The organism is Flavobacteriales bacterium (genome assembly GCA_020435415.1).
Classification (GTDB): domain Bacteria; phylum Bacteroidota; class Bacteroidia; order JACJYZ01; family JACJYZ01; genus JACJYZ01.
In genome coordinates this window covers 1-57,671 of record JAGQZQ010000009.1, presented here as the reverse complement: position 1 = coordinate 57,671, position 57,671 = coordinate 1, and the positions used below count along the sequence as shown (strand labels likewise).

55 protein-coding genes, 1 tRNA gene and 1 pseudogene (1 of these 57 running past the window's edge) are annotated in these 57,671 nt (G+C 46.6%); 29 read left to right on the top strand and 28 right to left on the bottom strand.

Features of this window, described 5'->3' with window-relative positions:
• The 3 genes in view from KDD36_03175 to KDD36_03165 are tightly spaced (each overlapping or abutting the next) and all read left to right on the top strand, a layout consistent with a single transcriptional unit that may run on beyond the window.
• Positions 1 to 661: the end of a hypothetical protein gene (locus KDD36_03175; GenBank protein MCB0395626.1), read on the top strand. Its footprint begins 815 nt before the window's first position; 661 of the gene's 1,476 nt are visible here — the last part of the coding sequence; its start codon lies off the left edge, out of view; its stop codon occupies positions 659 to 661.
• Positions 658 to 1,896, top strand: a complete 1,239-nt coding sequence (locus tag KDD36_03170) for a hypothetical protein (GenBank protein ID MCB0395625.1) — start codon at positions 658 to 660, stop codon at positions 1,894 to 1,896. The genes KDD36_03175 and KDD36_03170 overlap by 4 nt, the downstream gene beginning before the upstream one ends.
• Entirely contained in the window at positions 1,889 to 3,547 is a 1,659-nt protein-coding gene (locus KDD36_03165) for an MBOAT family protein (protein ID MCB0395624.1), read from the top strand. Before KDD36_03170 ends, KDD36_03165 begins: the two co-directional genes overlap by 8 nt.
• 53 nt (positions 3,548 to 3,600) lie before the next feature.
• On the opposite strand, the gene KDD36_03160 is transcribed toward KDD36_03165, so the two are convergent.
• Positions 3,601 to 5,127, bottom strand: a complete 1,527-nt coding sequence (locus KDD36_03160) for a hypothetical protein (GenBank protein MCB0395623.1) — start codon at positions 5,125 to 5,127, stop codon at positions 3,601 to 3,603.
• 106 nt (positions 5,128 to 5,233) lie between these two features.
• Positions 5,234 to 5,902, bottom strand: a complete 669-nt coding sequence (locus KDD36_03155; GenBank protein MCB0395622.1) for a hypothetical protein — start codon at positions 5,900 to 5,902, stop codon at positions 5,234 to 5,236.
• A 97-nt stretch (positions 5,903 to 5,999) separates the two neighbouring features.
• On the opposite strand from KDD36_03155, the gene KDD36_03150 reads away from it, so the two are divergent.
• The 8 genes and pseudogenes from KDD36_03150 to KDD36_03115 all read left to right on the top strand — a co-directional run bounded on the left by KDD36_03150 (position 6,000) and on the right by KDD36_03115 (position 14,526).
• Positions 6,000 to 6,635 carry a TIGR04282 family arsenosugar biosynthesis glycosyltransferase gene (locus KDD36_03150; protein MCB0395621.1) on the top strand — a complete coding sequence of 212 codons (636 nt, stop codon included), beginning with the start codon at positions 6,000 to 6,002 and terminating at the stop codon, positions 6,633 to 6,635.
• A gap of 93 nt (positions 6,636 to 6,728) precedes the next feature.
• The gene (locus KDD36_03145) at positions 6,729 to 7,592 is read left to right on the top strand and encodes a hypothetical protein (protein MCB0395620.1); all 864 of its coding nucleotides are present in this window, start codon (positions 6,729 to 6,731) and stop codon (positions 7,590 to 7,592) included.
• Positions 7,593 to 7,600: 8 nt separating this feature from the next.
• Positions 7,601 to 10,843, top strand: coding sequence for a SpoIIE family protein phosphatase (locus KDD36_03140; GenBank protein ID MCB0395619.1), 3,243 nt, complete (start codon positions 7,601 to 7,603; stop codon positions 10,841 to 10,843).
• A gap of 25 nt (positions 10,844 to 10,868) precedes the next feature.
• Entirely contained in the window at positions 10,869 to 11,435 is a 567-nt protein-coding gene (locus KDD36_03135; GenBank protein ID MCB0395618.1) for a SiaB family protein kinase, read from the top strand.
• Positions 11,436 to 11,439: 4 nt separating this feature from the next.
• The gene (locus KDD36_03130) at positions 11,440 to 11,619 is read left to right on the top strand and encodes a SiaC family regulatory phosphoprotein (GenBank protein ID MCB0395617.1); all 180 of its coding nucleotides are present in this window, start codon (positions 11,440 to 11,442) and stop codon (positions 11,617 to 11,619) included.
• A gap of 15 nt (positions 11,620 to 11,634) precedes the next feature.
• Positions 11,635 to 11,859, top strand: a pseudogene (locus KDD36_03125) (SiaC family regulatory phosphoprotein).
• Positions 11,860 to 11,873: 14 nt separating this feature from the next.
• Positions 11,874 to 12,437 carry a DNA-3-methyladenine glycosylase I gene (locus tag KDD36_03120; GenBank protein ID MCB0395616.1) on the top strand — a complete coding sequence of 188 codons (564 nt, stop codon included), beginning with the start codon at positions 11,874 to 11,876 and terminating at the stop codon, positions 12,435 to 12,437.
• A gap of 79 nt (positions 12,438 to 12,516) precedes the next feature.
• On the top strand, positions 12,517 to 14,526 hold the full coding sequence (locus KDD36_03115) for a S9 family peptidase (GenBank protein ID MCB0395615.1): 2,010 nt from the start codon (positions 12,517 to 12,519) through the stop codon (positions 14,524 to 14,526).
• Between the two features lie 13 nt (positions 14,527 to 14,539).
• Here KDD36_03115 and KDD36_03110 read toward each other — a convergent pair whose 3' ends face one another.
• From KDD36_03110 to topA, 10 genes are all read right to left on the bottom strand, one after another.
• On the bottom strand, positions 14,540 to 15,868 hold the full coding sequence (locus tag KDD36_03110) for a hypothetical protein (GenBank protein MCB0395614.1): 1,329 nt from the start codon (positions 15,866 to 15,868) through the stop codon (positions 14,540 to 14,542).
• Positions 15,858 to 16,559 (bottom strand): glycosyltransferase family 2 protein, encoded by a 702-nt coding sequence (locus tag KDD36_03105; protein ID MCB0395613.1) that lies wholly within the window; start codon positions 16,557 to 16,559, stop codon positions 15,858 to 15,860. The genes KDD36_03110 and KDD36_03105 overlap by 11 nt, the downstream gene beginning before the upstream one ends.
• 66 nt (positions 16,560 to 16,625) lie before the next feature.
• Complete coding sequence (locus KDD36_03100; protein MCB0395612.1) at positions 16,626 to 17,102, bottom strand: hypothetical protein; 477 nt, start codon at positions 17,100 to 17,102, stop codon at positions 16,626 to 16,628.
• A 66-nt stretch (positions 17,103 to 17,168) separates the two neighbouring features.
• Complete coding sequence (gldN, locus tag KDD36_03095; protein ID MCB0395611.1) at positions 17,169 to 18,038, bottom strand: gliding motility protein GldN; 870 nt, start codon at positions 18,036 to 18,038, stop codon at positions 17,169 to 17,171.
• Positions 18,039 to 18,062: 24 nt separating this feature from the next.
• Positions 18,063 to 19,634 (bottom strand): gliding motility protein GldM, encoded by a 1,572-nt coding sequence (gene gldM, locus KDD36_03090; protein ID MCB0395610.1) that lies wholly within the window; start codon positions 19,632 to 19,634, stop codon positions 18,063 to 18,065.
• A 60-nt stretch (positions 19,635 to 19,694) separates the two neighbouring features.
• Entirely contained in the window at positions 19,695 to 20,504 is an 810-nt protein-coding gene (gene gldL, locus KDD36_03085) for a gliding motility protein GldL (GenBank protein MCB0395609.1), read from the bottom strand.
• Between the two features lie 193 nt (positions 20,505 to 20,697).
• Entirely contained in the window at positions 20,698 to 22,056 is a 1,359-nt protein-coding gene (locus tag KDD36_03080) for an SUMF1/EgtB/PvdO family nonheme iron enzyme (GenBank protein ID MCB0395608.1), read from the bottom strand.
• A 146-nt stretch (positions 22,057 to 22,202) separates the two neighbouring features.
• Positions 22,203 to 23,141 carry a type IX secretion system membrane protein PorP/SprF gene (locus KDD36_03075; GenBank protein ID MCB0395607.1) on the bottom strand — a complete coding sequence of 313 codons (939 nt, stop codon included), beginning with the start codon at positions 23,139 to 23,141 and terminating at the stop codon, positions 22,203 to 22,205.
• Positions 23,142 to 23,333: 192 nt separating this feature from the next.
• Positions 23,334 to 24,512 carry a formimidoylglutamase gene (locus tag KDD36_03070; protein ID MCB0395606.1) on the bottom strand — a complete coding sequence of 393 codons (1,179 nt, stop codon included), beginning with the start codon at positions 24,510 to 24,512 and terminating at the stop codon, positions 23,334 to 23,336.
• Between the two features lie 17 nt (positions 24,513 to 24,529).
• Positions 24,530 to 26,929 (bottom strand): type I DNA topoisomerase, encoded by a 2,400-nt coding sequence (gene topA, locus KDD36_03065; protein MCB0395605.1) that lies wholly within the window; start codon positions 26,927 to 26,929, stop codon positions 24,530 to 24,532.
• A gap of 191 nt (positions 26,930 to 27,120) precedes the next feature.
• Here topA and miaB point away from each other — a divergent pair, with 191 nt between their 5' ends.
• The 10 genes from miaB (at position 27,121) to KDD36_03015 (ending at position 36,746) form a co-directional block, all read left to right on the top strand.
• Complete coding sequence (gene miaB / locus KDD36_03060) at positions 27,121 to 28,557, top strand: tRNA (N6-isopentenyl adenosine(37)-C2)-methylthiotransferase MiaB (protein ID MCB0395604.1); 1,437 nt, start codon at positions 27,121 to 27,123, stop codon at positions 28,555 to 28,557.
• Positions 28,550 to 29,443, top strand: a complete 894-nt coding sequence (locus KDD36_03055; protein MCB0395603.1) for a phosphatase PAP2 family protein — start codon at positions 28,550 to 28,552, stop codon at positions 29,441 to 29,443. The genes miaB and KDD36_03055 overlap by 8 nt, the downstream gene beginning before the upstream one ends.
• On the top strand, positions 29,440 to 30,663 hold the full coding sequence (locus KDD36_03050) for a sigma 54-interacting transcriptional regulator (GenBank protein ID MCB0395602.1): 1,224 nt from the start codon (positions 29,440 to 29,442) through the stop codon (positions 30,661 to 30,663). Before KDD36_03055 ends, KDD36_03050 begins: the two co-directional genes overlap by 4 nt.
• Before the next feature lie 48 nt (positions 30,664 to 30,711).
• The gene (locus KDD36_03045; protein MCB0395601.1) at positions 30,712 to 31,230 is read left to right on the top strand and encodes an LptE family protein; all 519 of its coding nucleotides are present in this window, start codon (positions 30,712 to 30,714) and stop codon (positions 31,228 to 31,230) included.
• Between the two features lie 3 nt (positions 31,231 to 31,233).
• Positions 31,234 to 32,133 carry a hypothetical protein gene (locus KDD36_03040; GenBank protein MCB0395600.1) on the top strand — a complete coding sequence of 300 codons (900 nt, stop codon included), beginning with the start codon at positions 31,234 to 31,236 and terminating at the stop codon, positions 32,131 to 32,133.
• 1 nt (position 32,134) lies between these two features.
• The gene (secG, locus tag KDD36_03035) at positions 32,135 to 32,470 is read left to right on the top strand and encodes a preprotein translocase subunit SecG (GenBank protein ID MCB0395599.1); all 336 of its coding nucleotides are present in this window, start codon (positions 32,135 to 32,137) and stop codon (positions 32,468 to 32,470) included.
• A 179-nt stretch (positions 32,471 to 32,649) separates the two neighbouring features.
• A complete protein-coding gene (locus KDD36_03030) occupies positions 32,650 to 32,928 on the top strand; it encodes a co-chaperone GroES (protein MCB0395598.1) in 279 nt (92 codons plus the stop codon).
• A 37-nt stretch (positions 32,929 to 32,965) separates the two neighbouring features.
• Positions 32,966 to 34,600: a chaperonin GroEL gene (groL, locus tag KDD36_03025; protein ID MCB0395597.1), complete on the top strand. Its 1,635-nt coding sequence runs from the start codon at positions 32,966 to 32,968 to the stop codon at positions 34,598 to 34,600.
• Positions 34,601 to 34,710: 110 nt separating this feature from the next.
• Entirely contained in the window at positions 34,711 to 35,895 is a 1,185-nt protein-coding gene (locus KDD36_03020; protein MCB0395596.1) for an aminotransferase class I/II-fold pyridoxal phosphate-dependent enzyme, read from the top strand.
• Positions 35,892 to 36,746: a prephenate dehydrogenase gene (locus tag KDD36_03015; GenBank protein ID MCB0395595.1), complete on the top strand. Its 855-nt coding sequence runs from the start codon at positions 35,892 to 35,894 to the stop codon at positions 36,744 to 36,746. Before KDD36_03020 ends, KDD36_03015 begins: the two co-directional genes overlap by 4 nt.
• Before the next feature lie 35 nt (positions 36,747 to 36,781).
• On the opposite strand, the gene KDD36_03010 is transcribed toward KDD36_03015, so the two are convergent.
• The 3 genes from KDD36_03010 to nadB all read right to left on the bottom strand — a co-directional run bounded on the left by KDD36_03010 (position 36,782) and on the right by nadB (position 39,720).
• Positions 36,782 to 37,498 (bottom strand): DUF2807 domain-containing protein, encoded by a 717-nt coding sequence (locus KDD36_03010; GenBank protein ID MCB0395594.1) that lies wholly within the window; start codon positions 37,496 to 37,498, stop codon positions 36,782 to 36,784.
• 105 nt (positions 37,499 to 37,603) lie between these two features.
• Positions 37,604 to 38,116, bottom strand: coding sequence for a gamma carbonic anhydrase family protein (locus tag KDD36_03005; GenBank protein ID MCB0395593.1), 513 nt, complete (start codon positions 38,114 to 38,116; stop codon positions 37,604 to 37,606).
• A 2-nt stretch (positions 38,117 to 38,118) separates the two neighbouring features.
• On the bottom strand, positions 38,119 to 39,720 hold the full coding sequence (gene nadB, locus KDD36_03000) for an L-aspartate oxidase (GenBank protein ID MCB0395592.1): 1,602 nt from the start codon (positions 39,718 to 39,720) through the stop codon (positions 38,119 to 38,121).
• A 94-nt stretch (positions 39,721 to 39,814) separates the two neighbouring features.
• On the opposite strand from nadB, the gene KDD36_02995 reads away from it, so the two are divergent.
• On the top strand, positions 39,815 to 40,414 hold the full coding sequence (locus tag KDD36_02995; GenBank protein ID MCB0395591.1) for a NifU family protein: 600 nt from the start codon (positions 39,815 to 39,817) through the stop codon (positions 40,412 to 40,414).
• On the opposite strand, the gene KDD36_02990 is transcribed toward KDD36_02995, so the two are convergent.
• A complete protein-coding gene (locus tag KDD36_02990) occupies positions 40,415 to 42,232 on the bottom strand; it encodes an ABC transporter ATP-binding protein (protein MCB0395590.1) in 1,818 nt (605 codons plus the stop codon). It abuts the gene before it with no gap.
• Positions 42,233 to 42,348: 116 nt separating this feature from the next.
• Between KDD36_02990 and rbfA the strand changes: the two genes are divergently transcribed.
• Genes rbfA through KDD36_02975 form a run of 3 tightly spaced genes read left to right on the top strand, consistent with a single transcriptional unit; the run spans position 42,349 to position 44,807 of the window.
• Positions 42,349 to 42,702 carry a 30S ribosome-binding factor RbfA gene (gene rbfA, locus KDD36_02985; protein MCB0395589.1) on the top strand — a complete coding sequence of 118 codons (354 nt, stop codon included), beginning with the start codon at positions 42,349 to 42,351 and terminating at the stop codon, positions 42,700 to 42,702.
• A 12-nt stretch (positions 42,703 to 42,714) separates the two neighbouring features.
• Positions 42,715 to 43,521 carry a methyltransferase domain-containing protein gene (locus KDD36_02980; protein MCB0395588.1) on the top strand — a complete coding sequence of 269 codons (807 nt, stop codon included), beginning with the start codon at positions 42,715 to 42,717 and terminating at the stop codon, positions 43,519 to 43,521.
• Positions 43,522 to 43,568: 47 nt separating this feature from the next.
• A complete protein-coding gene (locus KDD36_02975) occupies positions 43,569 to 44,807 on the top strand; it encodes an ABC transporter permease (protein MCB0395587.1) in 1,239 nt (412 codons plus the stop codon).
• Here the strand turns inward: KDD36_02975 and dusB are convergent.
• Positions 44,798 to 45,784, bottom strand: coding sequence for a tRNA dihydrouridine synthase DusB (gene dusB / locus KDD36_02970; GenBank protein ID MCB0395586.1), 987 nt, complete (start codon positions 45,782 to 45,784; stop codon positions 44,798 to 44,800). The genes KDD36_02975 and dusB overlap by 10 nt on opposite strands.
• Positions 45,785 to 45,820: 36 nt before the next feature.
• On the opposite strand from dusB, the gene KDD36_02965 reads away from it, so the two are divergent.
• Positions 45,821 to 46,759, top strand: a complete 939-nt coding sequence (locus tag KDD36_02965; GenBank protein ID MCB0395585.1) for a CPBP family intramembrane metalloprotease — start codon at positions 45,821 to 45,823, stop codon at positions 46,757 to 46,759.
• A gap of 1 nt (position 46,760) precedes the next feature.
• Here KDD36_02965 and KDD36_02960 read toward each other — a convergent pair whose 3' ends face one another.
• The 10 genes from KDD36_02960 to KDD36_02915 all read right to left on the bottom strand — a co-directional run bounded on the left by KDD36_02960 (position 46,761) and on the right by KDD36_02915 (position 54,563).
• Positions 46,761 to 47,231 (bottom strand): biopolymer transporter ExbD, encoded by a 471-nt coding sequence (locus tag KDD36_02960; GenBank protein MCB0395584.1) that lies wholly within the window; start codon positions 47,229 to 47,231, stop codon positions 46,761 to 46,763.
• On the bottom strand, positions 47,231 to 47,821 hold the full coding sequence (locus KDD36_02955; GenBank protein MCB0395583.1) for a biopolymer transporter ExbD: 591 nt from the start codon (positions 47,819 to 47,821) through the stop codon (positions 47,231 to 47,233). Before KDD36_02955 ends, KDD36_02960 begins: the two co-directional genes overlap by 1 nt.
• Before the next feature lie 131 nt (positions 47,822 to 47,952).
• Positions 47,953 to 48,423, bottom strand: coding sequence for a biopolymer transporter ExbD (locus tag KDD36_02950; GenBank protein MCB0395582.1), 471 nt, complete (start codon positions 48,421 to 48,423; stop codon positions 47,953 to 47,955).
• A complete protein-coding gene (locus KDD36_02945) occupies positions 48,423 to 49,019 on the bottom strand; it encodes a biopolymer transporter ExbD (protein ID MCB0395581.1) in 597 nt (198 codons plus the stop codon). The genes KDD36_02950 and KDD36_02945 overlap by 1 nt, the downstream gene beginning before the upstream one ends.
• 3 nt (positions 49,020 to 49,022) lie before the next feature.
• Positions 49,023 to 49,466, bottom strand: coding sequence for a hypothetical protein (locus KDD36_02940; GenBank protein MCB0395580.1), 444 nt, complete (start codon positions 49,464 to 49,466; stop codon positions 49,023 to 49,025).
• A 38-nt stretch (positions 49,467 to 49,504) separates the two neighbouring features.
• Positions 49,505 to 50,248 carry a MotA/TolQ/ExbB proton channel family protein gene (locus KDD36_02935; protein MCB0395579.1) on the bottom strand — a complete coding sequence of 248 codons (744 nt, stop codon included), beginning with the start codon at positions 50,246 to 50,248 and terminating at the stop codon, positions 49,505 to 49,507.
• A 200-nt stretch (positions 50,249 to 50,448) separates the two neighbouring features.
• A tRNA-Ser gene (locus KDD36_02930) sits at positions 50,449 to 50,539 on the bottom strand.
• A 180-nt stretch (positions 50,540 to 50,719) separates the two neighbouring features.
• On the bottom strand, positions 50,720 to 52,756 hold the full coding sequence (locus KDD36_02925; GenBank protein MCB0395578.1) for a tetratricopeptide repeat protein: 2,037 nt from the start codon (positions 52,754 to 52,756) through the stop codon (positions 50,720 to 50,722).
• 20 nt (positions 52,757 to 52,776) lie between these two features.
• Positions 52,777 to 53,799 (bottom strand): asparaginase, encoded by a 1,023-nt coding sequence (locus KDD36_02920; protein ID MCB0395577.1) that lies wholly within the window; start codon positions 53,797 to 53,799, stop codon positions 52,777 to 52,779.
• Complete coding sequence (locus tag KDD36_02915) at positions 53,796 to 54,563, bottom strand: TatD family hydrolase (protein MCB0395576.1); 768 nt, start codon at positions 54,561 to 54,563, stop codon at positions 53,796 to 53,798. The genes KDD36_02920 and KDD36_02915 overlap by 4 nt, the downstream gene beginning before the upstream one ends.
• Before the next feature lie 173 nt (positions 54,564 to 54,736).
• Here KDD36_02915 and KDD36_02910 point away from each other — a divergent pair, with 173 nt between their 5' ends.
• Together KDD36_02910 and KDD36_02905 are read left to right on the top strand one after the other, a co-directional pair.
• The gene (locus KDD36_02910) at positions 54,737 to 55,144 is read left to right on the top strand and encodes a hypothetical protein (protein ID MCB0395575.1); all 408 of its coding nucleotides are present in this window, start codon (positions 54,737 to 54,739) and stop codon (positions 55,142 to 55,144) included.
• Between the two features lie 75 nt (positions 55,145 to 55,219).
• Positions 55,220 to 56,212, top strand: a complete 993-nt coding sequence (locus KDD36_02905) for a glycosyltransferase family 9 protein (protein ID MCB0395574.1) — start codon at positions 55,220 to 55,222, stop codon at positions 56,210 to 56,212.
• Here the strand turns inward: KDD36_02905 and KDD36_02900 are convergent.
• Complete coding sequence (locus KDD36_02900; protein ID MCB0395573.1) at positions 56,209 to 56,727, bottom strand: acyl-CoA thioesterase; 519 nt, start codon at positions 56,725 to 56,727, stop codon at positions 56,209 to 56,211. The genes KDD36_02905 and KDD36_02900 overlap by 4 nt on opposite strands.
• Positions 56,728 to 56,836: 109 nt before the next feature.
• Between KDD36_02900 and KDD36_02895 the strand changes: the two genes are divergently transcribed.
• Positions 56,837 to 57,671 (top strand): NAD-dependent epimerase/dehydratase family protein (locus KDD36_02895; protein ID MCB0395572.1); only part of this gene is annotated, 835 nt, incomplete at its 3' end.

Genomic DNA, 57,671 nt, shown 5'->3' with positions numbered 1-57,671 from the left:
GCGTCCGTCAACCACTTTGCAGGAGATACAATGGGACTTCGATAAGACTCCGGAATCATTCACCCTGGATTTCAAAGGATGTGACAGTCCGGACATTTACGGATTGAGCCTGGACAGCAAAACCGGACTGGCGGTTGATAACATACCCCTCAGGGGAAGCGCGGGAACAGTATTTACCAAAATGAACGGCCCATTGCTGAAAGCGCTTTATGACGATCTCGAACCTGAATTATTCATCCTGCAGTTCGGAGGTAATGTGATGCCTTATGTGGAAACCCGGGAGGGAGCAGAGGGCTACGGACGTTCTTTCAAAAATCAGATCGAACGTATTCATAAACTCAGACCCGGAGCAGCGGTAATTGTCATAGGCCCGTCCGATATGTCTATTAAACAGAAAGATAAATTCGTAACCTATCCTCATCTGGAAATGGTACGTGACATTCTCAAGAATGCGGCATTTGAGGCAGGCGCTGCGTACTGGGATCTCTTTGAAGTAATGGGTGGAAAAAACTCCATGCCTCTTTGGGTGGAAGCAGACCCGCCGCTGGCAGCAAAAGATTACACCCATTTCTCACCCAAAGGCGCCCGTAAGGTGGCAGAACTGTTTTATAGTGCATTCATTGCCGACTATGAAGCATATAAAAACAAAGAGCATCCATGAAGACCGTCCTTTTATACATAGCATTGCTGGGCACCGTCGTAGCAAACGCTCAGATCAATCCTTTTCCGGAGGATCGTTATTCATTTATTCAATATGGAACCAACACCATTGAGACTTTCGGGAACCGGCCGTTTGACAATCTTTTCCGAAAAATGGATTCCATTTACTTTTACGGTTCGGGTCAGGTGAATATCGTTCATATCGGCGGTTCCCATATCCAGGCCGATATATGGTCTGGCCGGCTCCGGGAGAGGCTCCAGGAATCCGCGCCCGGATGTAATGCCGGCAGGGGATTGGTATTTCCGTATTCCATAGCGCGCACCAATAACCCATGGAATTATAAATCCAAATACCGCGGCAACTGGTCTACCTGCAGGAATGTACAACGCTCTAAAGAATGTCTTCTTGGGGTATCAGGAATTCAAGCGACCACATCGGACACTCAGGCAACCTTCACCATTATCCCCAAAGACAAGGTGGGAGATACCCGTTATCCTGCATATGATTTCAATAGGATCAAGGTGTTTAGCAATGCCGATTCCGCGAGCTACCGCTTGGTTCCTGCCGATACTTCTTTGCAATATGAGATGACCCATGATCCTGCAAGCGGTGCCTGGTGTTTTACTTTCTCTTCCTTTCACGATACACTGGATATGAAAGTGGTCCGGACTGACTCACTGAATCGCCCGCTAACGCTGTTTGGTGTTGTTATGGAGACCGACGATCCCGGTTACTACTACCACGCCATTGGCGTGAACGGTGCCAGCGTTCCATCCTATTTACGATGTAAACTGTTTACCGACCAATTGGCCGTACTTAAGCCCGACCTTGTCATACTTTCCATCGGCATCAACGATGCGTACGAGAGTGATTTTGTACCATCAACCTATGAGACCAATTATGATTCTCTGGTTGCCATGATCCGGATGGCCGCACCTCACTGCGCCATTTTATTTACCACCAATAATGACAGCTATCGCCGCCGCCGTAATGTAAACAGGAATGGATTGTTGGTGAAAGATGCCATGGACCGGCTGGCGCGAAAACACCATGGTGCGGTCTGGGATCTTTTCTCTGTGATGGGAGGTCTTGATGTGATCACCGAATGGGAAAAAAACGGCCTGGCCAGAAAGGATAAGGTCCATTTCTCTCGTGAAGGTTACTTACTGGTTGGAGACCTGATGTACGAAGCGGTAATGAAGGCTTACGACGAACACTTGTCAACCCATGATTGATTGGTTGCAGAACCTGTTGACGTATAATGAGAATGAACCGCTCATTTTCACACGGTTCTTCTTTTGGGGCTTCTTTACCGTTGTCCTTGCCATCTATTGCCTGGTATATAAGAAGAAGGGTCTTCGCAACGCATACCTTTTTGCGGTCAGCTTGTTTTTCTATTACAAGACCAGTGGGTTGTTTTTGTTTATTCTGTTATTCTCCACAGCAACAGATTACTTCATAGGTAAGGCGATTTATGGCGCTTCAAAGGACATTGTGAAAAAGTGGTTGGTAGCGCTTAGCGTGACCATCAATCTGCTTGTGCTTTCCTATTTTAAATATGCGCAGTTTGTGGTAGAGAATGTAAACGAGATACTAGGAACCCATTTCGAGGTGGTCAACTATTTCGCCATGTGGGCGAACATATTTACCGGAAGTCATTTTGAGGTAGGTAAGATCCTGCTTCCCGTCGGTATCTCCTTTTTTACCTTCCAGACGATCAGTTATGCCATTGATGTGTATCGGGGTGACACCGAACCAGTGAAGAATATTTTCGATTTTGGCTTTTATGTGTCATTCTTTCCACAGCTTGTCGCAGGTCCGATTGTGCGTGCGTCGGAATTCATACCACAGCTGTACCAGGACTATAAATTGAGTCGTCCGGAATTTGGGATGGCGTTGTACATGATCCTGAAAGGCCTCACAAAAAAGCTGGTGATCGGCGATTATATTGCCGTTAATTTTATCGACCGGGTGTTTGAAAACCCCACCATGTACAGCGGTTTTGAGAGTCTCATGTCGTTGTATGGATATTCTCTCCAGGTATACTGCGACTTTTCAGGATACACGGATGTGGCCATTGGAGTAGCGCTTCTGATGGGTTTCACCCTGCCAACCAACTTCAACTCTCCTTATAAGGCAACCAGTGTGGCGGGCTTCTGGAAACGTTGGCACATGTCTCTTTCCAGCTGGCTGAAGGATTACCTGTACATACCCATGGGTGGTAACAGGGAGGGTTCGTGGTTCACATACATCATGGTGGTTGTGATTTGCCTGATGATCGTTTTGTTATCCGGGTCATTGAAGGTTGGTGTGGCCCTGATCTTTGCAGCGGTGATTATGGTCATCCTGGCCATGGTCTTTCCCCGCATACAGAAGGGAATAAGTCACAACATCAACTTGTTGGTGACGATGGTACTCGGAGGGTTATGGCACGGTTCAAGCTGGCAGTTTGTTATCTGGGGTGGACTCAACGGCTTGGGCCTTGTGGTGTACAAACTCTGGAAAAAGATCAGCCCCTGGGATGGAAGCAAGCTACTGGCGGTGAGGGCATGGCGCATTTTCCTCACCTTTAATTTTATCACGTTCACGAGAATATGGTTCAGGGGAGAGACCCCTGAGAAAAGTCAGGCCATTCTTCACCAGATCGGAAATAACTTTGATCTGGAAATTATTCCCAAGGTACTTGCCGGATACCCCGAGGTCTTTTTGATGATGCTGGCCGGAATGATTATTCACTGGCTGCCTGAATCGCTCAAGGATCGATACAAAAATGTGATCGCCAATGGTTCGTATGTCGTGCAGGGATTGATCGTGGTTGTGGTGGTATTCCTGATATACCAGTCACTAAGCTCAGATCTGCAACCGTTTATTTACTTCCAGTTCTAATTCTAAGGGAGCAGACAAGTTCATACTTCGGTTACCGGTTCCGGTAGGATAGGCTAAATGCCGTAAGTTACCTTCTGAATAAAATATACGGATCGTTTGTTGAAGATGTTGGGATCGTCTTTGTTCTGGATGGTCTGATAGCCGTAGATCACAAAGTGCCGGTCGTACCAATGATCCATTTCCGAATCTGATATCCTGATTTTATCTCCTTCATTACCGGAATCGATCTTTCCAACCTCGCGTTCCTGTTCAATTTCATTGCCTTTGAATGTGACCGATTTAATATCGGGACCGTTTACAAACACCAGGGCAATATGATCATCTTTTGCATAAACCTTTACAAATCGTTTGATGGTGAATGGTTTGTAAAAGAGCCACATTTCCAGAATCTGATCATACAATAACTCGCCGTTCCCGTCAAACGTAACTGCTGTTGCATGAGAATACTGATATCCGTCAAATACATTGCGCATTTGTGTGACCGGCTGACCATTGGTGTAGGTGGTATAGGTCTCCGTTTTATAGGTGGCAAAATAAGCTTCACCTACAAGGGTATAGTTGCCATTTACCAATAAGATGGGGTGCAATGCCATTCGAATACTAAGATCCAGTTCTTTGCCTTTTTTTTCTTTTCGCTCCAGTTTCTTTTCCAGCTTCTCTTGTTTCTTTTCCGACATAAAGCTGAAGAAGTTCTTAAGGTCTGTGTAGCGATAATATTTTGTGAATTCCTGTTTTCCGTTTCTGTATCTGGCGAAGAAAAATCCGTCCGTTCGTCCATATAAACCGGTATAGACGGATCCGGTTGAAAAGGTACCACTTACGATGTAGGAACCATCTTCCATGGCTGTAGCCGATATGGATGCGATCGCTTTGTCTGCATCTGGTTCAATCTTAAATTCCCGGGTTTGATTTCCCTGCTTATCATACAGCCGTAAAAACACGGTGCATGGCTTCCTGCTGGAGCAATCCTGATATTGAATCTGCAGTGATCCTTTGTCGGGAGAAAGTTCAATGTTTTGAATGCTCACGCCGCTGTTCGGACCGTTACCGAACTTTAACAATTCCTTTTGGCCGTGGATCAGATCAACGCGGGTGATAAAATCATTGTTCCTAAGCTGACTCGTGATGTATGCATAGTTTCCCAAAACAAAACATTCGCCCATCCATGTTTTTGGCGCGATAAGAACGGAAGTCACGAAAATAGAGGAGGGATCAGGGGATACTTTTTCTATCGTCATGGTACCCTTTTTCTGATTGGTGAAGAACAGGTACAACGCATCGTCCTGGAGGTAGTTGAAACTCAGATATTGTTTCTTTGGGATCACTACTTCCCGTTTGGAAATTACATTCAGATCGGTGTCATAAAAAACAACCGTATAGTGGTTCGGGGATGATTTGTCTTTAAGCGAATAGCCCAGGACCACCATACCCCGCTCTCCCATGGGATGACAGGATACGATACTGAAGTTGTCACTTTCGGGAACTTCTATCCGCTTATCCGTAAGTACTTGTGCCCGCGTGCTTATTACAACGGCCAGTAAGCAGAATATAAGATAAACCTGTTTAACCTTTTGGTGCATTAAAATGATTTCAAAAATCAAGTATCATACGCAATAGACCACGACTAAAGGTAAAGATTCGAAGTGGGTTTACACCACAATAAGCGCATTCATTTTTGTTTCCCGGTCAGGATGGCTTTCCCTTATAAAGTACTTTCGTTCCCTTGTCATTGGCAAGGTCCTCGTAGGTTTTGAAAATTACGTGATCCTGAAGCCCTCTTCGGATGCAATCAGCGCCATGTAACGGATTCTCATTCTCATCCGTGAGCAGATATTCAGAGCTAACTTCATGGAATTGCCCGTCAAAATATGTGATAGCCGTTTCCTGCGCCAGTCCTTCAGAACATCCGTTTTGATAATACTTCACGTATTTTTCAAAAGCAACCGTGTGGTTTGACTCGTCAAAGTAATGCGTTAATTGCACGTCCCTGTCTCCCATGCCATAGAGCCGCTCGGCAAAGAACTGGGTACTCCCGTTAGGCCGGTAACTGAGCTGGTAAACCGCCATGATGGTTTCCTCGTCCGGCCAGTCATCATCTGTATAGATCTCAACCAGATCCTTCATACTTCGTTGCTTGACGAAGGTTTGTACAAAAATACGCTGGTTACCGATCAGGCTATCCATTTCCCATTTGAACAACGCCTGAGGAATCAATGCCTTTTTTTCCGGTGGACTGGTGATTTCTGTTTCAGTGTTACCAGTATTGTTGCTCACCGGTTCATCACTGCTCTCAGGCTGATCGGTTGTACAGCCCCAGAGGAGTACAGAGCAAAGTATGAAAACGGATCCTTTCATATCTGTATGAGCTGAAAATAAAGTTAATAGGTATGACAATGATACAAAGTACAATCATAATACAGATATTTCGAAATGGAACTCAAAAAGTCCCGGGATGGAATCTGAAAGTGAATCACGGTCTACGCTCATGGTATTTGTGAAGAGCCCGGTGGCTGGTACCGTCAAAACGCGACTGGCAGCAAGTATTGGGGATGCGGAAGCACTGAGCGTATATGAACGGTTACTCCGGATCACATTAAATGCGGCTGAAGGGTGTGGAAAGGATATCAGGAAGATGCTGTGGTATTCAGGTGAATGGGACGGATTAAAAAAGTGGAATACCTCACGGTTTGAACCATGCCGGCAACCGGAAGGAGACCTCGGGGAAAGGATGGATGCGGCTTTCCGGGATGCCTTCCGGGATGGGGCGTCAAAAGCCGTGATCATCGGAAGTGATTGCCCGTACATCACTGCTCATGTTATAGAAGAAGCATTTGACATGCTTGACCATCATGATGTGGTCATAGGTCCGTCCATGGATGGAGGATATTATTTGTTAGGAAGTACCGCGTACCATCCCTGGATATTTGAGGGGATGCCCTGGAGCAGTTCCGGCTTGTTGGAGCAAACCATAAAGGCTGTTTCGGGTCACGGACGACGTTACAGGCTTCTGCATGAACTTCAGGATGTTGATACTGAAGAAGACCTTGTGCGCTGGCAAAACGATAAGACCCAACGTTGGGAACCATAAAATGATCCTGAACACCGGTACGCTGGCAACCATTTTAGGTTGCGAGCGTATATACGCCTTTATCAGATGGGATTCATTCACAACATTCAATTATTGAGGAAGGTAGCTCTCCTGTTGGTTCTAATCACAGGCCTGGGTACGTCTGCGTTCCCGGCGGAATCATACCTGGAGTTTACGGCTGTTATGGTGGTTGATGATCAACCTCTCGCCGGCGTATCTGCCAATCTGATGCGCTCCGGAAAGTCCGTGGAGAAGGCCACATCAGGAAGTGACGGTTCTTTCAACTTTCATATCCCATACGATGGGGTTTATTCGATCGAACTGACAAAGGCAGGCTATGTCGGGATGACCATTGAGTTGAATACCACGGTTCCTGCATCTATGAAAAAGTACATCCTGATTTACAAAACAACCCTGGATGTGTTTCCGGAAAAGGACGGTTACATTGCCCGCCTCAGAAGGCCTGCAGTAGTCAAGGTAAATTATATCAGGTCCAAGGAGAACTTCGGTATGCCGGTGCCATATGAGAACTCCGTATCCTATGTCTTAAAGCCTAAAGAGGAAAATCCGCCCTTGATTAAAACCGAGTCCAAGGAGGAAATCACAAAAGAGACGAAACCGATACACATAGAATCCGAAACACCTCCGATATCTGATGAGGAGGCGCAGATCAAAAAGGAAACAGAGGAGTTGAACAAGGCGTCAGATTTGAAATTCCAACGGGCTGCCGCTGCAGGAAACCAGGAAGATCCTAAAGAAAGAGTGATCCGGGAAGAGGTGAAGGAGAATGTGGTTGATCAGCGCAAGGTGGCAGAAGACAAAGAGTCCGTCGACAAGATCAATCAGACGAATGTGAAGAAAGAGCTGGAAAGCCGTCAGGCAAAGGCCAGGGTAACCAGAAGATGGCGTGAAGAGTTGTCGGAAGCGGTAAACAAGGAAAAACAAAAAAATCCGTGATACGACCTATGATGAACAACAAAGGCATAGTTATTATTTTCTCCTGGATTTTTGCCACAAGCCTGGGTCTTCGTGCACAATCCACGAACTTCAAGACATTTACGGTAGAAGACGGACTGGTTCAGTCACAGATACAAAGCATTGAACAGGACCATGATGGAAACCTCTGGATCGGAACCGTTGGAGGCCTTTCCAGGTATGATGGATACACGTTTAAAAACTATACCAGGAAAGACGGGCTTGCGGAAGACTGGATTACAGCTTCCTGTCTGGATGCCAATGGAAATCTTTGGTTTGGCCACTGGGGTGGAGGTGTGACCTTCTACGATAACGAGCAACGTCAGTTCAGTGATCCGCTGGCATTTGAGAAATACAGCAAATACAAACCGATCACCCAACTGTTAAGTGATCCCAACGGAAAGATTTGGCTGGCAACGGAAAGCGCTGGTCTTTTTAGTTACAACCCGGTAGGACCAGAAGTGACGGCCATTGAAGGTTTGAACAGTAACCAGATCGTTGCCTTGGCGCTTGATGACCAGTCCCGGCTCTGGGTAGCTACCGCCAAAGGACTTTGCCTGATCGATCCTGCCTCAAATAAAGCCAGCGCATGCTTCGGCGAAGAGTTAGGATTGACACACGGGAGCATCCGTTCAATGTCCGTGATCAACGGCAATGAATTGTGGCTTGCAGTCAAAGGCAATGGAATTCTCAGGTTGAAGGCAGGTGAGAACCCGGTTGGCGAAACCGCATGGATTTCTTCAGAAAAAGGATTACCGTCCACCTCTGTTAAGCTCATTTTTGAAGACACGGATGAAAAAGTTTGGATCGCTACGGATGATCAGGGGTTGTTTCAGTTTGTACCCACAGAAAAGGGGACGTCCGGCAACGGATTTGTTCCCGGAGAAGTACATACGTTCGGCAACAAACTGGAGATGAAGTATTATGAAGCCAATGCATTCTTCCTGGACAGGGAAGCGAATGTGTGGATGGGAACAGACATCGGATTGAGCCTTTACAAAGGCGATATGTTCAGGCTGTATAACCACAATGATAATCTACCCAGCAACATGGTGTGGTCGGTCATGACCGATCGGGACAATATCGTCTGGCTGGGAACAAATGAAGGGTTGGCGCGAATGAACTTCCCCCTGACACCTTCCGGTCAGCGATTGTATTATAGCCCGGTGGTGACATCGTTCGGTGTTGGTGCTGGTTTATCAGATCCTGTCGTGCTAAGTGTTTACGAGGACACACAAGGCAGGATATGGGTAGGTACGGAAATGGGAGGTGCATATTTGTTTGACCAGGTAAAAGGAAAGTTTACCCCCATTCCCGGATTCATATCAACAGGATCCGAAACGGTATTTTCAATACAGGAAGATAAGAATGGTGTGCTCTGGTTTGGTACGCCGGAAGGAGCCGTATCCTATGAGCCGGAGTCCAATGACTTAGTGAGATATACCAGTGCAGACGGATTAGGTGGCGACAAGGTATATAGCTTGTTCAAGGACAGCAAAGGCACACTATGGATGGGTATTCTGGGTGGCTTTATGACCACCTTCGATGGCAATGGTTTTAAACAGTTCGGTGAGGCTGAGGGATTGAACCAAAAGTTCATCCTTGGGTTTGGTGAAGACAAATCCGGAAATATCTGGATGATCTCCTACGGAGGAGGTATATACAAGTATGACGGCTCATCGTTCAAACAGTTTACAAGTTCTGATGGACTCGGTTCTGAGTCACCGACTTTTGTGGTCGTAGATGGTAATGACCAGGTATGGATCGGCCATAATCATGGTGTGGAACAATTGGATGTTGCAACGGGTCAGTTTCATCGTTTCGGTAAGAAGCAGGGATATATCAACATTGAAACAAATCTGAATGCGGTCACCCGTGATAAAATGGGGAATGTATGGTTCGGTACGATCCGTGGCGCAGTGAAACTGGATCCGGATAAAGATCGTGCCAATAAGGTTCCACCCATCACATCCATTGATAAGAAGTTGAAGATATTTCTGGAAGAGGCCGATTATCCGGAGAACGGTAGCTTTGGTTACGAACAGAATCACCTGACCTTTTCTTTCCTGGGTATCAGCCTTGCCAACCCAGATCAGGTAACTTACAGCTACATGCTGGAAGGATTTGACAAAGAATGGTCTCCCCCACAGAAAACCAATCAGATTACCTTTTCCAATCTGAGACCCGGATCATACACCCTGAAGGTGAAGGCTGCCAACCGCGATCAGGTTTGGAATGAAGAACCTGTATCCTATTCATTTGTGATCGAAACACCATTTTGGATGACATGGTGGTTCGTGGGCATTTGCATAGCTGCATCATTGCTTCTGATCTATATGATCATGAAGTTAAGGGAACGTAACATGAAGGCACGGCAAAAAATTCTGGAAGCGGAAGTGGCAGAGCGAACGGTTGAACTTCGTGCAGAAAAAGAAAAAGTGGAATCACAAAGCCAGGTGATCAGCCATAAGAATCAACAGATCACCGACAGTATCAATTATGCGCAAAAGATCCAGGAAGCCATTCTGCCATCCCGGGAGAGTCTGAAACAAAGTTTACCGGAATACTTTATCTTGTTCAAGCCAAAAGACATTGTAAGTGGCGATTTTTATTGGGTGGATCAGAAAGGAGATAAGACCCTCGCCGCAGCGGTGGATTGCACCGGTCATGGGGTTCCAGGTGCATTCATGTCATTGATCGGACATAATTTGATAGATAAGATCGTGAATGAATACAACCAGACGAATCCGGCCGAAATACTTTCTTCTCTGAGCAAAGAGGTTATCAAGACTTTGCGTCAGAAGGAAGAGTCTTCGGAGGTAAAGGATGGTATGGACATTGCCCTTTGCAGCATTGATCATAAGAAAATGGAACTCGGATTTTCGGGCGCATATAACCCACTGTACCTTGTGCGTCAAGGGGTGCTGGAGGAATTGAAAGGAGACAAGGTGCCCATTGGAAAAAGACCTCCAAGTATGCAGGATTCCTTCAAGAATCAAACCCGTAAGCTCGAAAAGGGAGACATGATTTATATGTTCTCCGATGGATTCGCAGACCAAAAAGGAGGGCCTAAAAAGAAAAAGTTTTATTATCCGCCATTCAAGGAATTGTTGGTTGAAATATCCGCATTGCCGGTGGAATCCCAGAAGAAGAAACTGGATGAAACCATCAACGAATGGATGAAGAATATGGAACAAATTGATGATATCCTCGTATTCGGCATACGTATTTGAATATTCGTCATAAAACGAACGAACAATGATTGATCCGGAGATCATATTTCACCTTCACCAGAACATGGTGAAAGAAAAGATCATTTCCGCCTACCAGGGCGAGTTCTCACATCAGGTTATTACCATGATGTTGAAACACGCCAAGAGAGAATTTGAAAGGGGAAAACATGATCCTGTACTGGTGAAACGGCTGTATAATGTGCTGGTGGAATGTATGGAGAATATCCTGAAGCATGCGAAGAACATTATGATCGAGGATCCCATTAAGGAAGCCCCTGAAGGTATCATATTGCTGGGCCAGAATGACGATGGTTATCTGGTAAGGATAGGTAACCTTATCACAACAGAGGATGCGGCCGTGTTAAAGAAACAGATTGAAGAAGTCAATGGTCTCGACCGGGAGGGTCTCAAAGAGAGATACCGCCAGATCATTACCAACGGATTTGTGTCGGAAAAAGGAGGAGCCGGACTCGGTTTGGTGGATATTGCCATGAGATCAGGAAGGAAGCTGGAATACGCCTTTCACGACTATGACATGCAGTCTGTATTTTATATCTTACAAGTTAATATAACTCAATCACCTGAAGATTAAGATTATGGAAGCACTAAGGATACCCGCGACGGAAAGTTCTCCGGCCATCACCCTCGATCCTGAGAAGGGTACTTATGAAATCATAGGTGAGTCCAGACCCGAAGATGTACGAAAGTTTTACGAACCCATTCTGGAGTGGCTGGATAAGTACAAGTCATCCCTGTATTGGCTCAAGGATAACTAGCCGGATAGTGCTGGCAAAGCATTTACATTCACATTCTTCTTCGAATATTTTAATTCCACATCTGCCAAATATATCCTGGATATGCTTACCCGCCTGGATCAGATCAAACAGGATGGTTTTGAAATTAAGGTAGACTGGAAGTACGAGGAAGTGGATGAAGATATGAAGGAAGCAGGGGAAGAGTACGATCGCCTGATTTCCATCCCCTTTAATTTTATTGCTGTAAACGACGCAGGTTAGCAAATAGTCAGGTAATGGTAAGATGTCCCTGGTGTGGGAACGATCCCGACTACATCCGGTACCATGATGAGGAATGGGGCAAGGAACAACATAGCGACCAGGCCTTGTTTGAACTACTGCTCCTGGAGGGCTTCCAGGCAGGACTGAGTTGGTTGACCATTCTTAGAAAAAGAGAAAATTTCCGTCAGGCGTTCGATCAATTCAACCCAGAGGCTATCGCTGCATATGATCAGTCCAAGATCAAAGGCCTGATGAATAATGAGGGCATCGTCAGAAATCGTTTGAAGATCCAATCGGCAATAGTGAATGCCCAGGCATTTCTTAAAGTTCAGGAGTCTTTCGGATCCTTTGATGCTTACATCTGGTCCTTCGTAGGACATACCCAACAAAAAAATCATTTTTCCAGCCCGTCTGAAGTACCCGCCCGCACCGCCGAATCCGATGCCATGAGCAGGGATCTAAAAAAACGTGGCTTCAAATTTTGCGGTACCACCATCTGTTATGCATTCATGCAAGCCAGTGGTATGGTGAATGATCATCTTACTACCTGCTTCAGGTATGGTTTGCCCAAAGCTTAGGGGATTTCATGACTTTCTTAAAGATAATTGTAAATTCGGGGCGGCTATTATTGTTAAACCCGAATCATATTGGAATAAAATGAAGATCAGAAAGTATATCATTGTTTCCGTTATTTTCTCCCTCCTGTTTTCCCCCTCTTTTGCACAACAGAACCTGACACCGGAAATGTTATGGAAGTTCAATCGCATTGGAGGAATGGACGTTTCTCCTGATGGTGCTTCCATCGTATATGATGTGGCCACCTATGACCTGGAAAAAAACGGCGGTAATAAAGATTTGTTTCTGACCGATATTACCGGTGCCAAGCAAACCCGTATCACAAACAATGCGGGTAACGAGTTCGCTCCCCAATGGCGTCCCGATGGCAAACAGATCGGTTTTTTAGCCATGTCTGAGGACGGCGTCCAATGGTACGAAGTTCAGAAAGATGGGACCCAGGAAAGGCAGGTTACGCATATACAGGGAGGTATACAAGGATGTACCTATGCTCCCAATCAGAAGTTTCTGGCTTACAAGGCCGATGTGAAGACGCGGAAAACAACACAGGATATCTATCCTGACCTGCCCAAAGCGGACGCCAGAATCATTGACGATATGATGTACAGGCATTGGGATGCATGGGATGACTATGCCAATACCCATTTGTTCGTTATTGGATACGCTGATGGTAAGACTGAAGGCACCGCTGTGGATATTATGAAAGACGAGCCATATGACGTCACGGATATTAGCTGGAGCCCGGATGGACGTTACATTGCATATTCATGTAAAAAACTCCAGGGCAAAGAGTTTGCGGTCAGCACCAACACAGATATATATCTGTACGATGTTCAGGAGAAGACCACCCGCAATCTGACCGAGGGTATGCCTGGTTATGACAATCATCCTGTATTTTCACCGGATGGTAAATCCATTGCATGGCTGAGCATGGAAAGGGCGGGGTTTGAATCAGACCGGAATCGTATTTTCATCACTGATCTTGAGGGAAACAAAAAGGAATTGACCAAGGGCTTTGATCAATCGGCCACAGACCTTACCTGGACAAAAGACGGGTCAGCCCTCTACTTTATCAGCGGTATCAAAGCAACCTATCAGATTTATAAAGTAGCTGTGAAAGATGCGAAGATCACGCAGATCACCAACGGAGTTCACAATTATCTGCACGTATTGCAGGCCGGAAATCAGATGGTTGCTTCCCGCCAGTCCATGTCCATGCCCACGGAAATCTATGCTGTGAACCCCGCTGACGGGAAATCAACCCTTATATCTCATGTGAATGACGCCCTGTTGAAGCAGGTGAAGATGGGAAAAGTTGAAGAGCGTTGGGTGAAAACAACCGACGGAAAGGATATGCTTGTGTGGGTTATATATCCGCCGGACTTTGATAAAACAAAAAAATATCCGGCTTTACTTTATTGCCAGGGAGGACCTCAAAGCGCAGTCAGCCAGTTCTTCTCATATCGTTGGAACTTTCAACTGATGGCAGCCAACGGATACGTGATCGTTGCACCGAACCGAAGGGGACTTCCCTCGTTTGGTCAGGAATGGAACGATCAGATCAGTGGCGACTGGGGCGGACAGAATATTCAGGACTATCTGTCGGCCATTGATGCCGTATCGGCGGAACCATTTGTGGATAAAGATCACCTGGGTGCGGTTGGTGCGAGTTATGGTGGGTATTCTACCTACTGGCTTGCTGGTCACCATGAGAAAAGGTTCAAGGCTTTTGTTTCACACTGCGGACTTTTCAATATGGAAAGTTGGTATGGCACCACCGAAGAATATTTTTTCGCCAATTTTGATATGAAAGGTGCCTATTGGGACAGCCCGAAACCAAAGAGCTACACATCTTTTTCTCCACATATGTTCGTGCAGAATTGGGATACCCCTATTTTGGTTATACATGGACAAAGGGATTTCAGGGTGCCGGTAACCCAGGGTATGGGTGCATTCCATGCTGCACAACTGCAGGGCATCCCCAGCCGTTTTCTATATTATCCCGATGAAGGACACTGGGTTCTTCAACCACAAAACGGAATACTCTGGCATCGCGTGTTTTTCGATTGGCTGGACAAGTATCTGAAGTAGTCCGAAGATTCACTTAAACAGCAGAAGGAAACAATCTTCTGAAAAGATGGGGACGGTATAATTCAACCCAAACGGCGACCGCCAGCAAAAGGTATTCCAGAAAGATGATCAACAAAGAATCGTCCACACCTGGTGTCCTGTACCGGTGATAACTTAGAAAAACCAGATATGTCCACACCAGTGCGAACTTCTTTTCACTGATCACTGTGAATGCCGCAAGGATGGTCACATACCACGGATGAACGACCAGCGCACAAAGCAGATATAAAAAGAAAGCCCACACCACGTCATCGCTTAATCTGGTAGACTTTTGCATCGTGAATACAACCCGGATGAATAGGAGAACGACGCAGATACCGGCCATCATTGGACCAACCAGGGCGATGGGGTTATATCCGTAGAATGCAGACAGGGTTTCTCGAATCAGATAGTATACCGATGCATTGAATTCAAAATACCGGAAATACAAATGGATGCTTGACATCATGCCGGATATGACCTCAAGGCTCAAAAAGGGAATGAACCCGCCCAGGAAAACAATCGCTACGATGAGTGCATAGCTGATAAAGCGTTTGACACCCAAATGCTTGAATAAGAAAGGCAGGATGAGCAGGGGTAATAACTTTGCACCAATTGCCAAACCAAGTGCACCGGCAGACCACCAGGTCTTCCGGCTTACCCAGAGATAGTAGAATAAAACCGAAAAAAAGATCATAAAAGCATCAGGATGTAAATTACCGGTAAGCTCAAGAACGACCAATGGATTTAAACCATAGAACCACATATGACCTGCCGGTAATTTGTAATACCTTAGTATGGCTACCATTAAAAACATGGTTCCTGTTTCTGCAATCACTGTAAGGACCCGTAACCAGACCATGGAAGAAAAAACATCATCCGGACTTTGTGCGGTAGCCAGCCAGAATAGGAACTGGCAGACCGGGGGATATACTGTATGGTATTCAGGTGAGTTCATATGTGCCAACATACCCGTGGCACCATCCGACAACTGACCGGCCCAATCCGCCGGAATAACCAGGTAGGGATTTTGGTTCCGGTGCATAACATGGCCATCCCAGATAAATCGGTAAAAGTCATCAGAGAGTTCAGGAATAGAGAGAAGAAATAACAATCGAAGGACGACCGGAGCAACAATAAGTGCTGTTGCTCCAAGGTTACTTGCATGTCTTAAGGCCCAGATATAGAGAATAAAAAGGCAGGTTACTCCAAGTAAAAGTATGCCGAACTGACTGCGACCCGGGAAGCCGTATGCGATGAACAGGTATAGACCTGCGGAAAGCATCAGCGGTGTGATAAATAGAAGGGAAGACCTAGAAGGCATAACGGAAGATCGTTGCAATGATCTTGTATCCGGCCATCACACTGCCCCGGATTGTTCCGGAAACCTTGGATTGACCTATTCGCCTTTTATAGCTAACCGGAACTTCTGTTATTCTCAAACCCACTGCCGCTGCTTTGATTTGCATCTCTACCGTCCAGCCAAAGTTGCGGTCTTGCATATTCAATGCCTGTAATGCGCTAAAACGAATGGCTCTGAATGGTCCAAGATCAGTATATCTTACGCCATATATCAGGCGGATCAGAAATGTTGCCAGAGCATTCCCGAAGCGTTGCTGAGGCATTAAGCTGCCTTTCTCAGCTTTTCCCGTTACACGTGAGCCAATGACCAGATCCGCTTCGTTGTTCAGGATGGGCGTCAGAATTAAAGGAAGTTCATTCGGGTTATCGGAAAAGTCGGCGTCGAGGAAAACAATGATATCGGGTAAAGGAGATTGGTTGGAAATGTAATGTAAACCTTTGAGACATGCCGCGCCATATCCCCGACGATCTTCACGCAGGACGGTCGCATCCTTTGATGCAGCCACGGTTGTGGTCTGGTCCGATGAACCATTGTCTACCACGACCACTTCCTGAATAAGATTGCGTGGCAGCGCATCCAGAACAAGACCGATGGATGCTTCCTCATTCAGTGCCGGTATGATGACTTTGGTACGTTGAGAAGTATTCTGCATTGATATGAAGCGATGGTCATATCGGTTGGGTAAAACCGAAATGAACAGAATCAGGCAGAAAGATACTTATTCAAGATAGAATCTCGCGGAAAACGCCACATCAATGGCTTCGGGACCGGGATAGACCAGCTCGATAAATGGCCTGGCGTCAAAAGTGAGGGTAATAGGCACTGAAGGAAATACAAATTCCAAACCGGCAACCCCATCAACTCCAACCGGGGTTACCGTCTTGTTGTAATATTTTCCATGTCTGTCGTAGTAATAACCGCCGTTGTTATAGAAACCGGTGTGAACACCTGCTCCAAGAAACCAGTATAGATTGCTCATACCAGTATCAAAATGCCATTGATAAAGTCCGGTTAACTGGTAGCCTTTCCAGCGTGTGGTTATAATTCCTTCCAGCGAACGGGATGGTTGAACAAAGTGCTTAACAGTTATACCATTAAAAAAACCGAATCGCAGTCCGATTCCGGTGCTATAATCTTGTGCACTTGCAATGCCCAGGGTCAGGCAAAGGATGAAGATGGTTACGAGTCTCTTCATTGTTTTCTCATATAAAAAAAGCCCCCGTTATTCATACGGAGGCTTTTTCCAAAAGGTTCGCGGGATTTAAAACTCCCAGAGATCATGTTCCATCTTGAAGAAGATGTCGTATTTAACTCTTTCGGCTTCCAGCAGTGCATCCAGACCAACTTTATAATCCTTGATCCGACGATTATAAGCATTGGATTCCTTTACTATATAGCTGCTGAACAAGCGCTTATGGAAGATATCATCATAAGTCCTTCTTTCCGCATCATTCCAGCGATTAAATACTTCTTCGTTGGATATGATGGTTCGTAGTTCAGGGAAATATACCCAATAGAGGTCAAGGTCACCGATATATTCACCTGTTTCGGAGTATTGTTCCATTACCGGAGCTATACCAATGATGCGCGCTTCAAGAACAGATCTTTGGTTATCGAAGAACCAGTCTTCCTTGATCTTGAATTTCACCACATCATCACGGTTAAGCTCATTGGTGATAATTTGTTCGATCCATTCACCGGTAATAGGATCTTCATATCCAATGGTATCAGGCGGGTCAGCGCCTATATTCTGCACCTCTTCAAGTGTATAGGGCACAGTAAACTCGTCATCAGGTAAAAGACCGTTATAGGCGTTATACGCGGTAACCGCTCCTTCCAGTACGGCGTCATGGATCACATCGAAAAGATTTCTTCTGTCTTTGATCTTCTGACTACTTTTCGGGTATGCGAAAGGCAGGTTGAGTTTTTCCTTGAGATCAATATACCTCCAGGTTCTTTTGAACCACATCACATCCGCTTCTCTCAGGTGAGAATAAGGGGTTACCCTTCGTGTCGGAAGGTGTTCTTTAACGTATACACCGTCCAAAACGTTTTGCGCTGAACTTGTTTCCGGAATGATGATTCCGGAGATCAGGCAAATACCTGCTGCGATTTTCAACCAATTCTTCATAGAACCTCCCATTTTAAGATTGCCTTACATTATTTCCAATGCAATAGGGGCAAGCTTTCTTGTTGATCCATCCGGACCTTTGGCCCTGATGTTTTGGAAATAAACCTTATTTCCTTTGACCACGCCCCTCAGCATTTTCTTCATATCACCAGTAAGGGCATAGCTATCAGATTTCTTTGGAATTGGGTCAATCCCTTTTCCTGTAACGACCATTTCAAAAGCCGTTACAATAAATTTCAGATCAAAGTCAAAGTTTTCCATATCTGCAGCCAAGCCGGGTTGCACGGATAACACGTTCTTTGCAATTTTATCATCACCGGTTTTACCAGCGATTTTTGCCACCGGATCCGGAACACGTTTTACGCGGAATTCCGCCCGTCCCATGTTTTTCTTTTCACCGTTGATGTTTGCAAAAACTGTAACGTTACAAGTTCCCGATGATTTCACACGAACGGTATAACCTTTACCTTTTTTGGAGATACTTCCCGAACTCAACGAGGGTTGAAGTACATCTGGTGGTAAACCGGGAACAGAAATGGAGACAGGGTTATCAACGCCGATATAGAACACGTTCATTTTATCGGCTGATACTACCAAAGATGGTTTCGCAACTTGATAGGAATGATTGAAACGGAATGGAGCAATGCTGCCATCTGGTTTTTTGATGTTCACCACACCACCCCATTTGTAAAACCCTTCCGAATTAGCGGGCACTTTATACACACCTTTACCACCCTTTACAGCCAATTTCATTGGTTGTGCAAGCTTACTGCTATCCTGACCAGCAAACTCAACTTCAACGTCCGGGTCTTGGGTGGAGTCTCTTGCGGCAACGAATACTTGTGCTCTGAACGTATCGCCTTGTACAACGTAGTTGGTCGGGGCCAATACCATCGCTTCAAGCTTATTAAACTTGAATGAACCAGCATCGATCTCCGTAAGCAGGTAGTTGATCATGTCTGCTTCACAGTTACGAATGTCGTTCTGCATTTTGGACATCATAGTGATAGAAGCAATCAACGGAAGGCCCTGAAAATACTGGGTTACCCACGTTTCTGTTCCATGTTCTGACGGAGGTGGGTCATCAGTGCTCAAGTTACTTTCGATGGTAGTTCTAAGGTGCTCATCCTTGGCTTTGATAAATCCAGTCAGGAACTTCCGGTAGCTTTCAATTTCCGATTTTAGTTCTTCGCCTTTGCCATTCACAAGCATAATCTGAGGAGCAATGTCCTGATTGTCTTTTGCTTGAATGTGTCCGGCTTCGACAGTTGTTTCCTCTGTTTTATCCGCTTCCTGGATAATAGCTACTTTCAGGTCATTGATCAGTTTTACCAAGTCATCCGACTTCTTCTTAACATCATATGCCTTGTTGCGCCATTCAACTGCCTTTTCAAATTCAGCGGCTGCTTTGTCAAACGCCGCATAAGTGGATGCATTCTTTTTATTGAAGTTATCGGTTGTACGCGCCAAACCTGAGTCCACAAGAACGAAGGCATTGAGAATTTCTTTGGACACGTTAAGGGCAAGAAGCGCGGTCAGTACCAGGTACATCATCCCGATCATCTTCTGCCTGGGGCTTAATTTTTTTTCTGCCATGGTTAATTTTCTCCTTGTTTAGATAAACAAAAAGGATCAGACATTGATTCCCTGGTTAAATTATGATCTGGGCCCGCTCATTGCCGAAAGCATATTGCCATAAATGGTATTCAATGTGCTCAGGTTTTGAGTAAGCTTTGAAACTTCTTCCTTGAATTGCTTGGTATCATCAAGCGATCCACTTAAGCTTTCCATCAGTTCGGCAATGCTTTCTTTATATTTATTGGAAGCATCAAGCTGATTTGCGGATTCACTAATCTGTTGACGATAAACGTCGTTCAACTCATTCAGACTGGTGGATACTTTCTGCAGACCTTCAGCGTAATTAGCACTATCGTCAGCAGATCCTGCAAGAGACGTCAGAGACTGAGAAGCCCTTGAATACGAGTCAGAAAGTTCGTTAACGTTGGAAGCAGCTGTGCGTACATTTTGAACATATTCATTTGTTGCAACCGTTGCATCAGAAATATCCGTAATCTTAGTTGCAGCATCGCCGAATGCACGCAAACCCTGTCCAAGTCGTTCTATCATTTCGGGTTCTATCTTGGCTTCTTCCATCATGTCGTCCAACTGTTCCGTTAGACTACCAGTATCTTCTTCAATTGCCTTATGACCGCCTTCGCCATGCATTCCTGCCAGTTCAGGATAAACCAAGGACCAATCGGGATCTTCATGAGGTGGTTCAAACGCCGAAAAGAAGAAAATCACCGCTTCAGTCGTAAGACCAGCTACAAGCATAACTCCGGCTCCCGGCCAGTGCATGATCTTAAACATGGCACCGGTAATTACCACCGCAGCTCCCCAGCCATAGAGCTTGGCCATAAAATTCTTCCACCCCTTCGATTGGGTTATCTCAGCTAAACTTGCCATAAGTAATGGGTTTAATAGTTAACAATTCAAATTCAGACATTCAATTAATACTATATCAGATATCAGTGCTTGCGAACCTGCTATCCGCAAGGTATCATAATTTTGTTAGGGTATACCGATAATTAGATAAGCCATAGGCTATCCCCGACAAATTATATCCCGAATCAGATTACTTATTAAACAAAGACCGACCCTATTGGAAATCTTCTTTGGCTCTACCAAGGAACGTCATTACACAACGAAATCCAACATAACACTTGGAGGAATCTTGATATTCATAATCCCTTGTTCCGGTTTGCATGTAATAACCTACACCGGTCCATGATCCGCCGCGCACGACTTTACGTTTTAAAGCTGGTGGATCATTTTCCTTGGCATTGTAAAAGAAGTATGGGTTAAGATCATGCGCAAAGTTGTATGCTGACTCATCAAAGGCATCTTCACACCACTCCGAAACGTTTCCGGCCATACACCACAGACCGTATTCATTAGGCCAGTAGGAAGTAACCTTAACGGTATGGAATCCTCCATCATCAATATAGTTTCCGCGCATTGGCTTAAAGTTTCCTAAGAAACAACCTCTGGAATTCCTGATATACGGACCTCCCCATGGGAATGGAGAAAGATCCAGACCACCACGTGAGCCATATTCCCATTCGGCTTCAGTAGGCAACCTGAAGTCGTTTACGAATTTTACACCAAGACGATAAGCCCTATAGGTGTTGAATAATTGCGTACGCCAGACACAAAATGCTTTGGCTTGCGGCCACGTGATACCCACGACGGGGTAGTCATCATAAGCCACGTGCCAGAAGTACATCATGGTCAATGGTTCATTAAAGGAATAGGTGAAATCGTGTACCCACGAGAGGGTATCGGGAAATACGTTGATTACATCACGAATGATAAAATCCGAACGATCTTTAATACCATTACCATATTTCCAGTTGGAATTGTTTTCATCCGTGTATTCGTAACGGTTTACCTTTCTGGCTGCCTTACGATAGTCAATAACATAATACTCGAAGTTCAGTTTACGCGAGTCAATTTCTCTTCGGCGGTAGAATCGTTCGTTCTCGGGAAGGAACATTTCATCCAGGGTTCCATTTTCTCTTATTTCCTGCTCATCCCAGGGAATGTTAACCAAGGCCCTCCACTTCAGTGTGGGAGGATCTACATCAAGTCCCCATTCATCTGTGGTTGTAAAATACCTTTCTTCATCTTCTTCACCCAAAATACGACCAGCAATCGAATCACGCACCCAAAACACAAATTGGCGGTATTCATTATTGGAGATTTCGGTATCATCCATATAGTACGCCTGAACCGACACCGTCTTGCTGTGTGCTGTTTGAGCATAAGGGACCTCCTGGTCACTGGGACCCATGTTAAAACTTCCCATAGGAATATGGATCGTTCCATACGGATTATCCATGTACCATGTTCCCCTGCCGAGAACACCGGTCAACTCCCCGTTGTCATAGTAGCTCCCGCAACCGCCAGCTATGAAAGCCAGGGCGATCCACGGTGCTTGAAAAAGCAACCTCTTCATAATGACCTCCTTTTTTATCACCTTTTGTTTAAGTGACCTCTTCTCCCGAGTCTTTTTTGAACCAATTTTTTTTGAAGCAACTTCGGGCTTGGAATGCCCTTTAACGGTTCGTATTTCTTTCAGGTTACAATTAGCGTTAATTATCATCACAGGAATCGTACATTCCTATATCTCATCGGCGGCTGCTCACTTTGAAGCTTCTTGCAATAATTCAGCATCAATTCGTGGGTTCCGCTGCTATATCCTTTGATGTCAGACAAGGTAAAATCATAGGCGTATCCGAACTTAAGATCTTTGATGATTTGTACACCCACAAGCGCTACGGCTGCATCACCAGGGCGGAAAGAACCTCCGGCCCATACCGTACTATTCCATTCCAATAACGCATTAACATCAAGTGCTGTTGTGGCTGCATCTGATTTTATGAAAACCGAAGGTTTCAATACCAATGATGGGTTTGGCAATTGATAATTATAACCTGCCATCACATAATAGTGACGTGCCAATGAAATATCAATCTTTTGCAATTTGACATCGGTTTCAGGTATGTGAGAAGTAGAGACACCGAAGTATAGGTCGTTTGTATTGTAATAAATTCCAAATCCAAAATCCACCGTCATATCACTCTCACTATTCGCGGGTATTGAAGGGTCATTAGGGTCTATTGGTACCAAGCCATCTTTGACCCCGTTACTTGCCAGACCGCGGAGATTTTTATTAAATAAGCCCAGTTCAATGCCTATGCCAACATTACCTGCGCCCAGCGTTCTGCGATAAGCATAATCCAGTGTTGCGCTAAAATTCTTTTCCGCACCCAGCTGATCCTGAAATACTGTAATCCCTGCACCACCATATAAAACCTTCACCGGCATATCCACACTCAATAAAGTCGTCTCTGGCGCACCATCAAAACCAACCCATTGCGTGCGATACAACAAAGTACCACAGATCGCTCCACGACTTCCTGCATAGCCCGCATTGATCGCCAGTCTATTGAACATATTCTGGCTGAATTGCGCATCCTGTTGAGCGTATGCGAACAAGCCCGAAAAGGCCATTCCTATTGCAAGAATTGTCTTTTTCATAATGATTACTACAAGAAATTTATTTACACATCTACCCTTAACTAACAGACACTTTGGCCGCTAAAGAAACAAATAAAAAAATGCATTCGCAAATTTTTAACGCCCCAACATGCTGAATTTACATGGGTAGCTTTTAATAATCTCGTAACAGATTTCTACGCAGCTCTTGGGAAAAAGGTTATCAGGTAAAGCCTAATTAAGTTTTTGATAGGCTTGCCACCACCGATCAGGCAGATCATCCTGGCATGCCAGCTCATAATCCTTATACGAGCAGGGGACCATATGATGCCGTTCGTAGCGACTTCCTGCATCTGATAGGAAGGGTACATTCATCCACCATCGGTCGCTTTTCTTGCTTTTATAGAAAACCAATTCCTGACTGTGTTCGCTAATGTTTACGTGGTATACAATGTATTGCGACGCGTCAGTAAAGGGAAAGTCGTGTTTTCTTCCGCTGTAACCCTCAACAAAATACCAGATCATCTGGGATATCAAATGGGCTGTTTGGCTTCTGGGGTCAAAAAGTGGGTTGAATTCGTATAATCCCAGGGATGATATTTTCTCACTTAAACCTGCATAGCGCATCAGTTGGCAGGCTTCCTGCCCAAAAAGTCCATTGGGAACCGCTTGTTCATGACCAGGAGCATCTGATGAGCGGATGGCAGACATATCAAAGCTCAGCATGTCTGCATTTCTGATGGAAGGTTCTGTCTCGATAAGGGAAGATTGGATAGCGCCCAGACGCTGGCAATCAAAATGTAAACTTGCCATTAACTGTACTGCTTCCGGATCCGTAAGATAGCTCTGATAACCAAGCGTACAGTGATTGAACAAGTAGTTTGGTTTTCTCATGATAATCTTGCCCAGGTACGAGGTGGCGTTCAGTTCTTCGTCCTTCGAAAGCCCTAGATCCAGCGTATTATCAATTGAAACAATGTTAATGGTTTGTTCCAGTTTTTCGTATGCCTGGTATTGGGCAAAGGCAAGGTCATGACTTCCGCCAATGATTACGGGTATTATTTTCCCTTTCACCAACTCGGCTACTGATTCGCTTAATGCAAAATAAGTGTCATCGAGACTATGCCCGGCGGCTATGTCGCCTAAATCGGCAATACGCGCATTTCCAAAATCGCGAAAAGTCCTGTAAAATGCTTTACGCACCGGGTCAGGTCCTTCGGAGCATCCCCTGTTGTTTTTTGCCCTCCGTTCTTCTTTCACACCGATGAGAGCAATATTCACCTTGTCCAGTTCCGGAAAGTTTCCCTGGCGATGGACGGCGATTTCACTGCCCACCTGGCGCGGATGAAAGTCAATGTCACCCACAACGAAATCAAGATTGACCGCCTTAAAAAACCCTGAAATGTCCTTCATATGATTTCACCTGGATGTTATGATGATTTTCCTTTTCCCTTAGCCTTTCCCTTGCTTTTGGCTTTGGTTTTACTTGTAGGTTTGGAGGTACCGGTTACGGCCTTTTTCGTTTCTTTTTTCCCGCCTTTCTTAGGTGGGGCTTCCTCCATAATCTTAACACACTGTTCGTAGGTCAGGTCTTCCGGTTGTGTGTCTTTGGGGAGTCTGAAGTTGTTCTTTCCGTGAGAGAGGTAAGGACCCCATCGTCCTTTGAGGATTTGTAACTCCGCGTCTTGTTCAAAGGTCTTGATAATGCGCTCGCTGTCTGCTTTTCGCTTTTCGAGAATCAGTTCAATGGCCCTATCAATTTGTATTTCCATAGGGTCATCTTCCTTGAGGCTTACAAATTTGCCATCGTGCATCACATAAGGACCGAACCGACCAATGTTGGCGATCACATCTTTGTCTTCAAATTGTCCAACTGGCCGTGGTAGTTTAAACAATTCCAGAGCCTCCTCAAACGTGATGTCTTCAATGCGTTGATTCTTTCGCAGGCTTGCAAACCGCGGCTTTTCTTCATCGTCTACCGTACCAATCTGAACCATGGGGCCATATCGGCCGATGCGCACAATCACCGGTTTTCCTGATTCCGGATCATCTCCCAAAACCCTTTCTCCGGTGGCTTTCTCGGAAGTCTCAATGGTTTCGGTGACATCCTCGTGGAATGGACCGTAAAAAGCATCGATCATTTTGTTCCACTCCAGTTGGCCTTCCGCAATTTCATCAAATTGTTTCTCTATCCGCGCTGTAAAATGGTAATCCAGGATATCTCCGAAATGTTCGATCAAAAAGTCGTTGACCACCATTCCGATATCGGTCGGAAACAATTTGGACTTTTCACTGCCGGCGGTTTCGATACGGGTCTCTTTTGCTACCTCGCCTTGTTTCAGTGTAAATACCAGGTATTCCCTTGGATGCCCTTCCCTGCTTTCCTTTACAACATAGTCACGTTTCTGAATGGTAGAAATGGTAGGTGCATAAGTAGAAGGTCTTCCAATTCCAAGTTCTTCCATTTTCTTTACCAGGCTTGCTTCCGTATACCTCGCTGATGCATGTGGGAAACGTTGTGTGGCATCCATCTGGGAAAGGTTAAGCGTTTGCCCCACAGACAATGGCGGGAGCATTCCTTCCTGATCTTCCTCCTCTTCCTGATCGCTGGATTCATTATAAACTTTAAGAAATCCATCAAACTTCACCACCTCACCACGGGCGATCAATTTTTGTGTTGCATTGGATATGTCAATGGTCACAGTGGTCTTTTCCAATTTCGCATTGGCCATTTGACTGGCAATGGTTCGTTTCCAGATCAGATCGTAAAGTCGTTGTTCGTTCCTTTCACCGTCAACCTCACGATGGTTCATGTATGTGGGACGTATAGCTTCGTGAGCTTCCTGAGCACCTTTGGACTTGGTTGTGTATTGGCGGCTTTCGACATATTCGGTTCCATAGGACCTTCCTATCTCGACTGCAGCTGCGCTGATGGCCGTTTCGGAGAGGTTTACGGAGTCGGTACGCATATAGGTGATCTTTCCGGATTCATATAGCCTTTGGGCCACGGTCATGGTCTGGGCTACTGAAAATCCAAGCTTTCTGCTGGCCTCTTGCTGAAGCGTGGATGTCGTGAATGGTGCAGCCGGTGACTTGGTGGAAGGTTTGGTCTCCAATGCCCCGATCTGATAACTGGCTTCACGGCAATTTTTGAGAAAAGATTCAGCTTCTTCAGCGGTATCAAAACGGTTGGATAATTCTGCCTGGAGTATGGCTTTCTCACCGTCTTTATCTAGATGAAAGATGGCGCGCACACGGTAAAATGGTTTGGATGTAAACGCCTTGATTTCGCGTTCTCTTTCAACGATTAACCGTACCGCAACCGATTGTACCCGACCTGCAGACAGGGAAGGTTTGATCTTTTTCCATAGGATCGGTGATAACTCGAAACCAACCAGTCTGTCCAGTACCCTTCTGGCTTGCTGAGCTTCAACCAGATTGAGGTCTATCCCTCTTGGTGAAGCAATGGCCTTCATGATCGCCGGCTTGGTGATTTCATGAAACACAATCCTTTTGACCTTTTCCTGGGTGAGTCCCAATGCCTCGAACAGATGCCATGAGATGGCCTCTCCTTCACGGTCCTCATCCGTTGCCAGCCATACCATTTCCGCTTTGCTTGCCAACTCGGTCAATTCCTTTATCACATCCTTTTTATCTGGAGAGATTTCATAAGTAGGTTGGTAGCCATTTTCAATATCCACGTGGAGGCCTTTGCCCGGCAAATCTCTGATGTGACCGAAACTGGATTTCACCAGATAATCGTCTCCCAGAAATCCACCAATGGTTTTGGCTTTGGCTGGTGACTCTACAATAACAAGATTTTTTGACATATCAATCTGAAGGGTTTCCCAGGGTGAAAATTCCGCAAAAATTCATCCTTCGTGGCAACAAAGAAAGAAAAAACCATCCTGAAAAAGCAAATTGTTGAATTATGAGTCACCTTAATAACTATGTCGCTGACATTTTGACACCCGTTTGGAATTTGCTAACTTTGAGTCCCTTTTTAACACCGATTTTTCAAATGGATCAGAATGATTTGCTAGCAGAAGAGCGCCAGGGAGAGGTATTGGACAGACCGGTTGATGCGTTGCACGAAGGCCGAAAAAAAATCTATGTAGAGTCATACGGATGTCAAATGAATTTCTCCGATAGTGAGATTGTGGTATCCATCCTTGAAGAAAAGGGTTTTAATACAACGCCTGACTATCATTTGGCCGATGTGGTTTTGATCAATACCTGTGCTATCAGGGATAATGCAGAGCAAAGAGTCAGAAATCGGCTGCAGGAATTCAGGGCTGTCAAGAAAAAAAATCCAGAACTCGTCATAGGTGTGCTGGGATGTATGGCTGAAAGGTTGAAAGCGAAGCTACTTGAGGAAGAAAAACTGGTCGATCTTGTGGCAGGTCCTGATGCGTATCGTACGCTCCCCGCCCTCTTGCAAGAGGTGGAATCCGGGAGAAAGGCTGTAAACGTTATCCTCTCTACCGAAGAAACATACGATGATATCACACCTGTTCGTCTGGATTCCAATGGTGTGACGGCTTTTATCTCCATCATGCGCGGTTGCGACAACATGTGCTCATTCTGTGTGGTTCCCTTTACCAGAGGCAGGGAGCGTAGCCGTGATCCTCAAACGATCGTGCAGGAAGCCAAAGATCTTTTCGCCAAAGGCTACCGGGAGGTAACACTTCTGGGGCAGAATGTGGATTCATATCTATGGGCCGGGGGTGGTCCGAAAAAAGACATCATTAAATCAGGCAAGGATGCAATCAACTTTGCTGGTTTGCTGGAAATGGTAGCCAAGGTAAATCCGGATCTGAGAATTCGTTTCTCCACCTCTCATCCGAAAGACATCACGGAGGATGTTTTACATACCATGGCTGCGCATGAAAATATTTGCAATTACATTCATCTGCCCGTTCAATCAGGAAACAGCCGGATTCTTGAGAAAATGAACAGGGGGTATACCCGTGAGTGGTATATGGACCGGGTGGAAATGATACGTCGGATTATCCCCGACATAGCGATCTCCACTGACGTGATATGCGGATTTTGTTCAGAAGAGGAAGCAGATCATCAGGAGACCCTTTCCATGATGGAATGGGCGGCTTTTGATTTTGCGTACATGTTCAAATACTCCGAAAGACCAGGCACATTGGCGGAGAGAAAGTACAGCGATGACGTGACGGAATCACTGAAAACCAAACGGTTAGAGCAAGTGATAGAACTGCAGCAACGAATGTCCCTGGAAAGCAATGAGAAGGATATTGGTAAGGTGTTCAGGGTACTCGTCGAAGGGGTTTCAAAACGTTCACAGGAACACCTCTATGGCAGAAATGATCAGAACAAGGTGATGATCTTTCCCAAAGGCAACCTGGTTCGCGGACAATATGTTCATGTAAGGGCAGACCGGTGTACAGCGGCAACCCTTATGGGAGAAGTTGTTGAGCATGCATGAACTGAAAAAACGGATACCCATCCTGGGCTTGTTGTTCACCACCCTGGTGGCCAGCGCCGGTGAACCGGTGTATCAGTTGAATGCTAAAAAGGATATGGCCTTATCTGCAACGGGAATGATGCTTTGCGGAATGCCGCTCCTATCCAATCAAACCCGTTTTTATCACCGAAGTGAGCTGGCGTCGCTTCAAACTGAAAAGCTTTGGTGGCCTGGCCTGGATAAAAAAGCACACCTTAACTGGTCCCTTTCTGCGGATCGCATCAGCACCATCATTCCATTCGGTATGGCAGTCGTGGTGGGTGCATTGCCATGGACGCTTGCAAATGAAAGAGACGGCAAAGGCGGAACCTGGACGCAGGCAAGAACAATCTATACCATGTACATGGAGGCCTGGTTGATTCAGGCTGGCATCAAAAGTATGATCAAGACACTCGTCAACCGGCCCAGACCCTTCTTGTTCAACCCATCCTACTCCACGGAAGATAAATTGTTACGGGCAGAAAAAGGTGGCAAGGATTCCTTTATCTCAGGCCATACCTCGGGGGCATTTATGACTGCAGCGTTTGTTTCCACCGTACTTATGCACACATCCGAAAAGAAACATATCAGATGGATTGCTTTGGCACTCGCAGGCGCCGCTACTGTGACTGCCGTTCAGAGGTATCGGTCCGGTGACCATTACCCCACCGACATTCTGACCGGGGCATTTACAGGGACGCTTACAGGAATTTTGGTCCCGGCTCTTCATTTAAGTGGTAGACAGGCCGTTGATCTGCGAACCGGTATACAATATCCTGATGGATATGCACCTGTATATACCCTTGGATTAAATATGTCATTAACAACAGCTTTTAACGGGCGGCATTCAATCACGATCTCAAAATGAACGTCAAGGAAATCAAACAACGATTTGGGATTATCGGTTCATCCAACTTGCTGGACCGTTCCCTGGAGATAGCCATTCAGGTGGCTCCAACGGATTTGACTGTATTGATCACCGGTGAAAGCGGAACCGGTAAGGAGGCTTTCCCGCAAATTATTCATCATCTGAGTAAAAGAAAGCACGGACCCTTTATCGCCGTAAACTGTGGCGCCATTCCGGAGGGCACCATCGACTCGGAATTGTTCGGGCATGAAAAAGGTTCCTTTACCGGTGCACATGATGCCCGGAAGGGTTATTTTGAGGTGGTGAATGGTGGTACGATCTTCCTGGATGAAGTTGGCGAGTTACCATTATCGACTCAGGTGCGATTGCTACGGGTCCTTGAAACCGGAGAATTCATCCGTGTGGGGTCCTCCAAGGTGATCAAGACCGATGTGAGAGTGGTCGCTGCGACTAATGTAAACCTTGCACAGGCTGTGGCCAATGGTAAATTCCGGGAAGACTTGTATTATAGACTGAATACGGTACCTATCAGAGTGCCTTCGCTTAGGGAAAGAAAGGAGGATATACATCTGTTGTTCAGAAAGTTTACAGCAGATTTTGCCGATAAATATCAGATGCCACCTATCAGACTAACGGATGAAGCGGTAGAAATGATCAATGCATACCGGTGGCCCGGTAATGTGCGCCAGTTGAGGAATATTGCGGAACAGGTTTCAATCATTGAGGAAAGCCGTGAAATTGGTCCCGAGCGACTAAGATCATACCTGCCGGATGATTCGGGTACGAATTTACCCGTCTTACTTGAACCAAGTGAAGAACAAAAGGGAATGACGGACAGGGAAATATTGTATAAGGTTCTGTTTGATATGAAACGAGATGTAACCGATCTGAAAAAACTAGTGGCAGTTCTGATGAAAGGCAATCAGCCTTCAGAAGACATTCACACGGAAAATGCCCAGGTTATTAATCGGTTGTATGATGACAATGCCGCGGTATATCCGGTGACCATTCGCAATGGAAAGGACACACATGAAGAGGATCATGACCGCATTGACGCACATGAAGATGTTACGGAAGAATCTTTATCAATAGCTCAGAAGGAAGAAGAATTGATCAGAAAGGCATTGGAAAAACACAACGGTCGCCGTAAAAAAGCCGCCGAAGAACTGGGTATTTCGGAGCGTACCCTGTACCGGAAGATCAAAGAATACAGCATGTAATGTTTTAGCACGATCTTTGGATGGCTCCATTACCAAAACACCGCCATGATGTTTAAGATAAAAGCAAAGTTTAAGGTCCTGGGGCTGCTGATTATGGTTGCAGGTCTGGCCGGTGGTTGCGGGTTCTATTCGTTCAGCGGTGTTTCCATTGGGCCGGATGTCAAAACAATTTCCATAGGGTACTTTCAGAATAATGCGTCCCTGGTGCAACCCGTATTGAGCCAACAATTCACAGAAGCGCTCAAAGATATTTTTATCAGACAGTCTCGTTTGTCATTGGTGAACAACAACGGTGATATGGATGTGCAAGGTCAGATAACCGGCTACGAGGTAAGTCCTGTGGCAATCCAGGGAAATGAGACGGCGGCCATGAACCGGTTGACCATCCGGGTCAGGGTTACTTATGTCAACCGAAAGGAAAAGAACAAAGACTTCGAGTCGGAATTCTCCAGGTATACCGATTTCGAGGGAGCGACAGACTTTAATGCGAAGGAGGAAGAATTGATGAAGCTGGTATATGATCAGCTGTCACAAGACATCTTTGATAAGATCATGATCAATTGGTAGTGGATGGATGCCGCCACCCTCATATCCGTATTAAAAAGGGAAGCTCCCCTGCAGAATCTTTCAGGAGAGTGGTTGCAGTCACTCGTTAGTGAGTACCCGTATTTTCCAACAGCACGTATGTTGGTGGCCCGTAAACTGAAGGATGCCTCTGATTTCAGGTATGAAGATTATCTCCGTAAGACGGCTGCATATGCCGGAGACCGGAGTGTTCTGTACCACTGGATACATGCGGAGGAAAAGGAAAAAGAGCCGGAGCTTGAGGCACCTGTCGCAGCTCAGAAAAAAATTGTTGGTAAGGAAGAGGTAAAACCGGCGAAGAAGGAATCATCGATTGTTGTTGATAAACCTCTCAAGCCGGACAAGATGGTTGACCCGGGGAGTCGGGTTCGCGATATCGCTCCTGTAGAAACGGTCGTCCCTGAAATCAAAAAAGATAAGAAAGAAAAAGCACCGGTAAAGACGCCGGAACGCTTCAAGCCAGCTGCAAAGCAGGAGAATGAGATAGGTAACAAAAAACCGGCGACGCCCAGCAACAGGACGTTCTCAGACTGGTTGAAACATACAAGTCAACCAACCCGAGGCATTGAACCGGTACAAGAAATTAAAACCGAACCGGAGACAACGGACAAGCCATCCTCACCGGAAGAACTGATAGACCGGTTCATTAAGGCAGACCCGAGGATCCAGGCGAAGGCAGAATTCTTTTCGCCTGAGAACATGGCAAAGAAAAGTGCTGCAGAGCACGATGAGTTCATGACAGAAACCCTGGCAAAAATATACGCGGACCAGGGTCATGTGGCCAAAGCCATTGCTATATATGAGAAGTTAACTTTGAAATATCCGGAAAAAAGCGGTTACTTTGCAGCCCTTATTCAGGCATTAAAAGACAATAATCAACAGTAATATGATCTTCAATATCCTCACCGTACTGATTCTGATCGTTTGTGTTCTTCTCATTCTGATCGTTTTGGTGCAAAATTCAAAAGGAGGGGGCCTGGCCTCATCATTCGCATCAAACAACCAGATTGTGGGTGTGCGTAAAACTGCGGATTTCCTGGAAAAGGCCACCTGGGTATTGGTAGCGGTCCTTCTCGGCCTCAGTCTGCTTTCAAGCACTGTAATCCCCAGAGATGAGAACCGTGCTGAATCCCGCATGGAAGAGCAGATTCAGAGTGCTCCTTCGCCTCAGACAGGCGCACCGGTTCTACCGGATGTACCCGAAGAAGATCCCGGACAGTAAGGTTCGTCTCGTGACAGCATGACGTCAGTCGGCAGCGGTCATGACAATTTAACGTCAATTGCAGATAATTTGTCAGTCGCTACACCTGTCAACACACAAATAAGCCATTTGGCATGTAATGTGAGTATAGGAAGCCGCAATCAAGAATATTCATTGTTAAACTAAAATTGTATTGAACCATGGGAAAGATCCAGATCAAGCCCCTTGCAGATCGGGTGCTTGTTGAAGCTTCTGCCGCAGATGAGACTACCGCAGGTGGTATCATCATACCAGATACCGCAAAAGAAAAACCCCAAAAAGGAAAAATCGTGGCAGTCGGCACCGGTAAAAAGGATGAGCCGCTGACGGTAAAAGAAGGTGATACGGTACTTTATGGCAAGTATGCCGGAACAGAGATCACCGTTGATGGCAGAGATTATCTGATCATGAGAGAGTCAGATATTTTCGCTGTTCTGTAAACCCATTTAAATCAACCTTAAAAAGAAAACTATAGCTATGGCAAAGGAAATAATCTTTGACATTGAGGCACGTGACGCTCTTAAAAGAGGAGTAGACGCTTTGGCTAATGCAGTCAAGGTAACACTCGGCCCCAAAGGTCGCAACGTGATCATCGATAAAAAATTCGGTGCACCTTCTATTACAAAAGACGGTGTAACGGTTGCGAAGGAAATTGAACTGGAAGATCCCATTGAGAACATGGGTGCACAGATGGTTAAAGAAGTGGCTTCCAAAACCGGCGATGTCGCAGGTGATGGTACCACAACCGCCACCGTTCTGGCTCAGGCCATCGTAACGGCAGGTCTTAAGAATGTAGCCGCAGGTGCCAATCCGATGGACCTCAAACGCGGAATCGACAAAGCTGTTGAGGCTACCGTTGAGTCGCTCAGAAAACTGTCTAAATCAGTAGGCCACGACAGCGACAAAATCGAGCAGGTTGCAACCATCTCCGCCAACAGTGATGCCACTATTGGTAAATTGATTGCAGATGCCATGGGTCGGGTAAAGAAAGAAGGCGTAATCACCGTGGAAGAAGCCAAAGGTACCGAAACAACCGTTGAAGTGGTTGAAGGTATGCAGTTCGATCGCGGTTATATTTCTCCTTACTTCGTAACTGATCCGGAAAAGATGGAAGCTGTTCTGGATGCTCCTTACATCCTTATCTACGATAAGAAGATCTCTGTAATGAAGGACCTTCTTCCCGTACTTGAGAAATGTGTTCAATCCGGTAAACCGCTGTTGATCATTGCGGAAGATGTGGACGGTGAAGCCCTGGCCACCCTTGTGGTGAATAAAATCCGTGGCAGCCTGAAGATCGCTGCTGTGAAAGCCCCTGGATTCGGTGATCGTCGTAAAGCCATGCTGGAAGACATCGCCATCCTAACTGGCGGTACTGTGATCTCCGAAGAAAGAGGTTTCAAACTGGAAAATGCAGACCTCTCTTTCCTTGGACAAGCAGAGAAGATCACCATCGATAAAGACAATACCACCATCGTTGACGGTGCCGGTAAAGCGGATGATATCAAAGCCCGTGTAAACCAAATCAAGGCCCAGATCGAATCCACCACTTCTGACTACGATAAGGAAAAGCTCCAGGAAAGACTGGCCAAGCTGTCTGGCGGAGTTGCCGTACTTTACGTAGGTGCAGCTACTGAAGTGGAAATGAAGGAAAAGAAAGACCGTGTGGATGATGCATTGCATGCCACCCGCGCAGCTGTTGAAGAAGGAATCATTCCCGGAGGCGGCGTTTCTTATATCCGTGCAATCGCTGTCCTCAATAAACTGAAGGCTGACAACCAGGATGAAGAAACTGGTATCAAGATCGTGAAACGTGCGCTCGAAGAACCCCTGCGTCAGATTGCTGCCAATGCCGGACTGGAAGGTTCTGTTGTTGTTCAGCAAGTGGCCGGAGGAAAAGATGACTACGGTTTCAATGCCCGCACCGAGCAATATGAAGATATGTTCGAAGCAGGTATCATCGATCCTACCAAGGTATCACGTGTTGCACTCGAGAATGCGGCTTCCATCGCAGGTATGTTGCTGACCACCGAATGTGTACTCGCGGATAAGCCTGAAGAAAATGGTGCTCCTGCTATGCCTCCTATGGGCGGCGGCATGGGCGGCATGATGTAATCAGAGCTTGCCATGATTATTATAAGGCCCCGGAAACCCCGGGGCCTTTCTTTTTGTGCGTCCCCTTATTCTCCATAACTTCGCGCCAGCATTCCAACAACAGAATCATGATCGTTCCACCGGCCCATCGCCTTGAACATGTGCAGGAGTATTATTTCTCCACCAAGCTTAAACAGATCGCTGTCATGCGGTCCAAAGGATTGAACGTACTCAATCTGGGCATTGGAAGTCCGGACATGCCACCGGCAGATGAAACCATACAGGCGCTGATTCATTCAGCCCAGGATCCCAATCATCATGCATATCAGCCGTATACCGGAACGCCTGAATTGCGTAAGGCCATGGCGGAATGGTATTTGAAAACCTATGGTGTGATCCTCGATGAAACCTCGGAAATACTTCCCCTTATGGGATCCAAGGAAGGGATCATGCATATCACCCTGGCCTTTGTAAATCCGGGGGATGAGATTCTGATCCCGGATCCGGGCTATCCGACTTATTCGGCGGTCGCAAATTTGGCGCAGGCCATAATAAGAACATATAATTTGTCTGAGGAAAACAATTACCAACCTCAGGTTGAAGAACTGGATCGCCTGGCCCACACCCATACCCGGATGATATGGCTTAATTATCCGCACATGCCTACGGGTACGCCGGCAGATGATGATGCCATGGAGGCGGTGCTCGCCTGGGCAAAACACCGCAAGATTCTGGTGGTGAATGATAATCCATACAGCCTGGTACTCAATGCAGGTGAGCCTACCAGTATTTTGCAGTATGAGGATGGCAAAGAAGTAGCATTGGAATTAAACTCCCTGAGCAAGTCACACAACATGGCCGGGTGGCGTGTGGGAATGCTTGCAGGCGCTGCTGATCATGTTCAAACTGTACTTCGGGTCAAAAGCAACATGGATTCGGGTATGTTCAGACCCATCCAGGATGCTGCCGTTGCTGCGTTACATGTTGATGAGGCATGGCACGAATCCAGAAACCACGAATACGAAAAGCGGCGTTCCCTTGTATGGGCCTTGTTTGACGAGCTTGGCTGCAGCTATGCAAAGGATCAATGTGGAATGTTTGTCTGGGCACGTATCCCGGGGAATGAGGTTTCTTCGGAAGCCTTCGTGGAGCGCTTGCTCCAGGAATACCACGTGTTTATTACACCGGGTATGATCTTCGGTGAAAATGGCAAACAGCACGTGCGCATATCGCTCTGCAGTCCTGAATCGGTATACAAAGAAGCATTGTCCAGGTTGAAAGTCCCCGGACGTGAAAAGGCTACCCGGGCATCATGACCATAGCCATCATAGGACTCGGCCTCATCGGAGGTTCGTTATCAAAGGATCTCAGAAACACTGGCTTTGCGGATACGTTACTCGGTGTTGATCAGAATGCGGGTCATGCAAAACAAGCACTTGAATTGGGCCTGGTTGATCAGATCGTAGATATGAACGAAGCCATCTCCCAGGCAGATGTCATTGTTCTTGCTGTTCCCGTAATCACGATCAAAACATTACTTCCTTCGATCCTGGATCGGATGAAGGAAGGGCAGGTGGTTACGGATATGGGCTCCACCAAAACCACCATTTTCAAAACGATTGCGGATCACCCGAACCGTCGTTTTTATGTTTCTTCCCATCCTATGGCGGGAACGGAACATTCCGGTCCGCAGGCTGCAGTCAGTGGATTGTTTCGGGATAAGGTGGGCATCATTTGCAACAAGGAATCCTCATCTCCTGAAGCTTTGAAGACGGTGGAAGGCATGTATGCTGCGGTGGGTATGAAACTGTTGTATATGGATGCGGATGCCCACGACATGCATGCGGCATACGTATCGCATATTTCTCATATCAGCTCATTTGCCCTTGCCCTTGCTGTTTTGGAAAAAGAGAAAAACGAAAAGGCCATCTTTAATCTTGCCAGTGGTGGATTCGGATCTACTGTTCGTCTTGCCAAAAGCTCTCCTGAGATGTGGGCACAGGTATACACCGAAAATGATGCCTATATCCTCGAGGTGTTAGACGCCTACATAAGGATCGTACAGGAATTCAGGGATGAGATTGCAGCAGGTCATATCGACAAACTACGGGAGATGATGACGGAAGCGAATGCCATCCGGAAAGTACTGGATAAGGAAAAGGACTGATCCTACAGGACCAGCCCATTTCCCTATGTGTATGTTTACAGTTTGATGATCCTTGAACTTCCTGAAAGTTCCTGGTGGGTAATTACACCGTTGCCCATGTAATACACAACCGATGATCCGGACAGGTGTGCTTTCAATGTTTGATTAACGGTCAGATGCATACTGCTGGAACCTGACAGGTTAATGTCCACATGGTTCACATCAAGGTCCAGGCCTTCCAACCGGCTTGAACCGCTTCCATGCACACGGTAGGTATCGGCGTGACCTTCAAAGTTAACTTCCGATGATCCCGACAGATCGGCGTCCAGGTAGGTCACATTCATGGTGCCTGTGATCCGGCTGGAACCTGACAGATGGGCTTCGAGTTCCGGTGTGAACAACGTGTCTTCAAAATAAACGGTCGACGCACCTGACAGGTCAATGCGACTCAGGTCATGTACGGTAAGGTATGCCACCTTTGTTGCGCGGCCCAGCAACCGTATATTATTTTTCATACTGATATCCACCTGGCCGTTCCGGACCTTCACGTCAACCAGGGACATCAGGTTGTCGTCGGTTTCGATCACCAGTTTTTCTTCATTGGGAGAGAAGCTTACGTAAGCTACGAATGAATTGGACAGTTCAAGTTCGTGTATATTGCTCAGCGGGATTTCATTCTGAATGATACGCCCGGAAGGTGATACCACCAGTCGTTCCCTTGTACAGGATGCGAATATGGTCAGCACGCATCCGAAGATCATTATCTTTTTCATGTTTAAACGCATTTTGATTTCCTTTCCCTAAGGATGCGTTTTTCTGAGAAGGTTGCATGAAGTAGAAAAAAATCTTTCCTGCAACTAAAAAAAGTGCCCGGCCGCTTACCTGAACCAGTCGGCGTACATCACATAGTTATTGGAGATGCGTTGAATTTGTCCTTCGAATAATTCTTTGCTGACCTCCTTCACCTTCCTGGCGGGCACACCGGCGTATACACTTCCGCTTTCTACGTGCGTTCCTTCAAGAACCACGGCACCTGCTGCGATGATGGAATGTGAATCCACGACCACGCCATCCATGACGATGGCGCCCATGCCGATCAATACATTGTCATGGATTGTACAGCCGTGTACGATGGCACGATGGCCGACCGAAACATTGTTGCCAATGGTAACAGGTGCTTTCTGGTATGTACAATGGATCACTGCATGATCCTGGACGTTTACCTTATTTCCCATTCGGATCCAATGTACATCTCCGCGAACCACTGCGTTAAACCAGACACTGCAGTCGTCACCCATGATCACATCACCTACAACGGTGGCGTTTTCTGCCAGGTAACAATTATCTCCGAATTGAGGCTTCTTGCCTTCTACTGGTTTGATGAGTGCCATAGTCAGGATGGGTTTGTGTTTTCCGGTTGATGGAAGACAGGAACGTTTTCAGGATCGTCCATGGTATAATGCAGACCAATGCTCTGCCTTCTATCCATGGCCATCTTAATGATAAGGTAAGCGATATTGATGAGATTACGCAATTCGCATAACTCCCTGGAGACGGTTGTTTTTTCGTACAGTGCTTCTGTTTCCCGGTAAAGGATCTCCAGGCGATCCATAGCTCTTTTCATCCGCAGGTCAGAGCGTACGATGCCGACATAACTGCTCATGATCATGCGCAGTTCCCGGTGAGACTGGGTGATGAGGATCATCTCTTCCGGTGCTTCAGTTCCGGAAGTATCCCATTCCGGAATACCCGATTTGATCGTTGTTCCCGCTATTACGTTGACGGCATGTTTATAGGCCCGATGAGAATATACCACGGCTTCCAGAAGCGAATTAGAGGCCAGGCGGTTCGCACCATGCAATCCGGTACTTGAACATTCGCCAATAGCATAAAGGTTTGTGATAGAGCTGAGTCCGTCCTGATTCACCGCGATGCCCCCGCAAAGGTAATGTGCAGCAGGTACAACCGGGATCAGGTCTTTCTCAGGATTGATGCCAATACCCAGGCATTTCTCATGGATTGTTGGGAAGTGTTCCCTGAATTCGACCATATCCAGATGTCTGCAATCCAGTCCTACAAAGTCTTCACCGCTGATCTTCATTTCTGTATCTATGGCTCTGGCAACGATGTCACGTGGTGCAAGGGACCCCCGATGATCATATTTATGCATGAATTCTTCGCCCTGTCCATTTCTCAGGATGGCCCCGAAACCTCGTACAGCTTCAGATATCAAAAAGGAAGGATGATCTCCAGGATTGTAAAGGGAGGTTGGGTGGAACTGCATGAATTCCATATCCCTGATCTGACCTTTGGCACGGTACACCATGGCGATACCATCCCCTGTTGCAACCACCGGGTTGGTGGTGGTATTGTAAACATGACCTGCGCCTCCGGAGGCCATCAGGGTAATGCGGGAGAGGTATGTGTCCACTTGCCCCGTATGTACATTGAGTACATATGTGCCGTAGCATTGGATGTCTTCGCGCCGTCTGGTTACCTTTTCTCCCAGATGGTGCTGGGTAATGATATCCACTACAAAATGGTGATCAAGTATGGTGATGTCCGGATGGTTCTTTGCCTTGCGCAGCAGAGAGGTCTCTATCTCAAAGCCGGTGGAGTCTTTTCTGTGCAGCACCCGTTTTTCCGAATGCGCACCTTCCATGGCCAGGTCATACTTTCCGGAAGGGGTCTTGTCAAACTCCACTCCCCAGTCTACCAATTCCCGGATGCGATCGGGTGCCTCACTTACGACCATTCGTACGACATCCTCATCACAAAGCCCTCCACCGCATTCAAGGGTATCTGCGATGTGTTTCTCATAGGTGTCCGGCGCATATATGACGGCCGCGATTCCTCCCTGGGCGTATTTGGTGTTGGATTCTTCCGGTTCCGCTTTGGTAACCATACACACCTTTCCGTGTTGGGCAGCCTTAAGGGCATAACTTAACCCGGCAATACCGGATCCGATTACCAGAAAATCGGTCTCTTTTTTCATCAACAGGTTATCAGGCGCACCTGAAAGTATAACTTTGGTTACCTTTAGGGCATTACAAAAATAACCTTTCGGACTCAAAAAGGAAGCGAAGTATATGGAAAAGCAGGTCATTACGATATATGCGGAGTCCACACCGAACCCGGCGGCAATGAAATTCGTTGCAAACAAGATGCTGGTCAAAGGCCGCGAAGTGGAATTCAAGAGTGCTGAAGAAGCCGTACATGCGCCACTGGTAAGCCGGTTATTCACCTTTCCGTTTGTGAAAAATGTTTTCGTTGCGGCCAACTTTATCAGCATTACAAAGAGTGAAGCCATCGAGTGGAATGACGTGGTGATGGAGTTGCGGGAGTTTATCCGCGACCGGCTTACAGAAGGTTTAGCGGTGGTTGAGGAATCCTCAAAATCTCCGGCAGGTGATGCGGAGTCTGTTTCATTACCTGGTGATCCGGCCATTCCTCAGGGCGAGTTGGAGGAAAGGATATCAGGCATCCTGGAAGAATACATCAGGCCGGCGGTCGAGCAGGACGGAGGTGCCATCCACTTTCATTCATTCAAGGACGGTGTGGTTAAAGTTTTGTTGAAAGGCGCCTGCAGTGGATGCCCCAGTTCTACCATCACGCTGAAAGCAGGGATTGAAGGACTCATGAAGAGAATGGTCCCTGAGGTAACGGCGGTGGAAGCCGTAAGTGCTTAGCTAAGCGAAGTGCTGCAGATCGAACAGTTTGCGGTAGGTGCCGTTTCGTTCGATCAGTTCCTGATGATTGCCTTGTTCAACAATCCGTCCTTCATCAAGTACAACGATGGTATCCGCATGCTGGATGGTCGATAACCGGTGTGCGATAACGATGGAGGTCCGGTTCTTCATCAGGTTCAGCAATGCATCCTGTACCCATTTTTCAGATTCCGTATCGAGGGCTGAGGTGGCTTCATCCAGGATGAGAATGGGTGGGTTTTTCAATACGGCGCGGGCGATGCTGATGCGCTGCTTCTGACCACCGGACAATCGTCCGCCGCGTTCCCCGATCATCGTGTCGTATCCGTTTTCAAGTTGTTCGATAAAATCATGGGCATGGGCAATACGTGCTGCTTCGATAACCTGCTCCCGGCTGGCCCCGGTTACGCCCAGGGTTATATTATTAAATACCGTATCGTTAAACAGGATGGATTCCTGCGTAACGATGCCCATCAACCCTCTCAGATCACGCAGCTTTAATTCTTTCACGGGTATGTCATCAATCAGAAGCTGGCCTTCTGCGATGTCATAAAATCGTGGAAGGAGGTCGGCCAGGGTAGATTTCCCTGCCCCGGATGCGCCTACCAGCGCGACCGTTTTGCCCTTGGGAATTTGAAGATCGATGTCGTTGAGCACCTGATCACCTCCATAGGAAAAGCGCACGTGCCGGTATTCAATGGCTGTTTCAAAGGACTTCAGTTCCCTGGGGTTGGTGGTCTCCGCAATCTTCTCATCGGCATCCAGCACCGATTGGATCCTGTCCAGCGATGCACTTCCCCGTTGAATGTTATACCAGGCGGTGGTGATGGCTTTCGCTGGAGCGATCAATTGCGAACACAGGAAGAGATAAGTGATCAAAACATCGGCACCCATTTCGCCTTTTAAAACCATCTGTCCACCGTAGAGAACTACAACAGAAATGGCGGTTACGCCCAGGAGTTCGCTTAACGGAGAAGCCAGGTCACGTTTCCGGAACATGCGCTGCATCAGTTGACGGAATCGTCCGTTCTGCTGACTGAAAGTGTTGTTCATCTTTTCCTCCGCAGAAAATGCTTTGATGATGCGAATGCCCGATAAGGTTTCTTCAAAGGTGGACATCACATTTCCCAGGTGAGTCTGTGTCTTGACCGATGTTCGTTTCAGGCTTCTGCCCATGGCTCCGATCAGCAGACCGGCGATCGGGACCACTACAAAGACCACGAGGGTAAGGGACGGACTGAAAGCGATCATACCACCCAGAAAAACGATCAGGGTGAAAGGATCCTTCACGATCATTTCCAGGGAGCTCAGGATCGACCATTCCACCTCCTGGACATCATTGGAGAACCGCGTCAGAAGATCCCCTTTTCTTTGTTCGGTATAAAAGGAAATGGGCAGGGAAAGCACCTTGCGGTAAAGGCGCTCCCTCAGCTCCTTCACTACGCCGCTGCGTACTGCGGCCAGGAAGAACATGGCCAGATAACGAAAAATATTCTTCAGCAGAAAAGCGGTGACCAGCCAGATACATACCACGGCAAGTGCATGCTGTTTGCTGCCGCTGGTGCGAATGACATCCGAAATATAATACCGCAGCAGGTCTATGAAGTAAGTTGAATTGAGTGCAAATTCTGGAGGTTGATCCACCATCTCTATCGTACCCAATATCAAACCCAGAAAGGGCATCATCATGGTCACCGAGAAAAAGGAAAAGACCACGGAAAGCACGTTAAACAAAATATTCAGCCAGGCGGAGGTCTTAAACGAAGACACCATTCGCAGAAGGACAAATAACTTTTGCATGGCTTATTGAACTGAGGGAATCCTGTTTTATTTCGTACGGGTGATCGGACAAAGATAACCTTCCTGGATGATACGAAAGGCGCTGGCCTTGCCAATCTTTCTTACCTTTGCCGCGTATGGACTCGACGAGACAGCAAAAAATGGCCAGGATGATCCAAAAAGAGTTGGGTGAACTGTTCATTGTAGAGGGAAAGAAGCTTACCGCTTCCAAGGGTATGATCACGGTTACCCAGGTCCGGATCACCCCGGATATGGGCCTTGCAAGGGTCTACCTCAGCATTTTTAATGTGGCGGACAAGCAGGCGCTCATTGCCGATATCAACAAGGAAGCGTACGTGTACAGAAAGATGCTTGGACAACGCATTCGCCATCAGGTACGGAAGATTCCCGAGCTGACCTTTTTCCTGGATGATTCCCTGGACTATGCGGAGCGGATAGATCAGTTGCTTTCCGGTCCCTCCGGATTATAACGCTACACCAGTATGCGCTACGATCCGATAAAGAAGAACCTGGGCGAATTTTTTAACCGTTCGCCATGGCTCCGCAAATTGTTTTACCATTTGCTTGATCTTCTCCTTCTCAGATCCTGGTACGTTCAATACGAATTACGAAAATGGGCAAAGAAGGCGGGCAATAAAGTTCATGTATTGGATGCGGGTTCGGGATTCGGTCAATATACATACTTTCTGAGCAGAATGCGACCGGAGTGGAACATTCTGGCGGTGGATGTGAAAGAAGAACAGGTTTGTGACTGCAATGGTTTTTTTCGAAGGCTTGGAAGAGAACAGGTTCTGTTCAAAACCGCAGATCTCTTGAAAATGCGTCATGATAACGCTTTTGATCTGATACTGTCAATTGACGTCATGGAATGTATTGCCGATGATATGGAGGTGTTTCGCAATTTTCAGCACTCTCTCAAAGAAGGGGGAATGTTATTAGTCTCCACTCCCTCCGATATCAATGGTTCGGATGAGGGGCGAAATGAAGGTTCATGGTTCATTGAAGAACAAGTTCGGGAAGGGTACAACATTGATGAAATCCAGGAAAAACTCAGAGCAGCAGGTTTCAGCAGGGTAAGGGCAAGATACTCTTACGGGACCATGGGTAGGTTATCGTGGAAACTTTCTGTCAAACTCCCGATGCTTTTATTGGGCTACAGCAAATTATTTTTTGTCATCTTGCCGGTGTATTATCTGTTCGTGTACCCGGTCAGCTTTGTATTGAATATGTTGGATATGGGCGTGGTGCATCGTTCCGGATCCGGTTTGATTGTGAAAGCATACAAATAAGGCCGCGCAGCCATCACACGGGCCTGCAGGAAAGAAATAAGTTCGGATTGAATTTTCCATACTATATCGCCCGCCGTTACCTTTTCTCAAGGAAATCACACAATGCGATCAACCTGATCTCAGGTATTTCCGTTCTGGTGATGACCATCCTCACCGCTGCGCTTTTTACGGTATTGTCTGTTTTTAACGGATTTGAAAGCCTGATCGTTAGTCTGTTCAATTCATTTGACCCTGATCTGAAGATCACCGCTGTGCAAACCAAATCATTCGATCTGGATAGTATTCCGGAGGAGCAGATCCGCCAGATAAAGGGCGTTGCATTTTATTCACCTGTGATCGAAGAAAACGTATTGCTCAAGTATGACGACAAGCAGTATATCGCAACGATGAAGGGGGTTACTCCTGCATTTTTCAAGATCAGTCACATGGAGGGCATGATGGTCGATGGTAGCCTGGTGCTTACCGAGCAGGGACAGCAAATGGCGGTTCTGGGTTATGGTGTGGCCTCGGCATTATCGATTCACATGGGAAATGTCTTTCGTCCCATCAACCTGTATGTTCCGAAAAAAACCAAGAAGGGCATTGCGGTGACAGCCCAGAATGCGTTTAACATAAAGCACGTAATGCCATCGGGTATATTCTCTATCCAACAGGATTTTGATTCAAAATATATCCTGATCTCATTGGATATGGCCCGTGAACTTACCCAGTATGAAAACCGGGTGAATGCCATTGAGTTGGGTCTTACGGAGGGCACAGACCCGGAACAGGTGAGAATGGAATTGCGCAAACTGCTGGGTGATGGTTTTGAGATCCGCGACAGGTTTGAACAACATGCGGTGCTATATAAAATCATGAAATCCGAGAAATGGGCCATATTTCTTATCCTGACCTTTACCCTGGTCATCGGTGCATTCAATATCATTGGCGCACTCACCATGCTGATCGTTGAGAAGAAGAAAGACATCCGCACGCTATGGAGCATGGGAGCGGATGCACAAATGATCCGACGCATTTTCATGGTGGAGGGAATGTTGATCTCTCTTGTGGGGTGTGTACTTGGAATTCTCCTGGGGTTTGCCATATGCTGGATCCAGTACAAATTTGGTGTGGTAGGACTGGAAGGGAGCGGCACCTTTGTGATCGAAGCCTATCCGGTCGAGATCCGGGTTCGGGATATGATTTCGGTTTTTATCACCGTGGCATGCATTGGATGGTTGGCGGCATGGATACCGTCACGACGTATTCACAAGAACGCTTTGTGGGCGTCTTCTCCTCAGGCGTAAACAGTGTAATGTTCCCTGATCTCGTTCAGGATTGCAAGTACCTCATCGGTTGAGTCGGACGTGACCAGGCGAAGGCGAAAGGCTTTGAAATGATCCAGGCCGCGAAAGTAGTTACCATAGTGGCGTCGCATTTCAAGTAATCCGAGTTTATCCCCTTTCCATCTGAGAGAATGAAGAAAGTGTTGGCGTGCTGCTTCTATGCGATCCTCCAGCGTAGGGCGCGCGCATTCGGTACCCGTGTTAAGGAAATGCTTGATTTGTTTAAATATCCAGGGATTTCCAATGCTGGCCCTACCGATCATGATTCCATCTACCCCGAAACGGTTTTTCATATCGAGGGCTTTTTGAGGACTGTCCACATCACCGTTTCCGAAGATCGGAATATGCATTCTGGGGTTCTCCTTAATAGCTCCGATATGTGTCCAATCCGCCTCGCCTTTATACATCTGCACGCGTGTGCGACCGTGTACGGTCAGGGCCTGAATTCCCACATCCTGTAAACGTTCGGCTGCTTCCACGATCCGGATGCTTTTTTCATCCCACCCCAGGCGTGTTTTGACCGTTACCGGGAGTGAGGTGGCTTGCACGATCTCCTTTGTCATCTCTACCATCCTTGGTATATCCTTCAGAATACCGGCACCGGCGCCCTTGCATGTCACCTTTTTGACCGGACAACCGAAGTTGATATCAATGAGATCAGGATTTGCGGCTGCCGCGATCTCGGTTGCCTGCCTCATCGAATCGATTTCGCCACCAAAAATCTGAATGCCAATGGGACGTTCTTCTTCGAAGATATCCAGTTTCTTGAGGCTTTTTGCAGCATCACGGATCAGTCCCTCCGATGAAATGAACTCAGTATACATGAGGTCCGCACCATGTTGTTTGCACAATGCACGGAAGGGTGGGTCACTTACATCCTCCATAGGAGCAAGAAGCAGCGGAAATTCACCTAATTCGATATTGTCTATCTTTGCCATCTCCTCAAGAATGCAAAGGTAAGAAATGCCTGGCGGATGAATGATAAACACCTTTTGAAGTCACTTGGCACACCTGTTCAGGTAGCTATACTCCTTGTTTTTTCGGTTTGTTGCGCGATCATCTTCATAGGCCTGGCTGGCCTGGCCATATGGAGTATCTGGGACATCAACATTTTCATGGATACGACGACACTCACCCGATACGATCTGCCTGAAGTCATTGAAGCCAATAAACTCTTGTTGCTTTTTCAGCATTTGGGTCTTTTTATCACCCCTGCATTACTTTTTGGGTATCTGGCACAACGGGCACCTGTCAGGTACCTGAGTCTGGACATCAAACCCGATGTCAGGTTAATCATTGTGGCGATCATGTTGATGATCTGTGTACAGCCCGTTGTGAGTTGGGTTGGTGAATGGAATGCGGGGCTGAAGTTACCGGAAAGCATGGCCTCCCTGGAAAATACCATACGGGTGATGGAGGACTCAGCAGCAGAACTGACGAAGGCCATCCTCCTCACTTCTGATACAGGGATGTTACTCATAAATATGTTCCTGTTGGCACTGATCCCAGCCATAGGAGAAGAAATGATCTTTCGGGGAATCCTGCAGCGTCAGGTGATGAAGGGAATGGGGAAGGCACATCTGGCTGTTTGGACCACGGCCATTCTCTTCAGTTTTTTTCATTTCCAGTTCTTCGGTTTCTTTCCGAGGATGATCCTGGGCGCGATGTTGGGTTATCTTTTTCTCTGGTCGGGATCGTTATGGCTTCCGATTGCCGCACACTTCACGAACAACCTACTTGGCATTGTCATATACTTCCTGGCTGCCAGGGGGACGATCTCAGAGGAATGGCTTAATATGGATCATGCCCCGGTAAGTCTGGGTATGGTGGCCGTTTCACTTGCGGTCTCCCTTGGCTTGATGTATCTGATTATGCGTCAGCGGCGGGATAACAAAATCACTTTCCAGGATTAGGTTATGGATTCACATCCTCTGTGGCTGCATAATTGATCTTCAATGAATTTGCCTTTCTCAACTCCTGCTTCACTTCGGTCACAATACCCATCTTGACTTTCTTATCTACCTTGAGTGAGACGGTCATCAACGGGATCTGGGCCTCAGTTAACGGTTCACGTTCATTGGCAATGTAGTCGGAAATATCCTTTAGGCTTTTGTAGGAATCGTTGAGCTGTATCTGGGGTTCATCCCCGTATTTGGAACGCATTTCCTTAATAGGGCGTCCGATGTAAATGTTGCTGACAAATGATCTACGTTGCAACTTTTGTATCTCAGTGGCTTTAGGCATTTCCTGGTCCACGAGGATGGATGTATCCCTGATCACCGTTGCGATCATAAAGAAGAACAGGAGCATGAATACGATATCCGGAAGAGAGGCTGTTGAGATGGGTGGTGCCTCTTTGCTGCCTTTTTTCTTGAATTTAGACATTACTGTGGTCCTCCTGCTTGTTTGGGTTCAGCTTCGGAAATGTTTTGTGGGTAAACCACTTTGATCGGCGCTGCCTGATCATCAGTGAGCTTGTCAAAGGCCTTCCCGTACCATTCCTCGGCGAGTTCATTCCTCAACTCATTATAAGCGGCGATGAGTTCATTCTGCACACGCAGGTACATATCGTAACTGGTGTTGTTGTCATTTTGAAGAGAAACCAGGTGTTTCGTTAAGGTCACCTGTTTGGGTCCTGCACCCGGTACGTATAACGTGGTATCCATGCATACAGGCTGATCCGGGTCGTTACATGCTGGAAGAATGAATTCTCTCGTTGCAGCGCGAAGCTCACTGACGTCCATGTGTTGATTTTCTACCATTAATTGATCATTGGCATTGACCAATACGACAAAGACATTCCGTTCGGGAAATTTGGGAGGTTCGGCGTCGGTATTTAGCGGAGGTAATTTCCGGAGCAATCCGCTATCAGCATTCATCTGGGTGGTCACCAGGAAGAAGATCAGAAGCAGGAAAGCGATGTCAGCCATCGATCCGGCATTGATCTGCTGTGGAGGTTTTCGTGTTTTTCGCATGGCGTGTGCTTTACATACCAAACGCGAAAAACGGCTGACTTCATGTCAAAAAAAGACCGGTGATAGGGCTTAACTATTCACCGGTCGGGTATGGGTTATGATTTGTTGTAAATGCGATCTGAGCGGCAGACTTACCTGTCGTTGTCCTCAGTGGCGGCATAGTTGATCTTGAGTGCGTTCACTTTTCTCAACTCCTGTTTCACCTTGGTTACGATGCCCATTTTCACTTTTTTATCCACTTTGAGAGAAGTCGTCATCTGCGGAACCTGTGCTTCGATCTTATCTTCACGCTCTTTGGCGATGAAGTCGGGGATGTCATTCAGGGTTTTATAGGTATCATTGAGCTGTATTTGCGGCTCATCCCCGTATTTGGAACGCATTTCCTTAATAGGGCGTCCGATGTAAATGCAACTTACCAGAGACTTCTTCTGTAATTTCTGTATCTCTGTGGCTTTAGGCATTTCCTGGTCCACGAGGATGGATGTATCCCTGATCACCGTTGCGATCATGAAGAAGAACAGGAGCATGAATACGATGTCAGGAAGAGAGGCTGTTGAGATGGGTGGAGCCTCTTTGCTGCCTTTTTTCTTGAATTTAGACATTACTGTGGTCCTCCTACTTGTTTGGGTTCAGCTTCGGAAATGTTTTGTGGGTATACCACTTTGATCGGGGATGCCTGATCGTCGGTAAGTTTATCGAAGATTTTCCCGTACCATTCCTCGGCGAGTTCATTCCTCAACTCATTATAAGCGGCGATGAGTTCATTCTGCACACGGAGGTACATATCGTAACTCGTGCCGTTGTCATTCTGTAGGGAGACGACCTGCTTGGTAAGAATCACCTTGCGCTGGCCAACCCCGGGTACGCTCAGAACCGTGTCTTTACATTCCGGTTGAAGTTCGTCTCCGCAGGATGGGATGATAAACTCTTTGGTCTCATGGCGCAGGTTCTTAACATCCATCAGTTTGCCTTCCACCAACAGTTGATCGTTGGCGTTTACCAGCACGACAAAGACATTTCTTTCTTTGATCTTTATATTATCCTGGTTCTCTTCCTCAACGATGGGTGGCAGCTTACGGAGCAATCCTTTGTCTGCATTCATTTGCGTTGTCACGAGGAAGAAGATCAGGAGCAGGAAGGCGATGTCAGCCATCGACCCTGCATTGATTTCCTGTGGTAGTCTTCTTTTTCTGGCCATGGCTTATTTAAACAAACGGGAAACTTCCGAATATAGAATACCTACCGCCGCGATCGCAAGCAGAATATAGAACATGATCAGACCGGTACCGGACCATTTGATATCTCCGGACGTAATGGACAGGTCAGTTGCCAGCTTGGCCGGAACAACATCGGATGCCATAACATAGGAGAGAATAAATACCACACCGATCGCACCCAAACTGATAAGGTAGGTCTTGATGTTTTTCGGATGTTGGATGATCTGAATGATCGGAAACACGATTGCACCAAGGGTACACAATGCCAGCACTATATAAGTGATGTAGAACAGAGGAACCACAGTGCTTCCCGGATTTTCTTTCACGGCATCATCACCTTTGAACAACATCACCAGGATCAGAATAGCACTGATAACGGAGATCACCAGGGGGATGAAAATGAGCCACTTTGTATTTGGATTCTTCATAGTCGTTTCACAAGGTCACGTTAACAACAAGGGTTGAATTAGGATCTGCTGTTTCTCATCAGCAGGTCCACCAGAGAGATGGAAGAATCTTCCATGTTGTTTACCAGGGAATCCACTTTGGCAACGATGTAGTTGTAGAATACTTGCAGGATCATGGCCACAATCAGACCGAATACGGTGGTCAACAGGGCGATCTTGATACCACCCGCTACCTGGCTCGGTTGAATGTCACCGGATGCCTGGATGGTATCGAAGGCATCGATCATACCGATTACCGTACCCATGAAACCAAGCATAGGGGCCAGGGAGATAAAGAGAGATATCCAGGACAAGCCTTTTTCCAGGAGGCCCATCTGAACAGCACCATAAGAAACGATGGATTTTTCAACCACATCAATACCTTCATTCACCTTTTCAAGTCCGGAGTAAAAAATACTTGCTACCGGGCCTTTGGTGGAACGGCATACTTCCTTGGCTGCTTCCACACCACCTGATTGAAGGGCTCCTTCGATCTCATTCAGAAGTTTGTCATTGTTCGCCGTTGACAGGTTCAGATAGATAATACGTTCGATGCAAAGGGCCAGTCCGATGATCAGACACAACAGTACGATACCCATAAAGATGGGACCACCTTCAACAAATTTTTCTAGAATGATTTGGTGGAATGAGGGTTCTGCAGCTCCATCGGCGGCGGCTTCAGCTTCATCCTGTGCCATAACGGTTTGGGTCATACCAACCAAAAAGACTCCTAGGATAGACAAAAAGGCAAACAGCTTTCTCATGGGTAAATAGGGTTAACGGTTATTCAGAATTTAAAACTTAGTTTCAGACTTGATTTGGGAATGCCAAAAATATAATAATTGTCGTATGTAACCATCCTTTGAATCAAATCAGGGTTTAAAAAGATGCGGCAACAACCCCGAATTGACATTAAAAAATACTTCAGATGCCCTATCCCTTCTTTCGTCCCCGGCATCTGTGCTGGCGGAGAGAGAGGGATTCGAACCCTCGATACCCTTTTGGAGTATACACGCTTTCCAAGCGTGCGCCTTCAGCCACTCGGCCACCTCTCCATTTCGTATACATCCCGTAAAGGGATATCGTAACAGGGCAGCCAAATTACAAAAAATATTATTTCCCAAACAAGCAACTTGTGTCAAGATTAGACAACCGCTCTTCGGGATTTACAATATCCTGCTTCGGAATGCGTGGAGAAATTTGACGAAACAACAGGTTGAGAATTGTCCTGTTATTTAACGTTTCTGTAAGGAGGGGTTCAATTCAAACGCCTGATTGAGGTACTCTGTGGCTTTGGCCTCGTCACCCATATTGCGGTAGGTGATACCTATGTTCATTAGTACATGGGCATTCTTAGGATTCAGCCTGTATGCTTTGAGAAACGTCTCCAGGGCTTCGTTATTGTTGCCAGTCAAAGAATATACAATGGCCAGTTTCTGGAGAATGTCACTGTTGTTCGGATCAATGTTCATGGCCTTTTCCAGGTAGCTCTGCGCCTTGGCCATGTCGCCGAGGTCCCGGCCATACAGCTGCCCGAGTTTGCCATACACCCTTACATCATCCGGTGTGTATTGGAGCAGGGTGAGATAACATTTTTCCGCCACCTGGAATTGTCTGGCCCCTGAGGTGGTATCCCCCAGAAACTCCAGATTGTTTTTTGCATCCTTGAATTGGTTATCCATCTGCAATGCCCTGCTGTATCCCAGGTAGGCCGTTTCATATTGTCCAAGCATATAATATGCATTCCCCAGAAGCAACATGGGTTGTTTGTAATTCGGGTAGATTTGCAATGAACGGTTCAGGTATCCTATGGCTTCGTTGGCCAGTGCATGACGTTGGTTTTGATCCTGCAACGCATTGGCCTTCTCAAGCAGGGCAGCTCCCGCCGACATGTTGGCCTTGGTGCTGTTTGGTGAAAGTGCCACATCCGTAATGGATAAAGTGTAGTCGTCCTTCCACGCATTGCTTCGATGCGCGGTCTTTATGGCGAATGCGAACAACACAATTCCAGCTACCGCAGTATAGAACTTTTGATGTGCGGCTTCTGTGGAAAATCGATTTCGCAATACGGGGCCAAGTGTATAAGCTGCCAGCACACAAAAGGCAATGGATGGAACATACATGAAACGCTCATTCATAAACGAACCGATCGGAAATACCAGGTTGGTGAATAGTGAAAAGGTGATGAGAAAAAACCAGATCGCCCACGAGGCAACGGTACGCTTGCGTATACCACGAAGGCCCACCACAATCATGCTCGCATATATAAGCAGGGAAAGCAGCACCAACGGATGCGACCAGTTAACCAGCGAAATATGATATGGAAAATAGTCATTGGTTAAAGGGTGCGGAAATATCAGGAGCTTAATATATAGCCCCATCGTATAAAAGATGGTGGCATATTTTTGCGCACCGGTTGCTTCTTCATAAGAGTTATTAAGTAATTCATGAACCTCCTGGGTGTTGTCTTCCAATAACGATAACCGAACTACCATATACCCGGCAAAGGCCAGAAACAAGGGGGCCGCCATCCTTACTTGTGTTTTCAGGTCCTTCCCTGAGAAGTAGAACAAGGTAACAGGTATTGCCCCAAGCATGGTGACGGTGGACTCCTTGGAGAACAATGCACAGGTAAAACAAAGAAAGGCCCAGCCCAAAGCTTTGGTTGAAGGCGTATCTGCATAGCGCAGCAAGAACCACAAACTACCCAATGCGCCAAGGAGACTCATCATCTCATCCCGGCTTTTGATATTGGCAATGACCTCAGTGTGGAGAGGGTGAAGAGCAAACAACAGCGTTGCGCCAAATGCCAGGGAGCGTGCCCAATGCCTTTCTTTCTCCGGAGGAAAAATCTTTATGAGAATCAGAAAAAGCAGAACACACGTAGCACCGTATAATATCAGGTTGACGAAGTGACTGATGTGTGGATTTTGACCGAACATCTCCACCTCAAGCGCAAAGGTGATCAGTGGCAATGGGCGATAACGTCCGCCTGAAAGCAGCTTTTTATCCTTGCCAAAGAAGCCCACCAGAAGATCATTGGTTGCCAGGTCCTTTATACCGGATAACCCTTGTTTGGTAAATTGGTTATGGGTGACGTAGAGTTTGTCATCCAGCGCATAATCAAATCCGATGGTGTGGATATAGACCACAACAGAAGCAAAAAAGATAATCCAGCCCGGTGTTTTATACGAAGCCCGCATAGTGGAAGACGAAGCGCTATCTGTCTGCTTGTCTATAGTCCTGGGAGTCTGTCTTTTCTTTTTGCTCATACCGGCAATAAATTCACCACCTAATCTTCCGGTGTCATTTCACCGGCCAGGGGTGTTCGGATTCTTTTAGCAACCTCCGAAATATCCTGTTCGGAGCCAAGCAGAAACATAAGTTTAGTCAGGGCTGCTTCAGTGGTCATATCTCCCCCGCTGATAACCCCCGCCCTTTCCAGGTGAATACTGGTCTCATACTTTCCCTGCTCTACGGCACCACCAAGGCATTGCGTCACATTCACGACAACAATACCTTTATTTACGGCTTCGGTCAGCATGGTCTCCAGCCATGATACCGTAGGTGCGTTGCCTGAGCCATATGTCTCAAGGATCACGCCTTTTAATCCTGGTATATTTAGCATGGCGTGCACGACCTCTTCCCTGATTCCCGGAAAGATCTTCAGGATTACCACCGAAGCGTCCATCTTCTTATGAATGGCAAGCTTACGTTCGCCGGGTGATTCAAGGTGGTTGTTATTGTATCGCAAATGCACACCAGCGGTGGCCAGAGGGTGGTAATTAAACGAATGGAAGGCAGCAAATTCTTCTGCATTGATCTTACTGGTGCGATTTCCTCTATATAGATGGTATTCAAAATAGATGCAGACTTCAGGGATGACCGGATTTTGCGAGGAAGCGATCTCAATGGCAGTCACGAGGTTTTCCCTTGCATCGGTGCGAATGATGCCGATTGGCAATTGGGATCCGGTCAGGATCACCGGTTTGTTCAGCCCTTCCAGCAGAAAACTGAGTGCGGATGCGGTGAATGCCATGGTATCCGATCCATGCAGTATGACGAACCCATCATGCCGGTCATATTGATCATAAATGATTTGGGCGAGTTCTATCCATGTCTCCGGTGTCATGTTGGATGAATCAATCGGCCTGGAGAAGGAATGGGTAGAAATAGAGAGATCGAACCGTGATATCTCTGGTATCTGATCAGTGATATGCGTAAAATCAAACGGCTTCAGACTGCCGTCCTTGGCGTCGGTCACCATGCCTATGGTGCCGCCTGTATAAATGAGTAAAAGAGAAGATCTTCTCATCGGTTGAATATCTTTTTTGAATTGCTTGTGGTGATCTCCGCAATCACTTCCAAAGAAGTTTCTTTGATGGTTGCCAGTTTTTCGGCAATGATACGAAGATAGCTGCTTTCATTTCGCTTTCCGCGATGGGGTGTCGGGGCCAGGTAAGGTGAATCGGTTTCCAAGACAAGATGCTCGAGTTCAAGGGTAGCTACCACAGCATCGAGCCCGGCATTTTTAAAAGTGAGAACCCCGCCGATCCCCAACATCAAACCCAGCGATATCGCCCTGTTTGCCTGAGCTATGGTTCCTGTAAAACAATGCATGATGCCGTTCAGCTTCCGGTGATCGTAGGTCGAGAGGATGTCAAGGATCAGGTCTATGGATTCCCTGGAATGTATCACAATAGGGAGCCCGTTTTCGTATGCACATTCGACCTGCTTCCGAAAAGCCTTTTCCTGGATATCCAGGGTGGATTTATCCCAGTAAAGATCAATCCCGATCTCCCCGATGGCGCAGAAGTTTCCCGTTTTTGCGTCGGAGATCACCCGATCTGTGTGTTTTTCAAAATCGTGATCTACATAACACGGATGCAGGCCGGTCATCGGGAAAAACTTGTCCGGGTCCCTGGCAACAAGAGAACGCAATGCCCCGGTGTGGTCAGGGTGGATATCAGGAAGAAAAAACCGGGACACCCCCGCTTCTTCACAACGCTGCAACACCTCGTCAAGATCATCCTTGAATTCATCCAGGTAAAGATGGGTATGGGTATCGGTCAGGATCATAGGGCAAAAATAGCTTTATTGATGCAAGTATGCCTGATAAGGAATAGCAAATCTGGCATAAGCTTTGCAAACAAATGAGGCATTGTGATGATCACATCACATTCCATAATATCCCGGAAATGGTTGTGCACCGTTAATTTCCTACATTTGCAAACCAACTAAACTATCATAACATGAGAAATGCATCAAAGTTTGCCCTTGCCCTGGTGTTTGTAGCCGGAGCCATGTTTACCGGATGTAAGAAGTATGAAGAAGGTCCCATGATCAGCTTCAAGTCCAAAAAGGCGCGTATTCAAAGGGTTTGGGAAGAGTCCAAATACATTGACAGCAATGGAAACGAGTCAACGCCAAGTCCGAAGCACACTTATGAACTAAAGGAGGACCAAACCGTTTCGGTTGATGGCGGTGCATCTTCAACTGCTTTTACATGGGACTTTGACGATAAAAAGGAAGGAATTGTTTTTACAACTACTGTCGGATCGGTCAGTTCCACGGATAAAGTGACTATCCTCAGGTTGACAAGCAAAGAACTGTGGATCAAAGACAGTAACAATGATCAAACCCAGCTTGTAGCAAAGTAATCAGCATAAGAAGTTAAAAAACCCCGGTCCGGAAGGATCGGGGTTTTTTTATTTTTGGGCTACAAAATCAACATTTTGAAGATACTTGTCATCCGGCTGAGCTCCATTGGCGATGTACTGTTAACCAGTCCGCTACTCCGTGCGATCAAGCAACAACGACCGGATATTGAAATAGACTTTCTGACCAAACGCCGGTTTCTGGACGTGATCAGGGAGAACCCTAATATTTCCAGATGCCATTATTTTGACCAGTCGCTTTCCGAGATTGTACCTCTGCTAACCGAAGGAAATTATGATCTGGTGATTGATCTCCATAAGAATTTTCGCTCGGCCAGGGTAAAGCGGGCAGTCAAATCCAAATCGCATTCATTTCCAAAACTGAATATTCGCAAATGGTTATTGGTTCAAGGGAAGATTAATGTGATGCCAGATATCCACGTTGTAGACCGTTATTTTAAAGCTGCGAGAAGCCTTGGCGTCAAACCCGACAATCATGGATTGGATTTTTATCTGGATCCGACAACAACAACACCGGAGGAAATTTTACCGCCATTGTATTCCGATGGTTACCTCGGAGTAGTGATCGGGGCTCAGCATGAGACAAAATGCATGCCACCTGAAGGCCTGGCAGCGATTATCCGGAAGATCAACAAACCTACCGTTCTGCTAGGTGGCTCAATGGAAAGCGAAAAGGCCGAAATCATCATGAACCTGTTGCCACAAGCAGAAATATACAATGCATGCGGAAACCGAAGTCTGATGGAATCCGCCCGGCTTGTCAGGCATGCCCGTTGTCTGGTTACGCATGATACCGGACTGATGCACGTGGGTGCGGCATTTCAGGTTCCCATGGCGGTATTATGGGGAAATACGGTTCCGGCTTTCGGAATGGGACCATACTACGGTAAACATTCAAATACCCCATGGTTCTCAGCAGAAGTAAAAGAACTGAGATGTCGACCATGCAGTAAGATCGGCTTTGACAGCTGCCCGAAAAAGCATTTCAAATGCATGGTGAACCAGGACACCGAAGCCATTGCCACATTTTGCCTGGATATAATGAACTAGGCTTCCTTTGGAAAGAATAACGCTTTGAGTTCCGTCGCATCATCCGGCTTCATTTTTCCTGCCAGAATCAGACTGAGTTGCTTTCTACGCAGTGCACCATCAAAGCGGGCCTTTTCCAATTCCGTTTCCGGTGTCAGTTCCGGTACTTCAATGGGGCTTCCACGCTGATCTACGGCCACGAATGTATAAATGGCTTCATTTGCTTTGATTTTATTTTCACCGGTTCCTTCCACCCATACTTCAAGAAAGACTTCCATTGATGACTTGAATGCCCGGGAGACTTTTGCTTCAATGGTCAATATGTCACCCTTCTTAATGGGCTGGCCGAAGGAAACATTATTCACCGATGCGGTAACCACAACCCTCCGGCAATGGCGGTGGGCAGCGATCGCACCGGCGATATCCATCCAGTGCAGCAACTGACCTCCCATCAGGTTATCCAACGTGTTGGTTTCATTCGGTAACACGATCTCTGTAAGAATCGTGAGCGATTCTTTGGGCGTTTTTGTTTTCATGGTCTCAATTGATTGGCTGTGCACAAAGTTATCAGAATCGGCCAATCATCAGGTTTTATGGTAGAGGATAAAATTCTACTTTTGTTTTTGAAACAGAGTAGAACTTTTCATGGAAAGAATCCTTGTTATTGGTGCCTCCGGTCAGATCGGTGCTGAAATGGCTTCGGGGTTAAGGCAAAAATTTGGTCTTGAAAATGTTATTTGTTCGGACATAAGGCCCGCAGGTTCATGGTCGGAGGAAGGTCCGTTTGAATTGCTGGATGTCATGGACAGGACCGCATTAAATTCGGTTGTAGAGAAATATAATGTAACGCAGGTTTATCTGCTCGCGGCGTTGCTTTCTGCAGTTGCGGAAGAGAAACCGGAACTGGCCTGGAAGTTAAATATGGAGGGACTTTTCAATGTGCTGGAGTTAGCCAGGGAGAATAAGATCCAAAAAATATTCTGGCCGAGTTCCATTGCCGTTTTCGGACCGACAACACCCCGAGAACAAACAGCACAACGCACGATAACCGAACCGAATACGGTATATGGAATAGGAAAGTTGGCCGGTGAACGATGGTGTGAATATTACCATCAGAAATACGGGGCTGATGTTCGCGGTCTGAGGTACCCGGGCATTGTAGGAAGTAAAACGATGCCGGGCGGCGGAACCACCGATTATGCCGTTCACATCTTTCATCAGGCAGTAAAAACACGGGCCTATACCTGTTTTCTTAACGAAGATACCCGGCTACCAATGATGTACATGCCGGATGCAGTCAGGGCCACATTGGAATTAATGGATGCACCTGCGGATAGGATATCGATCCGATCATCATACAACATTACCAGTATGAGTTTTACCCCTGGTGAAATCGCCCGGGAAATAAAAAAACATATCCCAGATTTTGAAGTCATTTATGAACCTGATCGTCGCCAGAAAATCGCCGATAGCTGGCCTG

Coding starts and splice junctions, on each gene's coding strand:
- KDD36_03170 (MCB0395625.1), top strand. CDS start 658: ATGAAGACCGTCCTTTTATACATAGCATTGCTGGGCACCGTCGTAGCA.
- KDD36_03165 (MCB0395624.1), top strand. CDS start 1,889: ATGATTGATTGGTTGCAGAACCTGTTGACGTATAATGAGAATGAACCG.
- KDD36_03160 (MCB0395623.1), bottom strand. CDS start 5,127: ATGCACCAAAAGGTTAAACAGGTTTATCTTATATTCTGCTTACTGGCC.
- KDD36_03155 (MCB0395622.1), bottom strand. CDS start 5,902: ATGAAAGGATCCGTTTTCATACTTTGCTCTGTACTCCTCTGGGGCTGT.
- KDD36_03150 (MCB0395621.1), top strand. CDS start 6,000: ATGGAATCTGAAAGTGAATCACGGTCTACGCTCATGGTATTTGTGAAG.
- KDD36_03140 (MCB0395619.1), top strand. CDS start 7,601: ATGATGAACAACAAAGGCATAGTTATTATTTTCTCCTGGATTTTTGCC.
- KDD36_03135 (MCB0395618.1), top strand. CDS start 10,869: ATGATTGATCCGGAGATCATATTTCACCTTCACCAGAACATGGTGAAA.
- KDD36_03130 (MCB0395617.1), top strand. CDS start 11,440: ATGGAAGCACTAAGGATACCCGCGACGGAAAGTTCTCCGGCCATCACC.
- KDD36_03120 (MCB0395616.1), top strand. CDS start 11,874: ATGGTAAGATGTCCCTGGTGTGGGAACGATCCCGACTACATCCGGTAC.
- KDD36_03115 (MCB0395615.1), top strand. CDS start 12,517: ATGAAGATCAGAAAGTATATCATTGTTTCCGTTATTTTCTCCCTCCTG.
- KDD36_03110 (MCB0395614.1), bottom strand. CDS start 15,868: ATGCCTTCTAGGTCTTCCCTTCTATTTATCACACCGCTGATGCTTTCC.
- KDD36_03105 (MCB0395613.1), bottom strand. CDS start 16,559: ATGCAGAATACTTCTCAACGTACCAAAGTCATCATACCGGCACTGAAT.
- KDD36_03100 (MCB0395612.1), bottom strand. CDS start 17,102: ATGAAGAGACTCGTAACCATCTTCATCCTTTGCCTGACCCTGGGCATT.
- gldN (MCB0395611.1), bottom strand. CDS start 18,038: ATGAAGAATTGGTTGAAAATCGCAGCAGGTATTTGCCTGATCTCCGGA.
- gldM (MCB0395610.1), bottom strand. CDS start 19,634: ATGGCAGAAAAAAAATTAAGCCCCAGGCAGAAGATGATCGGGATGATG.
- gldL (MCB0395609.1), bottom strand. CDS start 20,504: ATGGCAAGTTTAGCTGAGATAACCCAATCGAAGGGGTGGAAGAATTTT.
- KDD36_03080 (MCB0395608.1), bottom strand. CDS start 22,056: ATGAAGAGGTTGCTTTTTCAAGCACCGTGGATCGCCCTGGCTTTCATA.
- KDD36_03075 (MCB0395607.1), bottom strand. CDS start 23,141: ATGAAAAAGACAATTCTTGCAATAGGAATGGCCTTTTCGGGCTTGTTC.
- KDD36_03070 (MCB0395606.1), bottom strand. CDS start 24,512: ATGAAGGACATTTCAGGGTTTTTTAAGGCGGTCAATCTTGATTTCGTT.
- topA (MCB0395605.1), bottom strand. CDS start 26,929: ATGTCAAAAAATCTTGTTATTGTAGAGTCACCAGCCAAAGCCAAAACC.
- miaB (MCB0395604.1), top strand. CDS start 27,121: ATGGATCAGAATGATTTGCTAGCAGAAGAGCGCCAGGGAGAGGTATTG.
- KDD36_03055 (MCB0395603.1), top strand. CDS start 28,550: ATGCATGAACTGAAAAAACGGATACCCATCCTGGGCTTGTTGTTCACC.
- KDD36_03050 (MCB0395602.1), top strand. CDS start 29,440: ATGAACGTCAAGGAAATCAAACAACGATTTGGGATTATCGGTTCATCC.
- KDD36_03045 (MCB0395601.1), top strand. CDS start 30,712: ATGTTTAAGATAAAAGCAAAGTTTAAGGTCCTGGGGCTGCTGATTATG.
- KDD36_03040 (MCB0395600.1), top strand. CDS start 31,234: ATGGATGCCGCCACCCTCATATCCGTATTAAAAAGGGAAGCTCCCCTG.
- secG (MCB0395599.1), top strand. CDS start 32,135: ATGATCTTCAATATCCTCACCGTACTGATTCTGATCGTTTGTGTTCTT.
- KDD36_03030 (MCB0395598.1), top strand. CDS start 32,650: ATGGGAAAGATCCAGATCAAGCCCCTTGCAGATCGGGTGCTTGTTGAA.
- groL (MCB0395597.1), top strand. CDS start 32,966: ATGGCAAAGGAAATAATCTTTGACATTGAGGCACGTGACGCTCTTAAA.
- KDD36_03015 (MCB0395595.1), top strand. CDS start 35,892: ATGACCATAGCCATCATAGGACTCGGCCTCATCGGAGGTTCGTTATCA.
- KDD36_03010 (MCB0395594.1), bottom strand. CDS start 37,498: ATGAAAAAGATAATGATCTTCGGATGCGTGCTGACCATATTCGCATCC.
- KDD36_03005 (MCB0395593.1), bottom strand. CDS start 38,116: ATGGCACTCATCAAACCAGTAGAAGGCAAGAAGCCTCAATTCGGAGAT.
- nadB (MCB0395592.1), bottom strand. CDS start 39,720: ATGAAAAAAGAGACCGATTTTCTGGTAATCGGATCCGGTATTGCCGGG.
- KDD36_02995 (MCB0395591.1), top strand. CDS start 39,815: ATGGAAAAGCAGGTCATTACGATATATGCGGAGTCCACACCGAACCCG.
- KDD36_02990 (MCB0395590.1), bottom strand. CDS start 42,232: ATGCAAAAGTTATTTGTCCTTCTGCGAATGGTGTCTTCGTTTAAGACC.
- rbfA (MCB0395589.1), top strand. CDS start 42,349: ATGGACTCGACGAGACAGCAAAAAATGGCCAGGATGATCCAAAAAGAG.
- KDD36_02980 (MCB0395588.1), top strand. CDS start 42,715: ATGCGCTACGATCCGATAAAGAAGAACCTGGGCGAATTTTTTAACCGT.
- dusB (MCB0395586.1), bottom strand. CDS start 45,784: ATGGCAAAGATAGACAATATCGAATTAGGTGAATTTCCGCTGCTTCTT.
- KDD36_02965 (MCB0395585.1), top strand. CDS start 45,821: ATGAATGATAAACACCTTTTGAAGTCACTTGGCACACCTGTTCAGGTA.
- KDD36_02960 (MCB0395584.1), bottom strand. CDS start 47,231: ATGTCTAAATTCAAGAAAAAAGGCAGCAAAGAGGCACCACCCATCTCA.
- KDD36_02955 (MCB0395583.1), bottom strand. CDS start 47,821: ATGCGAAAAACACGAAAACCTCCACAGCAGATCAATGCCGGATCGATG.
- KDD36_02950 (MCB0395582.1), bottom strand. CDS start 48,423: ATGTCTAAATTCAAGAAAAAAGGCAGCAAAGAGGCTCCACCCATCTCA.
- KDD36_02945 (MCB0395581.1), bottom strand. CDS start 49,019: ATGGCCAGAAAAAGAAGACTACCACAGGAAATCAATGCAGGGTCGATG.
- KDD36_02940 (MCB0395580.1), bottom strand. CDS start 49,466: ATGAAGAATCCAAATACAAAGTGGCTCATTTTCATCCCCCTGGTGATC.
- KDD36_02935 (MCB0395579.1), bottom strand. CDS start 50,248: ATGAGAAAGCTGTTTGCCTTTTTGTCTATCCTAGGAGTCTTTTTGGTT.
- KDD36_02925 (MCB0395578.1), bottom strand. CDS start 52,756: ATGAGCAAAAAGAAAAGACAGACTCCCAGGACTATAGACAAGCAGACA.
- KDD36_02920 (MCB0395577.1), bottom strand. CDS start 53,799: ATGAGAAGATCTTCTCTTTTACTCATTTATACAGGCGGCACCATAGGC.
- KDD36_02915 (MCB0395576.1), bottom strand. CDS start 54,563: ATGATCCTGACCGATACCCATACCCATCTTTACCTGGATGAATTCAAG.
- KDD36_02910 (MCB0395575.1), top strand. CDS start 54,737: ATGAGAAATGCATCAAAGTTTGCCCTTGCCCTGGTGTTTGTAGCCGGA.
- KDD36_02900 (MCB0395573.1), bottom strand. CDS start 56,727: ATGAAAACAAAAACGCCCAAAGAATCGCTCACGATTCTTACAGAGATC.